The 56812-nt window shown below is 70.9% G+C and carries 56 protein-coding genes (2 of these 56 running past the window's edge); 13 read left to right on the top strand and 43 right to left on the bottom strand.

Annotated elements, in window-relative coordinates:
* From IO24_RS0122715 to proS, 15 genes are all read right to left on the bottom strand, one after another.
* Positions 1-251, bottom strand: partial view of a YifB family Mg chelatase-like AAA ATPase gene (locus tag IO24_RS0122715; RefSeq protein ID WP_031138195.1) — the 5' end (the start) only. It extends 1375 nt beyond the left edge of the window; the window shows 251 of its 1626 coding nt (coding positions 1-251); the start codon lies at positions 249-251; the stop codon falls past the left edge of the window.
* Positions 252-653, bottom strand: a complete 402-nt coding sequence (locus IO24_RS0122710) for a YraN family protein (RefSeq protein ID WP_078899361.1) — start codon at positions 651-653, stop codon at positions 252-254.
* Positions 654-738: 85 nt separating this feature from the next.
* Positions 739-1047 (bottom strand): DUF2469 domain-containing protein, encoded by a 309-nt coding sequence (locus IO24_RS0122705; protein ID WP_003993268.1) that lies wholly within the window; start codon positions 1045-1047, stop codon positions 739-741.
* A gap of 56 nt (positions 1048-1103) precedes the next feature.
* Positions 1104-1628: an NUDIX hydrolase gene (locus tag IO24_RS0122700; RefSeq protein ID WP_031138191.1), complete on the bottom strand. Its 525-nt coding sequence runs from the start codon at positions 1626-1628 to the stop codon at positions 1104-1106.
* A complete protein-coding gene (gene lepB, locus IO24_RS0122695) occupies positions 1618-2397 on the bottom strand; it encodes a signal peptidase I (protein ID WP_031138189.1) in 780 nt (259 codons plus the stop codon). The genes IO24_RS0122700 and lepB (IO24_RS0122695) overlap by 11 nt, the downstream gene beginning before the upstream one ends.
* 51 nt (positions 2398-2448) lie before the next feature.
* Positions 2449-3402, bottom strand: a complete 954-nt coding sequence (gene lepB, locus IO24_RS0122690; protein WP_078899360.1) for a signal peptidase I — start codon at positions 3400-3402, stop codon at positions 2449-2451.
* Entirely contained in the window at positions 3290-4381 is a 1092-nt protein-coding gene (lepB, locus tag IO24_RS0122685; RefSeq protein ID WP_031138185.1) for a signal peptidase I, read from the bottom strand. The genes lepB (IO24_RS0122690) and lepB (IO24_RS0122685) overlap by 113 nt, the downstream gene beginning before the upstream one ends.
* Positions 4374-5099, bottom strand: coding sequence for a signal peptidase I (gene lepB / locus IO24_RS0122680; RefSeq protein WP_031138183.1), 726 nt, complete (start codon positions 5097-5099; stop codon positions 4374-4376). The genes lepB (IO24_RS0122685) and lepB (IO24_RS0122680) overlap by 8 nt, the downstream gene beginning before the upstream one ends.
* Positions 5100-5144: 45 nt before the next feature.
* Positions 5145-5495 carry a 50S ribosomal protein L19 gene (gene rplS, locus IO24_RS0122675; protein ID WP_031138181.1) on the bottom strand — a complete coding sequence of 117 codons (351 nt, stop codon included), beginning with the start codon at positions 5493-5495 and terminating at the stop codon, positions 5145-5147.
* Between the two features lie 136 nt (positions 5496-5631).
* Positions 5632-6465, bottom strand: coding sequence for a tRNA (guanosine(37)-N1)-methyltransferase TrmD (gene trmD / locus IO24_RS0122670; protein ID WP_031138179.1), 834 nt, complete (start codon positions 6463-6465; stop codon positions 5632-5634).
* Positions 6465-7025 (bottom strand): ribosome maturation factor RimM, encoded by a 561-nt coding sequence (gene rimM / locus IO24_RS0122665; RefSeq protein WP_031138177.1) that lies wholly within the window; start codon positions 7023-7025, stop codon positions 6465-6467. The genes trmD and rimM overlap by 1 nt, the downstream gene beginning before the upstream one ends.
* Positions 7026-7107: 82 nt before the next feature.
* Complete coding sequence (locus tag IO24_RS0122660; RefSeq protein ID WP_005479813.1) at positions 7108-7347, bottom strand: RNA-binding protein; 240 nt, start codon at positions 7345-7347, stop codon at positions 7108-7110.
* A gap of 2 nt (positions 7348-7349) precedes the next feature.
* A complete protein-coding gene (gene rpsP, locus IO24_RS0122655; RefSeq protein ID WP_031138175.1) occupies positions 7350-7769 on the bottom strand; it encodes a 30S ribosomal protein S16 in 420 nt (139 codons plus the stop codon).
* Between the two features lie 292 nt (positions 7770-8061).
* On the bottom strand, positions 8062-8664 hold the full coding sequence (locus IO24_RS0122650; protein ID WP_031138173.1) for a hypothetical protein: 603 nt from the start codon (positions 8662-8664) through the stop codon (positions 8062-8064).
* 324 nt (positions 8665-8988) lie between these two features.
* Complete coding sequence (proS, locus tag IO24_RS0122645; protein ID WP_031138171.1) at positions 8989-10404, bottom strand: proline--tRNA ligase; 1416 nt, start codon at positions 10402-10404, stop codon at positions 8989-8991.
* 199 nt (positions 10405-10603) lie between these two features.
* Between proS and IO24_RS0122640 the strand changes: the two genes are divergently transcribed.
* Both IO24_RS0122640 and IO24_RS0122635 read left to right on the top strand, forming a co-directional pair.
* Positions 10604-11458: a methyltransferase domain-containing protein gene (locus IO24_RS0122640; protein WP_045296448.1), complete on the top strand. Its 855-nt coding sequence runs from the start codon at positions 10604-10606 to the stop codon at positions 11456-11458.
* Between the two features lie 136 nt (positions 11459-11594).
* Complete coding sequence (locus IO24_RS0122635) at positions 11595-12197, top strand: hypothetical protein (RefSeq protein ID WP_031138167.1); 603 nt, start codon at positions 11595-11597, stop codon at positions 12195-12197.
* An 80-nt stretch (positions 12198-12277) separates the two neighbouring features.
* Here the strand turns inward: IO24_RS0122635 and ffh are convergent, their stop codons facing one another.
* The 5 genes from ffh to nsdA form a co-directional block, all read right to left on the bottom strand.
* Entirely contained in the window at positions 12278-13828 is a 1551-nt protein-coding gene (ffh, locus tag IO24_RS0122630; protein ID WP_031138165.1) for a signal recognition particle protein, read from the bottom strand.
* Between the two features lie 81 nt (positions 13829-13909).
* Positions 13910-16360 (bottom strand): [protein-PII] uridylyltransferase, encoded by a 2451-nt coding sequence (locus tag IO24_RS0122625; RefSeq protein WP_031138163.1) that lies wholly within the window; start codon positions 16358-16360, stop codon positions 13910-13912.
* A gap of 29 nt (positions 16361-16389) precedes the next feature.
* Positions 16390-16728, bottom strand: coding sequence for a P-II family nitrogen regulator (locus IO24_RS0122620; RefSeq protein WP_031138161.1), 339 nt, complete (start codon positions 16726-16728; stop codon positions 16390-16392).
* A complete protein-coding gene (locus tag IO24_RS0122615; protein WP_031138159.1) occupies positions 16725-18062 on the bottom strand; it encodes an ammonium transporter in 1338 nt (445 codons plus the stop codon). The genes IO24_RS0122620 and IO24_RS0122615 overlap by 4 nt, the downstream gene beginning before the upstream one ends.
* Positions 18063-18398: 336 nt before the next feature.
* Entirely contained in the window at positions 18399-19895 is a 1497-nt protein-coding gene (gene nsdA / locus IO24_RS0122610; protein WP_031138158.1) for a transcriptional repressor NsdA, read from the bottom strand.
* Positions 19896-20340: 445 nt separating this feature from the next.
* Between nsdA and IO24_RS0122605 the strand changes: the two genes are divergently transcribed.
* Positions 20341-21006: a bifunctional DNA primase/polymerase gene (locus IO24_RS0122605; protein WP_031138156.1), complete on the top strand. Its 666-nt coding sequence runs from the start codon at positions 20341-20343 to the stop codon at positions 21004-21006.
* A 97-nt stretch (positions 21007-21103) separates the two neighbouring features.
* Here the strand turns inward: IO24_RS0122605 and ftsY are convergent, their stop codons facing one another.
* A complete protein-coding gene (gene ftsY, locus IO24_RS0122600) occupies positions 21104-22303 on the bottom strand; it encodes a signal recognition particle-docking protein FtsY (RefSeq protein WP_031138154.1) in 1200 nt (399 codons plus the stop codon).
* 151 nt (positions 22304-22454) lie between these two features.
* On the opposite strand from ftsY, the gene IO24_RS0122595 reads away from it, so the two are divergent.
* Positions 22455-23426, top strand: a complete 972-nt coding sequence (locus tag IO24_RS0122595; RefSeq protein ID WP_031138152.1) for an LLM class flavin-dependent oxidoreductase — start codon at positions 22455-22457, stop codon at positions 23424-23426.
* 253 nt (positions 23427-23679) lie between these two features.
* On the opposite strand, the gene IO24_RS0122590 is transcribed toward IO24_RS0122595, so the two are convergent.
* The 4 genes from IO24_RS0122590 to IO24_RS0122575 form a co-directional block, all read right to left on the bottom strand.
* Positions 23680-25098: a sugar porter family MFS transporter gene (locus IO24_RS0122590; protein ID WP_031138150.1), complete on the bottom strand. Its 1419-nt coding sequence runs from the start codon at positions 25096-25098 to the stop codon at positions 23680-23682.
* Positions 25099-25321: 223 nt separating this feature from the next.
* On the bottom strand, positions 25322-28900 hold the full coding sequence (smc, locus tag IO24_RS0122585; protein ID WP_031138148.1) for a chromosome segregation protein SMC: 3579 nt from the start codon (positions 28898-28900) through the stop codon (positions 25322-25324).
* A gap of 212 nt (positions 28901-29112) precedes the next feature.
* Positions 29113-29316: a hypothetical protein gene (locus tag IO24_RS0122580; RefSeq protein ID WP_030852030.1), complete on the bottom strand. Its 204-nt coding sequence runs from the start codon at positions 29314-29316 to the stop codon at positions 29113-29115.
* A gap of 378 nt (positions 29317-29694) precedes the next feature.
* Positions 29695-29976 (bottom strand): acylphosphatase, encoded by a 282-nt coding sequence (locus IO24_RS0122575; RefSeq protein ID WP_031138144.1) that lies wholly within the window; start codon positions 29974-29976, stop codon positions 29695-29697.
* A gap of 161 nt (positions 29977-30137) precedes the next feature.
* Here IO24_RS0122575 and IO24_RS0122570 point away from each other — a divergent pair, with 161 nt between their 5' ends.
* Both IO24_RS0122570 and IO24_RS0122565 read left to right on the top strand, forming a co-directional pair.
* The gene (locus IO24_RS0122570) at positions 30138-31277 is read left to right on the top strand and encodes a CAP domain-containing protein (RefSeq protein ID WP_031138142.1); all 1140 of its coding nucleotides are present in this window, start codon (positions 30138-30140) and stop codon (positions 31275-31277) included.
* Positions 31278-31353: 76 nt separating this feature from the next.
* Positions 31354-31752, top strand: a complete 399-nt coding sequence (locus IO24_RS0122565; protein ID WP_031138140.1) for a winged helix-turn-helix transcriptional regulator — start codon at positions 31354-31356, stop codon at positions 31750-31752.
* Here the strand turns inward: IO24_RS0122565 and mutM are convergent.
* The 8 genes from mutM to IO24_RS0122525 all read right to left on the bottom strand — a co-directional run bounded on the left by mutM (position 31742) and on the right by IO24_RS0122525 (position 40143).
* Positions 31742-32602, bottom strand: coding sequence for a bifunctional DNA-formamidopyrimidine glycosylase/DNA-(apurinic or apyrimidinic site) lyase (gene mutM / locus IO24_RS0122560; RefSeq protein WP_031138138.1), 861 nt, complete (start codon positions 32600-32602; stop codon positions 31742-31744). The genes IO24_RS0122565 and mutM overlap by 11 nt on opposite strands.
* A gap of 109 nt (positions 32603-32711) precedes the next feature.
* Positions 32712-33563: a ribonuclease III gene (gene rnc / locus IO24_RS0122555; RefSeq protein ID WP_420823220.1), complete on the bottom strand. Its 852-nt coding sequence runs from the start codon at positions 33561-33563 to the stop codon at positions 32712-32714.
* A 7-nt stretch (positions 33564-33570) separates the two neighbouring features.
* Complete coding sequence (gene rpmF, locus IO24_RS0122550; RefSeq protein WP_003951102.1) at positions 33571-33744, bottom strand: 50S ribosomal protein L32; 174 nt, start codon at positions 33742-33744, stop codon at positions 33571-33573.
* A 2-nt stretch (positions 33745-33746) separates the two neighbouring features.
* Positions 33747-34391, bottom strand: coding sequence for a YceD family protein (locus tag IO24_RS0122545; RefSeq protein ID WP_031138131.1), 645 nt, complete (start codon positions 34389-34391; stop codon positions 33747-33749).
* A 128-nt stretch (positions 34392-34519) separates the two neighbouring features.
* A complete protein-coding gene (locus IO24_RS0122540) occupies positions 34520-35605 on the bottom strand; it encodes an ATP synthase F0 subunit B (RefSeq protein WP_031138129.1) in 1086 nt (361 codons plus the stop codon).
* A 121-nt stretch (positions 35606-35726) separates the two neighbouring features.
* Complete coding sequence (coaD, locus tag IO24_RS0122535; RefSeq protein WP_031138128.1) at positions 35727-36206, bottom strand: pantetheine-phosphate adenylyltransferase; 480 nt, start codon at positions 36204-36206, stop codon at positions 35727-35729.
* A gap of 26 nt (positions 36207-36232) precedes the next feature.
* Positions 36233-36820, bottom strand: coding sequence for a 16S rRNA (guanine(966)-N(2))-methyltransferase RsmD (gene rsmD / locus IO24_RS0122530; protein WP_031138126.1), 588 nt, complete (start codon positions 36818-36820; stop codon positions 36233-36235).
* Positions 36821-36900: 80 nt separating this feature from the next.
* On the bottom strand, positions 36901-40143 hold the full coding sequence (locus IO24_RS0122525) for a helicase-related protein (protein WP_031138124.1): 3243 nt from the start codon (positions 40141-40143) through the stop codon (positions 36901-36903).
* Positions 40144-40329: 186 nt separating this feature from the next.
* Here IO24_RS0122525 and IO24_RS0122520 point away from each other — a divergent pair, with 186 nt between their 5' ends.
* Positions 40330-42168 carry an HSP90 family protein gene (locus IO24_RS0122520; protein ID WP_031138122.1) on the top strand — a complete coding sequence of 613 codons (1839 nt, stop codon included), beginning with the start codon at positions 40330-40332 and terminating at the stop codon, positions 42166-42168.
* Positions 42165-45113 carry a hypothetical protein gene (locus IO24_RS0122515; protein WP_031138120.1) on the top strand — a complete coding sequence of 983 codons (2949 nt, stop codon included), beginning with the start codon at positions 42165-42167 and terminating at the stop codon, positions 45111-45113. The genes IO24_RS0122520 and IO24_RS0122515 overlap by 4 nt, the downstream gene beginning before the upstream one ends.
* A 9-nt stretch (positions 45114-45122) precedes the next feature.
* On the opposite strand, the gene IO24_RS0122510 is transcribed toward IO24_RS0122515, so the two are convergent.
* Positions 45123-46844 carry a DAK2 domain-containing protein gene (locus IO24_RS0122510; RefSeq protein ID WP_031138118.1) on the bottom strand — a complete coding sequence of 574 codons (1722 nt, stop codon included), beginning with the start codon at positions 46842-46844 and terminating at the stop codon, positions 45123-45125.
* Positions 46845-47113: 269 nt separating this feature from the next.
* On the opposite strand from IO24_RS0122510, the gene rpmB reads away from it, so the two are divergent.
* Positions 47114-47299, top strand: coding sequence for a 50S ribosomal protein L28 (rpmB, locus tag IO24_RS0122505; protein ID WP_004924906.1), 186 nt, complete (start codon positions 47114-47116; stop codon positions 47297-47299).
* Between the two features lie 83 nt (positions 47300-47382).
* Here the strand turns inward: rpmB and thiD are convergent, their stop codons facing one another.
* Positions 47383-48180, bottom strand: a complete 798-nt coding sequence (gene thiD, locus IO24_RS0122500; RefSeq protein WP_031138113.1) for a bifunctional hydroxymethylpyrimidine kinase/phosphomethylpyrimidine kinase — start codon at positions 48178-48180, stop codon at positions 47383-47385.
* Complete coding sequence (locus tag IO24_RS0122495; RefSeq protein ID WP_031138111.1) at positions 48177-49142, bottom strand: thiamine-phosphate kinase; 966 nt, start codon at positions 49140-49142, stop codon at positions 48177-48179. The genes thiD and IO24_RS0122495 overlap by 4 nt, the downstream gene beginning before the upstream one ends.
* A gap of 206 nt (positions 49143-49348) precedes the next feature.
* Here IO24_RS0122495 and IO24_RS0122490 point away from each other — a divergent pair, with 206 nt between their 5' ends.
* Both IO24_RS0122490 and IO24_RS0122485 read left to right on the top strand, forming a co-directional pair.
* Positions 49349-49582 (top strand): Lrp/AsnC family transcriptional regulator, encoded by a 234-nt coding sequence (locus tag IO24_RS0122490; RefSeq protein WP_031138109.1) that lies wholly within the window; start codon positions 49349-49351, stop codon positions 49580-49582.
* Between the two features lie 20 nt (positions 49583-49602).
* The gene (locus IO24_RS0122485) at positions 49603-50121 is read left to right on the top strand and encodes a DUF3515 domain-containing protein (protein ID WP_031138107.1); all 519 of its coding nucleotides are present in this window, start codon (positions 49603-49605) and stop codon (positions 50119-50121) included.
* Between the two features lie 66 nt (positions 50122-50187).
* On the opposite strand, the gene IO24_RS0122480 is transcribed toward IO24_RS0122485, so the two are convergent.
* Genes IO24_RS0122480 through IO24_RS0122470 form a run of 3 tightly spaced genes read right to left on the bottom strand, consistent with a single transcriptional unit; the run spans position 50188 to position 53203 of the window.
* On the bottom strand, positions 50188-51345 hold the full coding sequence (locus tag IO24_RS0122480; RefSeq protein ID WP_031138105.1) for a D-alanine--D-alanine ligase family protein: 1158 nt from the start codon (positions 51343-51345) through the stop codon (positions 50188-50190).
* Positions 51346-51404: 59 nt separating this feature from the next.
* Complete coding sequence (locus IO24_RS0122475; RefSeq protein ID WP_031138103.1) at positions 51405-52415, bottom strand: NAD(P)H-dependent glycerol-3-phosphate dehydrogenase; 1011 nt, start codon at positions 52413-52415, stop codon at positions 51405-51407.
* Positions 52412-53203: a lysophospholipid acyltransferase family protein gene (locus IO24_RS0122470; RefSeq protein ID WP_031138101.1), complete on the bottom strand. Its 792-nt coding sequence runs from the start codon at positions 53201-53203 to the stop codon at positions 52412-52414. The genes IO24_RS0122475 and IO24_RS0122470 overlap by 4 nt, the downstream gene beginning before the upstream one ends.
* A gap of 157 nt (positions 53204-53360) precedes the next feature.
* Here IO24_RS0122470 and cofC point away from each other — a divergent pair, with 157 nt between their 5' ends.
* Positions 53361-53999, top strand: coding sequence for a 2-phospho-L-lactate guanylyltransferase (gene cofC / locus IO24_RS0122465; protein WP_031138099.1), 639 nt, complete (start codon positions 53361-53363; stop codon positions 53997-53999).
* 9 nt (positions 54000-54008) lie between these two features.
* Entirely contained in the window at positions 54009-54212 is a 204-nt protein-coding gene (locus IO24_RS0122460) for a hypothetical protein (RefSeq protein WP_031138097.1), read from the top strand.
* Positions 54213-54283: 71 nt separating this feature from the next.
* Here the strand turns inward: IO24_RS0122460 and IO24_RS0122455 are convergent, their stop codons facing one another.
* From IO24_RS0122455 to leuC, 4 genes are all read right to left on the bottom strand, one after another.
* Positions 54284-54925: an HU family DNA-binding protein gene (locus tag IO24_RS0122455; RefSeq protein ID WP_031138095.1), complete on the bottom strand. Its 642-nt coding sequence runs from the start codon at positions 54923-54925 to the stop codon at positions 54284-54286.
* Between the two features lie 136 nt (positions 54926-55061).
* Positions 55062-55292 (bottom strand): SCO5555 family protein, encoded by a 231-nt coding sequence (locus IO24_RS0122450; protein ID WP_031138093.1) that lies wholly within the window; start codon positions 55290-55292, stop codon positions 55062-55064.
* Positions 55293-55569: 277 nt separating this feature from the next.
* Positions 55570-56163, bottom strand: a complete 594-nt coding sequence (leuD, locus tag IO24_RS0122445) for a 3-isopropylmalate dehydratase small subunit (protein ID WP_031138091.1) — start codon at positions 56161-56163, stop codon at positions 55570-55572.
* A gap of 6 nt (positions 56164-56169) precedes the next feature.
* Positions 56170-56812, bottom strand: the end of a protein-coding gene (gene leuC / locus IO24_RS0122440; protein ID WP_031138088.1) for a 3-isopropylmalate dehydratase large subunit. It continues 785 nt past the right edge of the window; 643 of the gene's 1428 nt are visible here — the last part of the coding sequence; its start codon lies off the right edge, out of view; its stop codon occupies positions 56170-56172.

Here is a 56812-nt window from a genome sequence, read left to right as displayed (position 1 = left end):
GCCAGGTCGAAGCCGCTGCCGGACTTCGGCACCGAGGCCGGGCTCAGGCCGACGGTGAGCTTCTTCTGGGGCCAGGCCGCGCCCGAGTTGACGACCGCGGCGCGCACCCGGTCGCGGCTCTCCGTGAGGCTCTTGTCGGGCAGTCCCACCAGGGTGAACGCCGCGACGCCGGGTTCGAGGTCGGCCTGGACCTCGACGACCACGCCCTCGACGCCCACCAGCGTCACCGAACACGTACGGGCGAATGCCATTCAGGCCACCCCCCGCACATGCTCGACCACGGCGGCGCCGCGGGCCGGCAGCAGCACCCCGACCACGTCGATGCGGACCCCTCCGGGCGGTGCGCCCCCGTGTGCCTGGATCCACCGCTCGGCGAGGTCCCGCAGCCGCTCCGCCTTCTGCGGGGTCACGGCCGCCATCGGATGCTCGAAGGGACCCTCCCTGCGGGTCTTCACCTCGCAGACGACCAGGACGTCCCCGTCCCTGGCCACGATGTCGATCTCGCCGGTCCGGCCGGAGCGCCAGTTGCGCTCCAGGATCGTCAGGCCGGCCTCGGTCAGCCGCCGTGCGGCCAGGCTCTCCCCGTACTTGCCCATGGCACTGCGTGCCAGTTGTGCGGTCATGTCGGCACCACCTCCGGCGCCAACGATCACGCACCCACCACCGCGAAGTGGATCTTGGTGGACAGCTCACCGGCTGTGGACAACCCCGTCACCCTTCCGGGTGGCCGAGCGGGTGTCACCCGCTCGGCAGCTCCAGGTCGCTCTTGTTCAGCTCCTCGATGTTCACGTCCTTGAACGTGAGGACCCGGACCTGCTTCACGAACCGTGCCGGCCGATACATGTCCCACACCCAGGCATCCGCCATGGACACCTCGAAGAACACCTCACCCTGGACCGAGTGCACCTGCATCTCGTAGTCATTGGTCAGGTAGAAGCGCCGCTCGGTCTCGATCACGTATTTGAACAGACCGACGACATCGCGGTACTCCCGGTAGAGCTTCAGCTCCATCTCGGTCTCGTACTTCTCGAGGTCCTCGGCGCTCATGGCATGTTCCCCTTCAGCCGTGCGATCCCCCCATTGTGCGCCAGTCCCGTGAGCCCCTAGACGATTTCCGGGTCAAGGATCACAGGCCTGGCCGGGGGACCTTCGTCGAGCAGCGTCCGCAGCAGCCCGGCGAGTCTGGTCGGATACACCGTCTCATGTGCCCGGTCCAGTTCCGGACACGTCCACCAGCGCGCTCCGGCGACACTGCGCCGTTCCAGCTCGGTCAGCCCGGTGGCGGCCACCGCCGTGCGCTCGGTACGAGCCAGGTAGTACCACTCGTCCTGATCCCAGCGGCGGCCCGCGAACGGGAAGGAGCACCTCCGCCGCCACAGCACCGGGCCGAGCTCGACCTCGGTGATGCCCGTCTCCTCGGCGAGTTCCCGCAGGGCGGCCTGTTCACGGGTCTCGTCACCCTCCACTCCCCCGCCGGGGGTGAACCACCAGGCGTCGGCCGGATCGTCCGGCTCGTGCCCGTGCAGCAGCAGGATGCGGTCCTGCGGATCGAGCAGCACGACCCGGGCGACTCTGCGCAGCCCGCCCTCGTAGGTGTCCTGGCCCGCCCCCACGGCCTCAGCGGACACCGGCGGGCTCCGCGCTCGCCCGTCGGGCCCGGGCCGCGCCCGCACGCTTGGCGATGGGCCCGTAGGCGCCTCCGCCCAGGACGAGCACGGCGCCGGCGATCACGAGGACGGTGATCGTCCGCAGCGGGCCGGGCGAGGAGAGGGTGCCGAGCGCCTCGAAGCCGGTGGGGCGCTCCAGCACGCCCTTCATGGGCCAGACGACGGCGTCGACGCGGGCGTCCACGGCGGAGCGGGCCACCGTGCCGCTGGCGGCGTCGGTCAGGTGGGCCGTGGAGTCCACGGAGTTGCCGCGCTCGTCGCCGAGCAGGAAGAGACGGCCCTTGGGCACGGTCACGGTCGGGAAGTTGCTCATCTCGGCCGGTGTGTCCTTGGGCAGGTACGTTTCGTCGATCTCCTTGCCGTTGACCTTCAGCTTGCCGTCCTGGCAGCAGGAGACCGTGTCGCCGCCGACGGCGACCACGCGCTTGACCATCGGCGCGTTGGCCCAGGTCGCGTCCTTGAAGACGACCACGTCACCGCGGCGCACCTCGACGCCGTCGACGCGCTGCGCCAGGATCCGGTCGCCCGCGTCGATCGTCGGAGTCATCGAACTGGTGGGGACGGTGTACGGCCGGTAGACCACCGCTCCCCAGGCGAAACCGCCCAGGAACAGCACCAGACCCAGTGCGACGGCCAGCCCGGACAACCGCTGTCCGGTCCGGCTGCCCACCGGGCCCGTGCTCGAGCCACCGCTGCGCGGGGCCGTGTGCGTCATGCTCTCGCCACCCATGGGTCCGCACCCTACCCGGGGGTACCGGCCGGGGTCAGCCCATGGCCGGGTTCACGGCTTCCTGCGGCGCCAGAGCACCACCGGCACCACACCGAGGAGCGCGATCCCCTGCGGGGCGACCGGCAGACCGGCCGCGTTCGGCTGAGCGTTCAGACCGGACTGGTCGAAGGTGTCCGGCACCGGCAGGGTGTCCCAGCGGTTGATCGGCCAGGCGACGACGACGGCACGGCCGACGACGTCCTTCACCGGGACCATGCCGTGGTTCTTGTCGGCCTGGTTGTAGCGGGAGTCCCGCGAGTTCTGCCGGTGGTCGCCCATGACCCAGATGTAGCCCTGGGGAATCTTCACCTTGAACTGGCCGCCCTGGTCGTCGACGCTGCACGGCGTGTTGCCGGCGTAGACGTAATCCTGCTCGTTCAGCGCCTTGCCGTTGACCGTGAGCGGGCCGGTGTTCTTGCACTCGATCGTGTCGCCGCCGACGCCGACGACGCGCTTGATGAGGTCCTTCTCCTCAGCGGACGGCATGAGGCCGATCCAGCTGAGGAAGGTCTGCAGGGCGTTCGGATCCGTGGTCGGCTCGCCGGCCAGCCAGTTGTCCGGGTCGTGGAAGACGACGACCTCGCCGCGCTCGGGCTCGGAGCCGAACCAGGGGGTGAGTTTGTCGACCAGGACGCGGTCACCCTGCTGGAGGGTGTTCTGCATCGAGTCGGAGGGGATGGAGAACGCCTGCACCAGGAAGGTCTTGATCAGCAGCGCCAGTACCAGCGCGATACCGATCAGGATGGGCAGCTCCTTCCAGAAGGAGCGCGGCTTCCGGGCCGTACCGCCCGGGCCCTGGCCTCCGTCTGTCGTGTGCTCGCCCGTCACTTTGTCGTCCTCGGCTGCCCCGGAGTCACTCCCGGAGGTCACGGCGCTGTCCGCGGCCGGGACGGCGGATTCCGCGGGGCGTCCGCGATGCTCCTCGCCGTCGTGTCCGGACCGTGCGCCAACCGCCACATCCCCCACGCCAACTCCTCACTCTGTGCCGCCGCCTGCCCCACACACGACGCAGGCCCACCACTCCCATAACGAGCGGGAGTTCCGCAGGGGTCGGGAGCTGGATCGTTCCGTTCGAATCGTAGGAGGCAACCCTATGCGACAGTTCGGGAGCAGCGGTCGACCCGGTGGCCGAGTCGGACACGGAGGCGTACGTATTCGGTTCCTCCAGCATGTTCCAGTGCCCGAAGGGCCAGGCGATGACCATGGCACGGCCCACGACCTCGTCCTCGGAGACCGTGCCCCCGTAGTCGGTGTCCTGGTGGGCGCGGGAGTCCGCGGAGTTGTTCCGGTGGTCGCCCATCACCCACAGCCGCCCCTGCGGGACCGTGATGTCGAACGGCGTGTCGGACGGGGCGATTCCGGGATACAGGTAGTCCTCGTTCAGCGGGACGTCGTTGACGGTCACGCGCCCCTGCGTGTCGCAGCACTTGACGCGGTCGCCGCCGACGCCGACGACCCGCTTGATGAGGTCCTTCTCGTCCTCGGACGGCAGCAGGCCGATGAAGGTGAGCCCTTCCTTGACCTGCTTGATGACGACGGGGTCGTCCTTCCGCGTGGCGGGCTGCTCGTCCTGGAGCCAGCCGCCGGGGTCCTTGAAGACGACGACGTCCCCGCGCTGCGGCTCGGAGCCGAACCACGGGGTGAGCTTGTCGACCAGGACGCGGTCGCCGATCTGGATCGTCTGCTCCATGGAGCCCGACGGGATGACGAAGGCCTGGACGAGGAACGTCTTCAGCACCAGCGCTATCAGGACGGCGACGCCGACGAGGAGCGGTATCTCCTTGACGGCACCGCGCCTGCGGCGCCGCTTGACCTTGCGCTGGAGTTTGCGCCGCTCGGCGCGTGTCCGGCCACTGGAGGCGCCGGCGGCGCGTCGGGCGCCGGTGGGCAGCAGGTTCTCCGCGGGGCTCGCGGGGACGCCGCGCGGTTTGCCGCGGTTACCCATGGGCGCCCGCCCTTCCGGCGGCCGGCACGCGTGCGTAGGCGTCCGGCCGGTGCAGCCGGGTGGCGTGGCCGAAGGGCCAGATGATCCAGTCGGCGCGGCCGATCACGTCGCCGACGGGGATCATGCCGCCGCCCGGCGAGCCGAGGTGGTCGCGGGAGTCGCTGGAGTCGCTGCGGTGGTCGCCGAGGACGAACAGGGTGCCGCCGGGCACGACGACGTCGAAGGGCACCGCGGACGGGCTGTCGCCCGGGTACACGAAGCCCGACTCGTCGACCGGCCGGCCGTTCACCCGGATCCTCCCCTCCCTGTCGCAGCAGACCACGTGGTCTCCCCCTACGCCGACAACGCGTTTGATGTAGTCCGCGTGCCCGAAGTACCCGGTCCCGTCGAACACGACGATGTCTCCCCGCCGCGGCGCGGCACCGAAACGGTATGCCAACTTATTTACGAGAACCCGGTCCCCGACCCTCAATCCCTGCTCCATGGATCCGCTGGGGATCTGGAACGGCCGCAGCACGAACGTGCTGAGCAGCAGCAGGAACAACAGGCAGACCAGCAGGGTGAGAGTGATCCTGCCGCCCGGGACCCAGTCGCTGGCACGCGACACCAACGCGAAACGCGACCGGCCCTCCGGCCCTGCGGAGTCCGAGGTCGTTCCCTCGGACTCGGAAGGGCGGGAGGAGCGGTCGCGCTCCGTGTGCTGTGCTTCGGTGTCCATCGGAGCCAGATGCTATCCGGCCCCGACGCGAACCCCGGAGAGCGCTCAGTTGTCGCGCTTCTCCTTGATCTTGGCGGCCTTGCCGCGCAGCTCGCGCAGGTAGTACAGCTTGGCGCGGCGGACGTCACCCTTGGTGACGAGCTCGATCTTCTCCACGATCGGGGTGTGCACCGGGAAGGTGCGCTCGACGCCGACGGAGAAGGAGACCTTTCGGACCGTGAAGGTCTCGCGCACGCCGGAGCCCTGGCGGCGGATCACGACGCCCTTGAACTGCTGCACACGGGAGCGGTTGCCCTCGATGACGCGGACGTGCACGTTGACCGTGTCGCCCGGGCGGAAGGCGGGGACGTCGCTGCGCAGCGACGCGGAGTCGACGGTGTCGAGCAGGTGAGACATTTCGTCTGCTTTCCTCGCTGATGCCACAGGTCATCAACGGAAACTAGGTGTTTCGGGATCAGGTGTGTGCGGGTCGGGGCGGACGTCGTCTCCCCCTGTGGCAGGGGCGCACGCCGGACGGACGCACAACAGCTGGCTATTCTTCCACGCCGTCGGTCCTGCGCCAAAATCGGCCGTACGGCTCCCCCTGGGGGTCGGGTGCCCAGCCCAGGATGGAGAGCATCTCGCGGTCCTTCTTGTCGAAGGCCTTGGGATCGCACCGCTCGATGAGGTCGGGCCGGTGGGCGGTGGTGCGCTTCAGGGCCTGGTCGCGGCGCCAGCGGGCGATCTTCCCGTGGTGGCCGCTGAGCAGCACGTCGGGGATGTCCCGGCCGCGCCACTCGGGCGGCTTGGTGTAGACGGGTCCCTCCAGCAGGTTCGCCATGGCGCCGGGCGCGAAGGAGTCGTCCCGGTGGGACTCGGCGTTGCCCAGGACTCCGGGCAGCAGGCGTGCCACGGCCTCGGTGACGACGAGGACGGCCGCCTCGCCGCCGGCCAGGACGTAGTCGCCGATGGACACCTCGTAGACCGGCATCCGTGTCGCGTACTCGTCGACGACGCGGCGGTCGATGCCCTCGTAGCGGGCCGGCGTGAAGATCAGCCAGGGGCGCTCGGAGAGGTGGCCGGCGAGTTCCTGGGTGAAGGGGAGGCCGCTGGGGGTGGGCACGACGAGGGCGGGCGCCCGGGAGCCCGTCTCGTAGCCGTCGGCCAGGACGGAGTCCAGTGCGTCCCCCCAGGGCTCGGTCTTCATGACCATGCCGGGGCCGCCGCCGTAGGGGGTGTCGTCGACGGTGTTGTGACGGTCGTGGGTCCAGGAACGAAGATCGTGGACGTGCACGTCGAGCTGCCCACGCGCGCGTGCCTTGCCGACGAGCGAGACGTTCAGCGGTTCCAGGTACTCGGGGAAGATCGTGACGACGTCGAGGCGCATCACGACTCTTCCCGGCCGGTGGCGTCTTCCCGGCTGGAGGCGATCTCGGCGCGGTCGTCGATCAGGCCCGGCGGCGGGGTGATGACGGCCTTCTGCTCCTCGAGGTCGATCTCGGCGACGATCTCCTCGACGAAGGGGATCAGCACTTCGCTGCCGTCGGGGCGCTCGACGATGAACAGGTCCTGCGAGGGCAGGTGCGAGATCTCCGTAATGCGGCCGACCTCGGCGCCGTCCGCGGTGACCACGTCGAGGTCGATGAGCTGGTGGTCGTAGTACTCGCCCTCGCCCTCGGGCAGTTCCTCCGGGTCGATCTCGGCGATCAGGAGGGTGTTGCGCAGGGCCTCGGCGCCGCTGCGGTCGCTGACGCCCTCGAAGCGCAGCAGGAGGCGGCCGCTGTGGACGCGGCCCGTCTCGATGGTGAGCGGTCCCGCGGCGGCGGGATCGGTGGTGAGTACGGCACCAGGGCCGAGCCTCAGCTCCGGCTCATCGGTCCGTACCTCGACGGTGACCTCACCCTTGATGCCATGGGCACGGCCGATCCGTGCGACTACCAGCTGCACGTGTCCATTCTCCTGTCATACGACTGCGGGCCGGGGACGGCCCTGTGGCCCTCCCCGGCCCGAGCCGGTTGCGCGATAAGCGTCAGCGGACGTGGTCCACGTCGACGAGATCGACGCGGACACCGCGACCGCCGATGGCGCCCACGACGGTGCGCAGGGCGCGTGCGGTGCGGCCGTTGCGGCCGATCACCTTGCCGAGGTCGTCCGGGTGGACCCGGACCTCGAGCACGCGACCGCGGCGCAGGTCGCGCGAGGCGACCTGCACATCGTCAGGGTTGTCGACGATGCCCTTCACGAGGTGCTCGAGAGCCTCCTCGAGCATGCTCAGGCCTCGGTCGAAGCGGACTCAGCGGCGGCCTCGTCCTTCTTCTCAGCCTTCTTCTTCTGGGTGATCGCCTCACCCTTGCCCTCGTCGTCACCGCTGATGGCCTCGAACGACGGACGCGCGGCCTTCTCGGGCTGCGTCAGCAGCGGAGCCGGGGCGGGCTCGCCCTTGTACTTCTGCCAGTCGCCGGTCTTCTTGAGGATGGCCATCACGGGCTCGGTCGGCTGCGCGCCGACACCGAGCCAGTACGCCACACGCTCGGCGTCGACCTCGATCACCGACGGGTTGTACGTCGGGTGGTACTTGCCGATCTCCTCGATGGCCCGGCCGTCACGGCGGGTACGGGAGTCGGCGACGACGATGCGGTAGTGAGGCGAACGGATCTTGCCCAGACGCTTCAGCTTGATCTTGACTGCCACGGGAGTGGGTTCTCCTGGTTTTGACGTGGTTGGGCACGGCGAGAGAGCCGCGTGGGGTTGCGGTACCCGAGTGCCCGATGGACGCGTCAGCCGGAGGCGAGAGGGTTCCTGTGCGGCTGTCGAGTACAGCTAGCCATTGTGCCACACCCTGTGGGCCGCTCCGGGCCGGGGGCCCGGGCCTGAGCGCGAGCATGCCGACGGCGCACCCGGCGTGGAGGTGGGACACATCGGGTGCGCACCGGCCCGAGCCCTGCGCCTGCGACCGGCAGCCACGAGATGCCGGTGGAGGGCGTCAGCCGGCTACCGCTCCCACCACGTCCGGGATCCGGAACGGCTTGCCGCAGCCGCCGCAGACGATCGGGGCCTGGGCGAGGACCGACGGGACGACCCGGACGTTGCGGCCGCAGTCGCAGACCGCCTTGACGCGGACGCCGCCGCCGGAGGAGCCGTGCCGGGCGGCCGGGCCCCGGAAGGTACGGGAGGTGTCGGAGGAGGTCGCTGCGGTGTGGGCCTTCAGGGCTCGCTGGAGACGCTCCATCGTCGGGCGGTAGCGGCGCTTCGCCTCGGGGGTGAGCGTGACCAGGGAGAATCCGCTGCTGGGGTGCGGTTCCTCGGGGTGGTCCAGGCCCAGCTCCTCGGCGATCGCGAGGAATCTGCGGTTGTGGTAGCGGCCGGCACGGGAGGTGTCGCGGACGCCGCGCGCGGCGGCGATGCCATGGACTGCCTCATGGAGCAGTCGCTCGAAGGAGAGCTCGTGACCGCACGCGGACGACGACTCCCCGATCAGGGACTCTGGCGCGGCAAGGTCGGGCAGCTCGGGGTGGTACCGCTGAACGTCGGCCCACGCCTGTGCCAGCTCTGCGGCGAGAACAGGTGGTGTCTGTGTCGTGCTCACGTAATGACAACGAGCCGGGGTGCCCCAGTGTTCCGATTCCGGGCCATCCCAAATAATTTGCACGTACCCGTCAGTTGCCTCTGATGCGTCCCGACGAGGGCGGGTGCGCTGATCTGTGGAGAAGCCTCGCAGCTCACCACAAGGTGGTGCGTAGTCCCGCGTACGCCCACCCGTCTCCCGCCACCGCCCTCAAACGAGGCCCTTCGGGCCGCCCTCCCGATCGGCGCGTAGGGGACATCCGCACGCCGGGGTACCAGGGACGCGCGGGTACGCAAGAGGTGTTTCGGCCGCCTTGCGCCCCACTCGGCCGGCGCGTGCGAGGACTCAGTAAGCGCGTGCGACGACCGCGACGTTACCGGGTGCGTCACCGTCGTCCGGCACCGACCCGTCCTCGGCGACCAGACACCGTACGGTCACCGCGTGCTCGGCCAGCTCCGCCTCGCCCTGCTCGCCGAGGACGGCCCACGGGATGCGCGCCCAGCCGCCGGCGGTGGCCGCCTCGACGGCCTCCTCGAACGTCGAGACCTCGGTCGTACGGGACTCGCGGCGCTCGCGGGACTGCTTCAGCAGCAGCGCCTGGTCCTCTTCGAGAGCCTTGGGAATCAGCTCCGCCAGGGCGTCCAGGGACACCGGCTCCTTGCCTCCCGGGATGCGGCGCGCCAGCATCGCTGTGCCGTTCTCCAGATCGCGCGGGCCGATCTCGATCCGGACCGGCACGCCCTTCAGCTCCCAGTCGACGGCGCGGCGGCCGAAAGGGATGTCGGTACGGTCGTCGACGTGGACGCGGACACCGGCCGCCTTGAGCCGGTCGCCGAGCTCGCGGACTTTGGCCAGAACCGGCTCCTCGCCCTTGATGGCGAGCACCACGGCCTGGATCTGCGCGAGCCGGGGCGGGACGCGCAGGCCGTTGTCGTCGCCGTGCATCATCACCAGGGCGCCGATCATGCGGGTGGTGGAACCCCATGAGGTCTGCCAGACCAGCTCCTGCCGGCCGTCCCTGGACAGGTACCGGGTGTTGAAGGCCTTCGCGAAGTTCTGGCCCAGTTCGTGGCTCGTGGCCATCTGGAGGGCCTTGCCGTCACCCATCATGCCTTCGAGCGTGAGGGTGTTGACGGCGCCCGCGAACCGCTCCTTGACGGTCTTGCGGCCTGGGACGACGTCCATCGCGAGGACGTTCAGCATGAAGTCCTCGTAGACCCGCCGGTGAATGCGCGCGGCGAAATCGCGCGCCTCCTCGTACGTGGCGTGCGCGGTGTGGCCTTCCTGCCAGAGGAACTCGGACGTCCGCAGGAACAGGCGGGGCCGCAGCTCCCAGCGCACGACGTTCGCCCACTGGTTGATGAGCAGCGGCAGGTCGCGGTAGCTCTGCACCCACTTGGCGAAGTACTCGTTGATGATCATCTCGGAGGTGGGTCGGACCACGGCGGGCTCTTCGAGTTCCTTGCCGCCGCCGTGGGTGACCACGGCCAGTTCGGGCGCGAAGCCCTCCACGTGGTCGGCCTCCCGGGCGAGGTACGACTCGGGGATCAGCAGCGGGAAGTACGCGTTCTGGGTGCCCGTCTCCTTGATGCGGGCGTCCATCTCCGCCTGCATCCGCTCCCACAGCCCGTACCCGTACGGTCGGATGACCATGGTGCCGCGCACCGGACCGTTGTCGGCGAGCTCCGCCTTGGTGATCAAGTCCTGGTACCAGCGCGGGAAGTCGTCCGCCTGGGGGGTGAGAACGGGTGCCTTGGCCATGGCGGGATGGTACGGGCCCGGGTTACCGGAATGTGAAATCTCGCCATAGGCACATGACAACTCACAAGCCCTTCCGCATTCCACTGGACGACAGGTCGAGGGGGGAGTTTCCTGGCATACGGGGGGAGTGCGAGCGCACTGTCACGGGGGCCATGGAATCGGGCAAGAGGCAACTCTCGGCGGATTGGGGCGCTTACTTATGACACCTACGCTCGTGCGGCAGCACCTGCCTCACGCGGGGGCCGCACCCCGTGTGGACCTGCGTGCACGCGCGCGTGACTGGTCCGAGATCCAGGAGCGGATGCTCGTACCGCTCTACGAGGCCGTCTACGAGCGACTGGACGTGGGTCCCGCCACGCGGCTGCTCGGTCTCGGCTGCGGTTCCGGACTCGCCCTGCTGATGGCCGCCGCCCGGGGAGCGGCGGTCACCGGTGTCGACGCTTCCCCCGAAAGAATGACCCTGGCGCGGGAGCGGCTGCTGACCGGGACACAGGGCACGGGTACACGTGCGGACACCCGGCTGGTCGACGGCTCACCCCGGGACACCGCGGTGCCGGGCGCTCCCGGGCACACCCTGGTGACCGCCTTCGAGCCGATCGGGTGCCTGGCGGGCGACTCGGAGGGACTGGGCGGGCTGCTCGCGGAGGCGACGCCGCTCGCCCAGCGCGGTGCGGCCGTGGTGCTGGCCGGCTGGGGTCCGCCGGAGCGGTGTGCCACGGCGTCCGTGATGCGGGTGGCCACGAAGCTGGCGGAGCCGCTGCGCCACTCGGGCAGCTGGCGTCCGGCCTGCCGCGACGACCTCGAGGACGTCGCCCAGCGTGCCGGGCTCAAGCCGGACGGCTCGGGGCGGGTGGCGTGCCCCTTCGGCTACGCCGACGTGGACAGCGCGGTGCGCGGCCTGAAGTCGACGGGCCTGTTCGACGCGGCGATGACGGCGACGGACCAGGTGCAGGTGGACAAGGAGCTGACCGAGGCCCTGCATCCGCACCAGCGCCAGGACGGGACGGTGTGGATGCCGAACGTGTTCCGGTACCTGATCGCCCGGAAGCCCTGACGAACAGGCTTCCGATGCACGTGTGAATGGTGTGAAGAAAACACCATGGGGTCCTTCGGGCTTCACCGAGTGGATCATGAACGCTTAATGTGATCCACCGCTCGAAGGACCTACACATCTGCATACAGGAGCTGTTGTGCCGCACCACCAGACCGCGCTGCGCCTCGTCGCGCCCGTCGCCGTCCTCGCCCTGACGCTCACCGCCTGCGGTGGCGGCGACGACACTGCCGACGCGAAGAGCACGGGCACCGCTCAGGCCAAGGCCTCACCGTCGCCGGAGCCGACCTCCGGCGGCGAGAGGGGAGCCGGCGAGAGCGCCACGGGCAAGGTCGCGGAGGACCCGGGGGAGGTCACCTACGAGGTTCTGGCGCAGAAGGTCGACGTGGGCACCGAGGCGGAGGCGGCGAAGGTCGTCTCCGAGCCGGACAAGGTCAAGGGCAAGGTGCTGGCCGTCGCACATGTGAAGTACACGCACAAGAGCGGTCCCGCCCTCACCGAGGGTTCCGATGTGCACGACGGCGCCACGGTCTTCGCCGACGGACAGCGCGGCTCCGTCCTCATCGGTGCGTCCGAGGACGCGGCGGGCTGCGAGGACCCGTACGACGTCGAGGCCTGGAAGCAGGGCGAGAGCCATGTCTTCTGCGAGACGTACGTGATCCCGGCGAACGCCAAGAGCGTCGAGGTGCACTGGTCCGAGGAGGACGGCGAGCCGTTCATCTGGAAGTTCCCGAACGGCTGATGCGCCGGGCCGCCGAAAACCGGTGAGGGGCGCCCCCTTGAGAAAGGGGGCGCCCCTCACTGCGGTTCCGGCCGGGGCCGTCAGCCCATGAACTTCTTGAACTCGTCGGGGAGTTCGAAGTCCTTGCCGCCCTGCTGCGGCAGCCCGAAGGCGCCGCCGCCCTCGGCCGCGGCGGCCCGGCGGGCGGCCTCCTCCTGCTCCTGCTGCTTGCGCTTCATCGGGTTGCCGGAGCGCTGCTTGCCCTTGGCCTGCTTCTGCTTCTTCTTCGTCCGGCCGGGGCCGCCACCCATACCGGGCATCCCCGGCATCCCGGGCATGCCGCCGCCCTGGGCCATGCGGGACATCATCTTGCGGGCCTCGAAGAACCGCTCGACCAGGTTCTTGACCGCGCTGACGTCGACACCGGAGCCTTTGGCGATGCGGGCACGGCGCGAGCCGTTGATGATCGTCGGCTCCTGGCGCTCGGCCGGGGTCATCGACTTGATGATGGCGGCCGTACGGTCGACGTCCCGCTCGTCCAGGTTGTTGATCTGGTCCTTCATCTGGCCCATGCCCGGCAGCATGCCGAGCAGCTTGGAGATGGAGCCCATCTTGCGGACCTGCTCCATCTGGGCCAGGAAGTCGTCCAGGGTGAAGTCCTGGCCCTTCTTGGACGCCAGCTTGGAGGCCATCTTCTCGGCCTCTTCCTGGCTGAACGTCTTCTCCGCCTGCTCGATCAGGGTGAGCAGGTCACCCATGTCGAGGATGCGGGAAGCCATCCGGTCAGGGTGGAACGCGTCGAAGTCGTCGAGCTTCTCGCCGTTCGACGCGAACATGATCGGCTTGCCGGTGATCTGCCGGATCGACAGGGCGGCACCACCGCGGGCGTCGCCGTCGAGCTTGGAGAGCACCACGCCGTCGAAGCCCACGCCGTCACGGAAGGCCTCGGCGGTGTTGACGGCGTCCTGGCCGATCATCGCGTCGACGACGAACAGGATCTCGTCCGGGGAGACGGCGTCGCGGATGTCCGCGGCCTGCTGCATCATCTCCTGGTCGATGCCGAGGCGGCCGGCGGTGTCCACGATCACGATGTCGTGGACCTTGGACTTGGCGTGCTCGATGGAGTCCTTGGCGACCTTGACCGGGTCACCGACGCCGTTGCCCGGCTCGGGGGCGTAGACCGCGACACCGGCGCGCTCGGCGACCACGCTGAGCTGGTTCACGGCGTTGGGGCGCTGGAGGTCACAGGCGACCAGCAGCGGCGAGTGGCCCTGCTCCTTGAGCCAGCGGCCGAGCTTGCCCGCGAGGGTGGTCTTACCGGCACCCTGCAGACCCGCCAGCATGATCACGGTGGGGGGCTGCTTGGCGAAGCGCAGACGCCGGGTCTCGCCGCCGAGGATGGTGACCAGTTCCTCGTTGACGATCTTGAGGACCTGCTGGGCGGGGTTCAGCGCCTTGCTGACCTCGGCACCGAGAGCACGCTCCTTGACGTTCTTGATGAACGTCCGGACGACGGGAAGCGCCACGTCCGCCTCGAGGAGCGCGATCCTGATCTCGCGCGCCGTGGCGTCGATGTCCGCCTCGGAGAGCCGTCCCTTGCCGCGCAGGTTCTTGAAGGTCGCTGAGAGGCGATCGGAAAGAGTATCGAACACGGCGCTCGCGGTCCTCAGGGTTGGTGGCTACAGGGAATCGCCCTCCAGGGTATCCCGGCGTGACAAGTCGCCGGGTCGGCCTCACCCCCGCAGTGTCTCCTCCAGCTTCCGGGCCACCGCCGCCGCCTCGTCCCCGGGCAGGGGCGCGCCTTCCTGGCCGGTCACGTAGAAGGCGTCGACGGCGTTGGCGCCGAGCGTCGAGACATGCGCGCTGCGCACCCGCACGCTCGCGTCCTCCAGGGCGCGGCCGATGCGGAACAGCAGGCCGGGCGCGTCCTGGGAGCGGACCTCGATGACCGTGGCCAGCCGGGAGGCGGCCGGGTGGACCGACACCCGGGCCGCGGGGGCGACCACGCCCCGGCGGCGCGGATAGGCCGCGTCCCGTTCGGCGAGGCGGCCGGCGATGTCCAGGGAGCCGTCCAGGGCACGGACGAGGTCCGAGCGCAGGCGGGCGGCCTGCGGCAGCGAGCCGTACTCGGCGGCGACCCGCCAGTCCAGCAGCAGGACGGAGCCGTCGACACCGTCCGGGAGGTGCAGGGAACGCAGCTCGGCGGTGCGCACGGTCAGCCGGTGCATGGCGAGGACACCGGCCACCGCGGGCAGCACCCCGGGCTGGTCGGGGACGGCGATGAGCAGCTCCACGCCGAGCGGCTCGGGGTCGCCGGACGGCTCCTGCCCGGCGGGCGGCTCGGTCTGGGCCCGCAGGGCGAGCACCGGGCTGCCCGTCGCTGCCGCCTCCAGGGCGAGCCGCTCCTGCTCGGCGGTCGGCGCGGCCTCCTCGGGGTCGTCCGGGTCGTCCCCGGCGAGCACCGCCGCGACCCGCTTGACCAGGTCGGCGACGAGCGAACCGCGCCAGGACGACCAGGCGGCCGGGCCGGTCGCGAGGGCGTCGGCCTCGGTGAGCGCGTGCAGCAGCTCCAGGGTGCCCTGGGAGCCGACGGCCTCGGCGACGGAGCGCACGGTGGCCGGGTCCTCCAGGTCACGCCGGGTGGCCGTGTCGATGAGCAGCAGGTGGTGCCGTACGAGGGTGGCGATGACGGTCACGTCGTGGCGGTCGAAGCCGATGCGGGCGGCCACGTCCTTGGCGATGATCTCGCCGGCGACCGAGTGGTCCCCTGGCCAGCCCTTGCCGATGTCGTGCAGCAGCGCGGCCACCAGCAGCAGGTCGGGGCGGCTGACCCGGCGCGTGAACTCGGAAGCCTGTACGGCGGTCTCGATGAGGTGCCGGTCGACGGTCCACAGGTGCACGGCGTTGCGCTGCGGGCGGCAGCGGACCCGCTCCCAGTCGGGCAGCAGCCGGGTGATCAGCCCCTCGGCCTCCAGCGCCTCCCAGACCTCGATGGTGGGGCGGCCGGAGCCGAGCAGGGTGACGAGCTGTTCGCGTGCCTCGGCGGGCCAGGGGGTGGGCACAGGGCGCACGGTGGCGGCCAGGCGCCGTACGGCGTGCAGGGAGAGCGGGAGTCCGGCCTGCGCGGCGGCGGCCGCTGCGCGCAGCGGCAGCACGGGGTCACGCTCGGGGCGCGCGGCGCGGGCGAGCACCACCTCGCCGTCCTGCTCCACCACGCCCTCGGCCAGCGGAGACCGCTCGGTGGCGGGCTTCCCGCCGCCGCCCAGCATGGCGCGCAGCCGGGGCCGCACGGCGCGCGACCGCAGCACGCGCCCCACCTCGCGCCAGGTGACGTCACTGGCGTACGAGACGACCCGGGCCGCCTCGTACACCTGCCGCAGCAGCGTGTCCGCGTCGAGCAGGCCGAGCTCGGCGGCCACCTGGTCCTGCTCCTGGAGGGCGAGCCGGTCGGTGGCGCGCCCGGTGGCCAGGTGCAGGGCGTCCCGGACGTCGAGGAGCCGGCGCCGGGCGTCGGCGAGGCCCTCGCGCGGGGCGTCGGCGAGCCAGGAGGCGGCGACGGCGCGCAGAGCGGTGGCGTCCCGCAGCCCGCCGCGGGCCTCCTTCAGGTCGGGCTCCAGCAGGTACTGCAACTCGCCTTGGCGCTCGGCGCGCTCGGCGCACAGCTCCTGGAGCTCGGGAAGGCGTTTGGGTGCCTGGTTGCGCCAGTCGGCCAGGACGGACGTGCGCAGTGCGGCGGTCAGGCCGAGGTCCCCGGCAAGGTGCCGGGCGTCCAGCAGGCCGAGCTGCACCTTGAGGTCCTCGCCGGCGGTCTTGCGGGCCTCGGCGGGAGTGCGGACGGAGTGGTCGAGGTCCAGGCCGAGGTCCCAGACGGGGTACCAGAGCCGGTCGGCGAGGGCGGCGACCGCCTTGGTGTCGCCGCCGTCGTGCAGCAGGAGCAGGTCGAGGTCGCTGCGGGGGGACAGCTCACCCCGTCCGTAGCCGCCGACGGCGACCAGTGAGACCCCGCGCAGCCCCTCCGCGCCCGCGGCGAACAGGCCGGTCAGCCAGTCGTCCGTGAGGTCGGCCAGGGCCGCACGGCGCGGCGGCCCGGACCGCGCCTCCTCGGTGAGGAGGCGCAGCCGGGCCGCCGCGTAGCCGCTGGGTCCCGAGTCCTCTGCTTCTTTCTGCACGTCCGTACCCGTCACCCAGTGGCTCCTGATTCCGTCGTCCTGCGTCAGAGCGCGTCGGGTCCGCGCTCGCCGGTCCTGACCCGTACGGCCGTCTCGACCGGGATGGACCAGACCTTGCCGTCGCCGATCTTGCCGGTGCGGGCCGCCTTGACCACCACGTCGATCAGCTGATCGGCGTCGTCGTCCTCGACCAGGACCTCGATGCGGATCTTGGGCACCAGGTCGACGGTGTACTCGGCACCGCGGTAGACCTCGGTGTGGCCCCTCTGACGACCGTAGCCGCTGGCCTCGGTGACCGTCAGTCCGTGTACTCCGAAGGCCTGCAGGGCCTCCTTGATCTCGTCGAGCCGGTGCGGCTTCACGACGGCGGTGATGAGCTTCATGCGTCCACCTTCTTGCTCGCGGCTGCGGCGACCGGGGCCACGGCCGTCTTGGCGGCACCGCCACCGGCGCCGCTGAAGTCGTATGCGGTCTCGGCGTGCTCGGCCTGGTCGATGCCGGCGACCTCGTCGTCCTCGGGGACCCGCATGCCCATGGTCTTGTCGAGGATGAAGGCGAGGATCGCGGAGACGATCAGGGAGTAGGCGAGCACCGCGAAGACACCGGCGCACTGCTTCCAGAACTGGGTCAGGCCGCCGCCGTAGAAGAGGCCCTCGACCGTGGACTGGCCCTTGCCGCTGGCGAAGAAGCCGATCAGCAGGGAACCGACGACACCGCCGACCAGGTGGACGCCGACGACGTCCAGGGAGTCGTCGTAGCCGAACTTGTACTTCAGGCCGACGGCCATGGCGCACAGCACACCGGCGATGGCGCCGACGGCGATCGCGCCGAGCGGGGTGACCGCGCCGCCGGCGGGGGTGATGGCGACGAGGCCCGCGACCGCGCCGGAGGCGGCGCCCAGCGTGGTGAACGCGCCGTGGCGGATCTTCTCGTAGATGAGCCAGGCCAGCATGGCGGCGGCGGTGGCGACCTGGGTGTTGACGAACATCAGCGCGCCGACGCCGTCGTCGTTGCCGAGCCAGGAGCCGGCGTTGAAGCCGAACCAGCCGAACCACAGCAGACCGGCGCCGAGCATGACCAGCGGCAGGCTGTGCGGGCGCATCGGGTCCTTCTTGAAGCCGACGCGCTTGCCGATGACGAGGATCACGCCGAGCGCCGCGGCACCGGCGTTGATGTGCACCGCCGTACCACCGGCGAAGTCGATGACGCCCAGCTCGAAGGCCCAGCCGCCGGTGCCCCAGACCCAGTGCGCGACCGGGAAGTAGACGACCGTGGCCCACAGGGCGATGAACAGCGCCCAGGCGCTGAACTTCACGCGGTCCGCGAGGGCGCCGCTGATCAGGGCGGGTGTGATGATCGCGAACATCAGCTGGAAGACCAGGAACACGAACACCGGGATGGTGTAGCCGGGCCACAGCTCCGTCAGGCCGATGTTGCCGAGGCCGACCCAGTCGGAGTTCCAGCCGATGAGGCTGCCGGAGTCGGTGCCGAACGCCATGGAGAAGCCGTACAGCACCCACAGGATGGTGACGATCCCGAGGCTGATGAAGCTCATCATCAGCATGTTCAGGGTGCTCTTGACGCGGACCATGCCTCCGTAGAAGAAGGCCAGACCCGGTGTCATGAGCATCACCAGGGCGGAACAGATGAGCATGAACCCTGTGTTCGCGGCAGACAGCTTGGGAGCTTCTGCGGCAAGGGTGATGGCTGGTGCCATCGGCGTCTCCTCGTCATTGGTACGGCCCCGTGCGGGCGAAGCCTCGAGCGGAATGAGGGGTGGGCCGGTTATGCGCCACGAGATTGGCGCAGCGCGGTTTCGGTGGAAGCCCCTCGTTGTTTCGCGGCCGTGACGAAGGCGCCTGCTGTGTTACGCCTCGATGAACTGCCGGATTGCGGTCGCGTCGATCGTTATCGTGGCGCAACCTTCGGTTTCAGGCAGCCGGGGGAACACAGACCGGCCGCGGTCGGCCTTCCGATGACCTGGCATGGGGGAGCCGAGTCGGGCAGTTCAGGAGGGCCGGCCGCGGCCGGGGTTCCGGGGTGGTGCGGCTTCTCAGACCGCCTCGGCGGTCTCGGGCAGTTCGGCGGCGAGCCGCTCGGTGAGGTCGACGACCTCGCCCAGGTCGCCGAAGTCGCGGGCTGCGGTGTCCACGGTCTTTCGGATACGGGTGTTGACGCGCTCGGAACGGACCTTCTTGGCGACCTGCATGGCCTCGGTGGCGAAGACCGTGCTCTGCTCGGGCTCGCGCTGGAGGAGGTGCACCGTGGCCATGCCGATCAGGTTCAGCGCGTACGACCGCTGGTGCTCGCCGTCCTCGGCGAAGAGCTCCACCGCCCGGTTCATCAGGGGCTCGGCCAGCGAGGCGTACGCGGGGCTGCGGCCGGCGACGTAGGCCAGGTCGCGGTAGGAGTGCGAGTTCTCCCCGTACAGCTCGGCCTCCGAGAAGAAGCGGATCCAGTCGGGGTCCGGCTCGTCCCACTCGTCGGCCTCGGAGAAGGTGTCCTCGGCCATCCGGACCGCGCGCTTGCACTTGCCGGGCTGCCCCATGTTCGCGTAGGCGCGGGCCTCCATCGCATACAGCATCGACTGGGTGCGCGGGCTCGCGCAGTCCCGGCTGCCGTACTGCGCGAGGTGGATCAGCTCCAGCGCGTCGTCGGGCCGTCCGAGGTGGATCATCTGGCGGCTCATGCTGGACAGCACGTACGAACCGAGGGGCCGGTCACCGGCCTCCTTGGCGGCGTGCAGCGCGAGGACGAAGTACTTCTGCGCGGTCGGCTGGAGTCCGATGTCGTACGACATCCAGCCGGCCAGCTCGGCGAGTTCGGCGGCGACCTTGAACAGCCGCCGGGTGGTGCTTTCCGGCTGGGGCTCCTGGAGCAGGTCGGTCACCTCGTGCAGCTGGCCGACGACCGCCTTGCGGCGCAGACCGCCGCCGCACTGGGCGTCCCACTGCCGGAACATCACCGTCGTGGACTCCAGGAGGTCCAGCTCGGGCCTGGAGAGCCGGCCGCGGGCGCGCCCGGATCCGCCGGCGGGCTCGGGCTCGGAGCGCGGGGCCGGGGGTGAGGGGACGAGCCAGCGCTGCATGGGCTCGATGAGGGCCGGGCCCGCAGACAGGACCAGCGAGCTCCCGAGGAAGCCGCGCCGCGCCAGCATCAGGTCGCTGCGCGAGAACTCGCTGAGCAGGGCCACGGTCTGCGGGCCCGTCCAGGGAAGGTCGACGCCGGTCGCGGAGGGTGACTGGCGCGCGGTGCGCAGCCCCAGGTCCTCGACGGAGACGACGACGCCGAAGCGCTCCGAGAACAGCTCGGACAGGATCCTGGGGATCGGCTCGCGCGGGTTCTCGCCGTCGAGCCAGCGGCGGACGCGGGAGGTGTCCGTGGAGATGTGGTTGGCACCCAACTGCCGTGCCCTGCGGTTGACCTGGCGGGCCAGCTCGCCCTTGGACCAGCCGCTGCGCACGAACCAGGAGGTGAGCAGCTCGTTCGGGCGCTTGTCAGCGTGCGTCGCGCTCGCAGCGTTCGTTCCGCTTCCGCCGTTGCCGCTCACTGGAACGCCCCCATCCCTGAGACCACTTGTCGCCGAGTGCGCCAAGCCCTATCAGCATGCCGGTCCGTACGGCCGTCCGTCCGGCCCTTGTCACCCTTCGAACGGAATGACGACTTGCCTCCGGCATACCCACGAGTGCATGTGCCCCCAGGACTCGTGCACACAAAGTAATCCTACGATCACCCGTCCAGCCACGGCTCACACGGAAACGCCACCATTCGCCACCCCTTCGAATGAACTCACGTACGGCTACGCGCGATTCACTTGACACGACACAACCAGAAGCGGGTGCAGCGATGCACTCGGGGGCGCGCATCGTCGGGCACACCACCCTGGGCACTTCCGGACGCTGAGTGAACGCACCGCCATCGGGAAGGCGGAAACAGAGAGTCACGCACCGCGTCCGCAGCGTAACCACCGGTGTGTCGAACCCGTTGGAGGGGGCATGGGCTTCACGATCGGCATCAGCCGGGGCATGCGCGACATCCGGTCCGGTTCACGCCGCCGCGGCCGCACGTCGGACGGCACGGCCGTGGCCGAGTACACCGGGCTGTGGGGCTGGGACGTGGTCCCGGGCGCCCGGGCCTCGGCGGGCGCCTGCTCCTGCGGCCGCGGCGACTGCCCGGCGCCGGGAGCACACCCGCTGGACTTCGCGCCGGTACTCCCCGGCGGCGCGACGCTGGACGACGTGACGGAGGCGTGGGGCGAGTTCCCCGGCGCCTCGGTGATGCTGCCGGTCGGCCGGGCGTTCGACGTCATCGAGGTGGCCGAGCCCGCCGGCTGCCGCGCACTGGCCCGGCTGGAGCGCATGGGCCTGCCCGTCGGCCCGGTCGCGGCGACCCCGGACGGCCGCGCCCACTTCTTCGTCGCCCCCGGCGCCGCCGCCGACCTGCCCGGCCTGCTCTACCGCATGGGCTGGGACGACCCGGACTCCCTCGACCTGCGCGGCCTCGGCCCGGGCGCGCACATCACGGCGCCGCCCTCCGACCGCGGCGGCCTCGGCCCGGTCCGCTGGCTGCGCTCCCCCGCCCTGGACTCGGCGTCCCGGCCGCCGGAGGCCCGCCTGGTGCTGGGCACACTGGCCTATGTGGCCCACCGCTCGCGGGCCTGACCGCGCCACGGACGTACACAGCGAAGCGCCCGTCCCCGACTGCATCGGGGCGGGCGCTTCTGCGACGCACGGATCGCGCGGTACGGCTGCGGGGAGGTCACTCCCCGATAAGGGCGTCAACGAACGCCTCCGGCTCGAACGGCGCCAGGTCGTCCGCGCCCTCGCCGAGCCCGATGAGCTTGACCGGGACGCCCAGCTCGCGCTGGACCGCGACGACGATGCCGCCCTTGGCCGTGCCGTCGAGCTTGGTCAGCACGATGCCGGTGATGTTGACGACCTCGGAGAAGACCCGTGCCTGGACCAGGCCGTTCTGGCCGGTCGTGGCGTCCAGGACGAGCAGCACCTCGTCGACCGGGGCCTGCTTCTCCACGACCCGCTTGACCTTGCCGAGCTCGTCCATGAGGCCGGTCTTGGTGTGCAGGCGGCCGGCGGTGTCGATGAGCACGACGTTCGCGCCCATCTCCTTGCCCTCCTTGACCGCGTCGAAGGCCACGGAGGCCGGGTCGCCGCCCTCGGGTCCGCGCACGGTGTGGGCGCCGACGCGCTCGCCCCACGTCTGGAGCTGGTCGGCGGCGGCGGCCCGGAAGGTGTCGGCTGCGCCGAGGACCACGCTCTGGCCGTCGGCCACCAGGACGCGGGCGAGCTTGCCGGTGGTGGTGGTCTTGCCGGTGCCGTTGACGCCGACGACCATCACGATGCCGGGCTTGCGGTCCTCCGGCTCGGTCTTGACCGCGCGGTCCATGTCGCGGCCGACCAGCGTGACCAGCTCGTCGCGGAGCAGGGTGCGCAGCTCTTCGGGGGTGCGGGTGCCGAGCACCCTCACGCGCTCGCGCAGGCGCTCGACGAGCTCCTGGGTGGGCAGCACACCGACGTCGGCGGTGAGCAGCGTGTCCTCGATCTCCTCCCAGGTGTCCTCGTCGAGGTGCTCGCGGGACAGCAGGGTGAGCAGTCCCTTGCCGAGGGCGTTCTGCGAGCGGGAGAGCCGGCTCCGCAGCCGGACCAGACGGCCGGCGGTGGGTTCCGGGACCTCGATCTCGGGGGCTTCGGCGGGCGGCTCCTCGACTACGACCGGAGCCGAGCCGTCCGGGAGATCCACCTCCTCTATCGTGCGCCGCGGTTCCTCCCGCGGCGTCTCGGCCTCGTCGCCGACGTGCGGCTCGGCCGGTGGGGCGGTGATGTCGGGCGCTGCGGGCGGGGGCGGGGGCAGCTGCTTCTTGCGCCGGCTGCCGACGATGAGCCCGCCGAGCGCGCCGAGCACGACTACGGCGATGACTACAGCAAGGATGACGATGTCCATAACGCGTCCAGTATCAGTCATGGGGCCCCGGGTCACCCTGCTCGCACCGCCCCGGAAGGCCGCGGGCCGCCGGATCCCCACACCCCTGGATGTCTGACGCATCGTCAGCTAACGTCCCCCGGACACCCGCCCGGTGGAGGGAGACGCCCCCATGCCCGTCACGGTCGCACGCTTCAACCTCGTCGCTCCCGGGGCCGGCCCCGCCGAGCTCGGTGCCCGGTACCGGACGGCCCTGGAGATGGCCGCGTACGCCGACGACCGGGGCGTTAGCACCGTGCAGACGGAGGAGCACCACGGGGCCGGAAACAACTGGCTGCCGTCCCCGTTCGCCTTCGCGGGGGCCGTCTTCGGGGCCACCCGGCGTGTCGCGGTCACCGTCTCGGCGATCATCGGCCCCCTGCACGACCCGCTGCGGCTGGCCGAGGAGATCGCCGTGCTGGACCTGCTGAGCAACGGCCGGCTCGTGACGGTCGCCGGGATCGGCTACCGGCCGGAGGAGTACGACCTGTTCGGCGTGGACTTCGCCCGGCGCGGCACGCTCCAGGACGAGCTGCTGGAGACCCTGCTCAAGGCGTGGAGCGGCGAGCCCTTCTCCTACCGGGGCCGCACGGTCCGTATCACCCCGCGTCCCTTCACCGAACCGCACCCGCTGCTCCTGGTCGGCGGCTCCTCCAGGGCAGCCGCCCGCCGCGCCGCCCGGCTCGGCCTGCCCTTCTTCCCCAGCGCGCATCTGCCGGAGCTGGAGGCGTACTACAAGGAGCTGCTGGTCGAGTACGGCACCGAGGGCTGGGTCATGATGCCCGCCGCCGAGACACCCCTGCTGCACGTGGCCGAGGACCCGGACCGGGCCTGGGCGCGGTACGGCCGGCACTTCCTGCACGAGGCGCGGACGTACGCCTCCTGGCAGTCGGGCGGAGTGCGCTCGGCGGTGAAGTCGGCCGCGACGACGGTCGAGGAGCTGCGCGCGGAAGGCGTGTACCGGATCCTCACCCCGGACGCGTGCGTGGCGCTGGGGCTGGACTCCTATGTCCTGCATCCGCTGGCGGGCGGGATGCCGCTGGAGGAGGGGTGGCGGAGTCTGCAGCTGTTCTGCGAGCGGGTGCTGCCGCGGCTGGCGGCCTGACGCTCCCGCTGTCCGCAGGCACTTTTCGCCGAGGCGGATGAGGTGCCCGGTTTCCCGCGGGAGGTGGCACCGCTGCGGGCGAACCTCGATACCGATCTCCGCCACCGGGCCGGGGGACAGGGCCGGCGTCCTGATGCGGTGAACGACAGACCACCGCCCCGGCTCGGGCAGTGGCCGAACCGGGGCGGTGGCGGATTACGGGGAGAGGGGCAGCGGGGACTTTGGCCCTTCTCCCCGAGTGCGTGGGATGGGCCTAGCCCATCTCCTCCAGGGCCTTGCCCTTCGTCTCCTTGACGAACTTCAGGACGAACGGGATCGAGAGCGCGGCGAACGCCGTGTAGATCACGTAGGTCAGGGAGAGGTTCCACTCGGCCAGCGACGGGAAGCTCGCGGTGATGGCCCAGTTGGCGATCCACTGCGCGGCGGCGGCCACGCCCAGCGCGGCGGCACGGATCCGGTTCGGGAACATCTCGCCGAGCATGACCCAGACGACCACACCCCAGGACAGGGCGAAGAAGAGGACGAAGATGTGCGCGGCGATCAGGGCGATCCAGCCCTGCGCGGCCGGCAGCTTGCCGTCGACCAGGTGGTACGAGAAGGCCCAGGCCTCCAGCGCCAGGCCGACGACCATGCCGACCGAACCGATGATCGCGAGGGGCCTGCGTCCGATGCGGTCGACGAAGATCATCGCGATGACGGTGCCGAGGATGTTGATGATCGACGTGGTGAAGGAGTAGAAGAACGAGTCCGTCGGGTCGACGCCGACCGACTGCCACAGCGTCGAGGAGTAGTAGAACGCGACGTTGATGCCGACGAACTGCTGGAAGACCGACAGGCCGATGCCGATCCAGACGATCGGCTTGAAGAAGAAGCTGCCGCCGAGCAGGTCCTTGAAGCTCGACCGGTGCTCGCTCTTCATGGCGCCCTCGATCTCGGCGACACGGGCGTCGAGGTCCACGTCCTTGCCCTCGACCTCGATGAGGATCTCGCGGGCGCGCTCGTGCTTGCCGACGGAGATGAGGAAGCGCGGGGACTCGGGGATGGCGAAGGAGAGCAGCCCGTAGAGGATCGCCGGGACGACCATGACGCCGAGCATGACCTGCCAGGCTTCCAGGCCCATCAGCTTGCCGCGCTGGTCACCGTCGGCGGCGTTCAGCAGACCCCAGTTGACCAGCTGCGAGACGGCGATGCCGATGACGATCGCGGCCTGCTGGAAGGAGCCGAGCCGGCCGCGGTAGGCGGGCGGGGCGACCTCGGCGATGTAGGCCGGGCCGATCACGGAGGCCATGCCGATGGCGAAGCCGCCGACGACGCGCCAGAAGGCGAGGTCCCACAGCGCGAAGGGCAGCGCGGAGCCGACGGCGCTGATCGTGAAGAGGACGGCGGCGATCTGCATGCACCGGATGCGGCCGATCCGGTCGGCTATCCGGCCGGCGGTGGCGGCGCCGACGGCGCAGCCGATGAGAGCGATGGCGATGACCTGGGCCAGGGCTGCGGAGCCGACGTCGTAGCGGCCGCGGATGGCTTCGACGGCGCCGTTGATCACGGAGCTGTCGTAGCCGAAGAGGAAACCGCCCATCGCGGCCGCCGCCGCGATGAAGATGACGTGCCCGAGATGATCGGGGTGAGCCGTCCTGGCTCCTGACTTGGGTGCCTGCGCTGTGCTGGTCACGTGTACTCCTCGGGCCACCGGCAACGCTGCCGGAGGGGATCAGCCCTTCGAGGTGCCACCTGAAGGTACCTGAAGGTAAAAGGAACGTTGCCGAGACTATTCCTTCAAGTTTCGAAGTCAATAGGTCGGCTGCTGGCAATCTGAGCCGGAGTGTGTCAGCTATGTGTTCAAGAATTGAAGTCATAGAGGAGTCGCAGGTGGGAACGGTGTACGTCCCACGCATCTAGCGGAGGCGCTGGCTGATGACCTTCGACACACCGTCGCCCTGCATGGAGACGCCGTAGAGCGCGTCGGCGACCTCCATCGTGCGCTTCTGGTGGGTGATCACGATCAGCTGGGAGGCTTCCTGGAGCTCCTGCATGATCCGGATGAGCCGCTGGAGGTTGGTGTCGTCGAGGGCGGCCTCGACCTCGTCCATGACGTAGAACGGGCTGGGCCGCGCCTTGAAGATCGACACGAGCATCGCCACCGCGGTCAGCGACCGCTCCCCGCCCGAGAGCAGCGACAGCCGCTTGACCTTCTTGCCCGGCGGACGCGCCTCGACGTCCACGCCCGTGGTGAGCATGTTGTCGGGGTCGGTCAGCACCAGCCGCCCCTCACCACCGGGGAACAGCCGGCTGAAGACACCCTCGAACTCCCGGGCCGTATCGCGGTAGGCCTCGGTGAAGACCTGCTCGACGCGCTCGTCGACCTCCTTCACCACCTGCAGGAGGTCCGCCCGCGTCTTCTTCAGGTCCTCGAGCTGCTCGCTGAGGAACTGATGGCGCTCCTCCAGCGCCGCGAACTCCTCCAGGGCCAGCGGGTTCACCTTGCCGAGCTGCTGGTAGGCACGCTCGGCCGACTTCAGGCGCTTCTCCTGCTCGGCCCGGACGAACGGCCGCGGCCGGTTGCGCGGATGCTCCGGATCCTCCGGCAGCTCCTCGCCCTCGGCGGGGGGCGAGGGCGGCACGAGCTGATGCGGACCGTACTCCGCCACCAGCCCCGCCGGTTCGACACCCAGCTCCTCCAGCGCCTTGGTCTCCAACTGCTCGATGCGCAGCCGCTTCTCGGCGCCGAGTACCTCGCCACGGTGAACCGAATCCGTCAACTTGTCGAGCTCGGCCTTGAGATCGCGCCCCTCGGTGCGGGCGCGGACGAGTTCCTGCTCCCGGCGGGCCTTGGCGGCCTCGGCGGCGGTGCGCTCCTCGTCGGCCCGGGCCAGGGAGACCTCGACATGAGCGAGCAGCTGCCGGGCGCCCGAGCCGACGGCCTCGGCGACGGCCGCCTCGTGCCGCAGCCGGGCCCGCCGCTGCTCGGCACGCGCGCGTGCCTCGCGCTCCGCACGAGCGGCCCGGTCCAGCGAGTCGGCCCGTCCGGCCAGGCCCTTGACCCGCTCCTCGTGCGTACGGACCTGGAGGCGGGCCTCCATCTCGGTCTGGCGCGCATTGGCGCCGTCGGCCGCGAGCCGGTCCCGGGCAGAGGTGTCGGGCTCCTCCTCGATCGGCATCTCCTCGGCGACGACGAGCCGCTCGGCGAGTTCCTCGACCTCTTCGAGCGCCTTGTCGAGGGCCTCCTGCGCCCGGGCCGCGGCGGCGGTGGACCGCTCCGCCTCCCCCGCCGCGCCGCGCGCCTGTCCGGCGAGCCGGCCGAGCTGCTGGGCGACGGCGGACTTCTCCCGGTCGGCGGCCCGGCGCCGCTCCCCCAGCTCCTCGACCAGGGCGGCGCCCTCCTTTCGGCGCTCGACAGCCGCGTGCTGGGTCTCCGTGAGCTCCTCGCAGCGGACGGCGAGCTCTTCCAGCTCGGCTGCCGCCTCGTCGACGGAGGCCTGTACTTCGAGGAGGCTGGGGGCGCCGGCGGAGCCGCCGTGGGCGAAGTGGGCGCCCAGCAGATCGCCCTCAGCGGTGACCGCGGTGAGGCCGGGATGGGAGTAGACGAGGTCCTCGGCGTCTTCCAGGGTGCTGACGACGACGATTCCCTGCAGGAGACGGCGTACGGCGGGCATGAGGTCGGAGGGGCCGCGGATCAGGTCGGCGGCGAAGGTGTGTCGAGCGTCTGCGGGCTCGTCGGGGCTGGTCGCGCGGTTCTCCTCGCCCCCGGGGCGAGGATCCCCTGCCAGGAGCAGAGTCGCCCGGCCTCCGTCCTGTTTGCGGAGGAGTCTGATCGCGTCGGCCGCTGAGGCCGGACTCGTCACGGCGATGGCGTCCGCCGCCGCCCCGAAGGCCGCTGCCAGCGCGACTTCGTAGCCCGGAGTCACCGTGAGGAGTTCGGCCGCCGGACCCAGGAGCCCGGAGAGGCGGTCCTTCGCCGCGAGCAGTATCCCGGTGCCGTCCTTGCGGCGCAGTCCGAGGGCGAGTGCCTCGTGGCGGGCCTGGGTGGCGGCGCGCTTGCGTTCCGCCGCCGTGGCCTCCTCACGCGCCGCGGTGAGGGCGGCCTCGGCCTCGGCCAGCTGCTGCTTCGCCGCCTCGTGCTGCTCGGCGAGTTCCGCGTCGCCGGCGTCGAGGCCGTCGACCTCGGCCTTGAGGGCCTCGTACTCCTCCTGGGCGGCGACGGCACGTTCCTGCGCCTCGTCGCGGGCCACCGCCAGGCGCTCGATCTCGGCCTGGGCGGAGGCCGCGCGGGAGCGGGCCGCGTTGACCTGGCCGCTGAGCCGGGCCAGGCCCTCGCGCCGGTCGGCGATGGCCCGGGCGGCGTCCTTCAGGCGCCGTTCCTCCTGGGTGAGCGCGCGTTCCAGTTCGGCGCGGTGGGCGACCGTGTCCTCCAGGGCGCGCTCCGCCGCCTCCAGGGCCGCCTCCAGTTCGGCCTCCTGCTCACGGATGCGGGCGGCCTCGCGCTCCATGTCCTCGGGGTCGCGGCCGCGCCGCTCCTCGGGGGGCGCGGAGGTGGCGCTCTTCACGCGGGCGTCGGCCAGCGAGATGGTGCCCCGCACGCGCTCGGCGAGCTGGGAGAGCTCGTACCAGGTCTGCTGGGCGCGCTGGAGGCGCGGCGTGAGCTGCCGTACCTCGTCCTCCAGGAGGGCCTCGCGCTGGAGCGCCCTGCGCAGTTCCTCTTCGGCGGACTCCTTGCGCTCCTTCAGCGCGGCCTCGTCGGCGACCTCGGCCTTGAGGGCCTCCCGGAGCCGTACGAGGTCGTCGGCAAGCAGGCGCAGGCGGGCGTCGCGCAGGTCGGCCTGGATGACGGCGGCCCTGCGGGCGACGGCGGCCTGGCGGCCGAGGGGCTTGAGCTGCCGTCTGAGCTCGTCGGTGAGGTCCTGCACGCGCGCGAGGTTGGCCTGCATGGCGTCCAGCTTGCGCAGCGCCTTCTCTTTGCGCCTGCGGTGCTTGAGGACCCCGGCGGCCTCCTCGATGAAGGCCCGGCGGCCCATGGGGTCGGCGTGCAGTACGGAGTCGAGCTGGCCCTGCCCGACGATCACGTGCATCTCGCGGCCGATGCCGGAGTCGGAGAGGAGTTCTTGAATGTCGAGGAGGCGGCAGGTGTCGCCGTTGATCTGGTATTCGCTGCCGCCGTTGCGGAACATGATCCGCGTGATGGTGACCTCGGCGTACTCGATGGGCAGGGCCCCGTCGGAGTTGTCGATGGTCAGGGACACCTCGGCACGGCCCAGGGGCGGGCGGCCGGTGGTGCCGGCGAAGATGACGTCCTCCATCTTGCCGCCGCGCAGCGACTTGGCGCCCTGCTCGCCCATGACCCAGCTGAGCGCGTCGACGACGTTGGACTTGCCCGAGCCGTTCGGTCCGACGACGCACGTGATGCCCGGCTCGAACCGGAGGGTGGTCGCAGAGGCGAACGACTTGAACCCGCGGAGGGTCAGGGCCTTGAGGTGCACGCCGCCGGACTCTACCGCCCGGGTCGGTCTCACTCCATGAACCCACGGTTTCGCCGCTGAACGCGCAGGGCACATCAGACGTTAAAGACGGTGAAAGGATGCGGGGGCAAGAAAGAAGGGACGCCGACGGGGCGTCCCTTGCACTTCTGACAACTTGGCGGTTGTGACGGGCGGCCCAACCACTGCTGTGCTGTTGTGGAGCGGTGCAGTGATCAGGTGAGCGCAGGCTCCGCCTGGTGTGCGTCAACGCTCTCCATGATCCTGTCGTGAGAAGCGGCAGCCGTCAGCGCTTCGTTCTCCGCCTGGATTCGTCCGAGCTCGGATTCCAGGTCCTGGACGCGCTGCTGGAGCCGTCGCATCTCGGCGAGGAGTCGAGGGTCGGAGCCGCCGACGTAACCGAGAAGCGCCTTTGCCATGATGGATGGTCCTCCACAATGCGTGACCGACCGCTGCGGTGTGGGTCGTGAGGGATTCGCACCCGCGGTATTGGCAGGGCCTGGAGTTGTACTGCCGTTCAGCCATGCCAAACAGCTAAGGTGCGCGGGGCTTTCAGCGTCTCACCAAAAAGTTTGACGGTCAACACGATCACGCCCCGTATCGGGGAGCGACCCGGGCGCGCGCGGCCTGGAACGGCCGTACTGCGGCTTCTGCGGGGCCCTCGGGGCGTGGCGATCATCCTTGCGTGTGAAGCGTGCCAAGGCAAGCGGTTCCGGCAATCACCAGCGAGTTTCCGTCCTGGGCGGTCGGCTGCGAGCCGTCCGCGGGCGGCCTCGGGAGCCGCCCGGCGGGTGTGGTCAGCGGATGGCGAAGCCGTCGTAGCCGCCGCGAGGTGTGTCCCAGATCTCGGTGACGCCGTCCACGCGGCCGGGCGTGTCGTCACTCTGGAGCCACTCCAGCAACCCCTCGCAACCCTCACGCCCGCCCTCGGCGACCACTTGGACCCGACCGTCGCCCAAATTGAGAGCAAAGCCACTCAGGCCGCCGATCTCCAGCGCCTTGGCCCGCGTGAACCAGCGGAAACCCACACCTTGGACGCGTCCACGCACCCAGGCGACCAGTCGCACATCCTCGCTCATGACTGCAACCTAACCGCCCGATCTCCCTCCGGGCACTTCCTCCACTTGCGCCATGCGGTACCGTCCCCCCTCAACGAATCTCATATGAAACTCACACGATCGAGTGAGTTTGGTGTTGATCTCGAGGACGAGTCGACCGCCAGGACGAGGAAGGCCAGGACATGGGACGCCACCGACGCTCCGACGCCGGCCGCGCCGCCACGGGCCGCGCCACGGGAATCACGCACGCCGACGGCTTCGCGGAGGGCCAGGATCCGCTGTACTCCGCCGCGGACGACGCCCCGACGATGGGCATCGCGCCCTATCTGAACCCGGAGGCGTACGCCGGGAGCTACGGGAAGAGCGAGGCCTACCTGTTCGGGGCGGAGGGGTCCGCCGCCGCGGGTGACCGCTACGGCGACACGGCCGTCTTCGCGAGCGACGGCTTCACGCCCGACGGCGGCGCCCGGCGCGCGGGTTCGCACCGCCGCCGCAAGAAGGCCGCGCGGCCGATGCGCACCGGGCTGCTCGGCGTCTCCGCCGCCGTCGCCCTCGGCACGGTCGCGGTCGCCACCGGCGCCGTGCCCGGCCTCGAGAACTACCAGCTCGGCGGCAACGGCGGGGCCGACAAGGTCCAGGCCGGGGACACGCCGACGAACACCCCGGTCGAGCAGGGCGGCACCTCCGGCAGCGCCGACAGCCGGGACGAGACGTCCACCAGCCGGGACGCCGAGCGTTCCGGCTCTCCGTCGCCGTCCGCCTCGAAGTCGTCGTCCGCCCCGACGAAGACGCCGGAAAAGTCGGAGAAGCCGGAGAAGACGCAGGAGAAGACTCCGGAGAAGAAGAAGCCGGCGGCCACCCCAAGCCAGAAGCCGGAGAGCACACCCTCCCGTACCGCCACGAAGGCGCCGAAGGCGCCCGGCGCCTCCGCCGCCCTGTCCGGGGAGTCCGCCGCCGCGGCGCAGGTGCTCAGCCTCGTGAACGAGGAGCGGGCCAAGGTGGGCTGCAGCCCGGTCGCCGCCAACAGCGCCCTGACCGACCTGGCCCAGAGCTACAGCGAGGACATGGCCGCGCGGGGCTTCTTCGACCACACCGACCCGGACGGCCGCACTCCCTGGGACCGGGCCGAGAAGGCCGGGATATCCAACCTCGGCGGCGAGAACATCGCCCGCGGCCAGGCCGACGCCGCCGCCGTGATGGACGCCTGGATGAACAGCCCCGGCCACCGCGCCAACATACTGAACTGCGACTTCAAGACGCTGGGCGTCGGCGTCGAGTTCGGCTCCGGCGGCCCCTGGTGGACCCAGAACTTCGGCTACTGAAGATGACCGACAGGTTGCACTAACTTCCAGTTAGTGCAACCTGTCGGTTAGCGCTGCGCTGGCGTAGGCTGGGCGTATGACCACCACCCAGGAGCTCGCGGAGGGGCTCGACGACCTCCCGTACAACGTGTTCGCCAAGGCCTGTCCGTCGCGCGGCACGCTGGAGCACGTCACGGGCCGCTGGGGCGGCCTCGCGCTCGGCGCCCTGTACGAGGGCTCGCTGCGCTTCAACGAGCTGCGCCGCCGTGTCGACGGGGTGAGCGAGAAGATGCTGTCCCAGACGCTGCACGCCCTGGAGCGCGACGGCCTGGTCCACCGCGAGGCCCAGCCGACCAACCCGCCGAGGGTGGACTACGAACTGACGCCGCTGGGACGCGACGTGGCCGAGCGGCTGCTCGCCCTGATCCACTTCGTGGAGGGCAGCATGGACGAGGTCCTGGCCGCCCGCGAGCGGTACGACTCCGCTAGGGCGTGATCCGCGGCGGCCGCTGGCACTTGGGGCAGTAGTAGCTCGACCGGTTCATCCAGGGCCGCCGCCGCATGGGCGTACCGCAGCGCCGGCAGGGCAGGCCCTCACGGCCGTACGCGTCGAGCGACCGGTCGAAGTAGCCCGACTCACCGTTGACGTTGACGTACAGGCTGTCGAAGCTGGTGCCGCCGACCGCGAGGGCCGCGTTCATCACGTCCCGCACATGCCCCAGCAGCATCAGGGTGCGCGGGCGCGTGAAGGTCGCGGTGGGCCGCTCGTAGTGGATGCGGGCGCGCCACAGGGCCTCGTCCGCGTAGATGTTGCCGACGCCGCTGATCAGCGACTGGTCGAGCAGGGCCCGCTTGATCGTGGACCGCTTGCGGCGCAGCGCCTGGTGGAAGGCCTCGTCGTCGAAGAGCTCGTCGAGCGGGTCGCGGGCGATGTGCGCGATGACGTCGGGCAGGCCGTCGGGGGTGTTCTCGTGCAGCGACAGGCCGCCGAAGGTGCGCTGGTCGACGAAGCGGAGTTCGGTGTCCAGGGCGTCGGTGAAGCGGACGCGGACGCGCAGGTGCTTCTCGTCCGGGGCCGTGTGCGGCTGGACCAGGAGCTGGCCGCTCATGCCGAGATGGGCCAGGATCGACTGGTCCGTGTCCTCCAGGGGCAGCCACAGGTACTTGCCGCGACGGCTGGGGACGCCGATGCGGTGGCCCTTCAGACGGTGCGCGAAGTCGTCGGCGCCCGCGAGGTGGCGGCGCACGGCACGCGGGTGCAGCACCTCGGCCTCGGCGACGGTCCGGTGGGCGACCCACCGCTCCAGTCCGCGCCGTACGACCTCGACCTCGGGCAACTCGGGCATGGGGGTCCCCCGTCACAAACGTGCGGATGACCTGAGCGCCCGCCCCCGGCAGGGGCGGGCGCTCAGGTGCGCTGTGCTGTGCCGGCCGCCGGGTGAGGGCGGGCGGCTGTCAGCCGTCGACGCTGCCGTCGACGGCCGTGTGGGCGGCTTGAGCCGCTGCCGTCTGCGTCGCCTCGGCGTCTTTCGCCGCCTTGGCGCGCTCGTCCGCCGCGGCCCGGATGGACCGCCATGCGGACTCGGCGGCCTGCTGCTCCGCCTCCTTCTTGCTGCGGCCGGTGCCGGTGCCGTACGAGACGCCTCCGACGCGGGCGGCAGCAGTGAAGGTCTTCTCGTGGTCGGGGCCGGTCTCCGTGACCAGGTACTCGGGAACGCCGAGCCCCTCGGTCGCGGTGAGCTCCTGGAGACTGGTCTTCCAGTCCAGGCCGGCTCCGAGGTTCGAGGACTTCTCGATCAGCGGGTCGAACAGGCGGTGCACCAGCTCCGCCGCCGAGTCCAGGCCCTGGTCGAGATAGACCGCGCCGATCACCGCTTCCAGGGTGTCGGCAAGGATGGACGCCTTGTCCCGCCCGCCCGTGCCCTCTTCACCGCGGCCCAGCCGGATGAAGGAGCCCAGGTCGAGCCCGCGGCCCACCTCGGCGAGCGCACGCGAGTTCACCACCGCGGCCCGCAGCTTGGCCAGCTGGCCTTCTGGAAGGTCGGGGTGGGTGCGGTACAGCGTGTCCGTGACCACGAGGCCGAGGACGGAGTCCCCGAGGAACTCCAGGCGCTCGTTGGTCGGCAGACCGCCGTTCTCGTATGCGTACGACCGGTGGGTCAGTGCGCGTACCAGAAGGGCGGACTCGAGCTTGTAGCCGAGCCGCCCTTCCAGAAGCGTGTGGGACGAGGCCTGGTTGTTGTCCGCCGGAGCACTCCCGCTCACACGGGAAGACTTGTTCTTAGGCGTGGACACAGTGCCTCTCACCAGCCGCTCAGACCTCGAGGACCTGGCGCTTGTTGTAGGTGCCGCACGACGGGCACGCGATGTGCTGCTGCTTGGGCTCGTGGCAGCGCTCGCACGCAACCAGGGTGGGGACCGCAGCCTTCCACTGCGACCGGCGGTGGCGCGTGTTGCTGCGCGACATCTTCCGCTTCGGAACAGCCACGGCTACTTCTCCTGCTTCTCGTCGACGCCCGCTTCGGCGCCGCTCATCTCGTCCTTCTCGCCGTCCTTCATGGTGCCGGCGAGTCCCTGCAATGCCGCCCAACGGATGTCGACGGCGTCGTGGTGGTGGTCCGGGTCGTCCGCCAGCCGCGCGCCACACTCGGCGCACAGACCGGGGCAGTCTTCCCGGCACACCGGCTGCATCGGCAGTGCGAGCACCACCGCATCACGCAGCACGGGCTCGAGGTCGAACAAGCCGTCCTCGAGGAAGAGCCTGTCCTCGTCGTCCTCGGCGTCGTCGCCCGGTTCCGCGATCACGCGGCCCCGGTCGTCGGCGTCAGGGTACGAGAACATCTCCTGGAACTCCGCTTCGAGCTGCTGCTCGAGCGGCTCCAGACACCTTACGCACTCCCCCTCGGCCGTGGCACGGGCGGTGCCCGTGACGAGCACCCCTTCCATGACCGACTCCAGGCGGAGTTCGAGCTCCACCGGGGCACCTTCCGGCACTCCGATGACTCCCTTGAGACCCAGGTCCTTGGGAGCGTCGACCGTGCGGGTCAGGCGCTGCAGCGCACCAGGCCGCCGACCCAGCTCGTGCGTGTCGAACACGAGGGGGTTGCGGTGGTCGAGGCGGGCGTTCAGAACCATTCCTGCTTTCGATCTGCTGAGCTCGGGGGACGCCGCCCTTCGGTGTTCCCGGGCAGCGTTGATCACGGACGTACGCGCGACCGAAGAGCCAGGATACTGGACCTTTCGCTGTCGGCCCAATCCGGTCCTCAGCCCTGGCCGCGACCCTGCTCGTAGGCCCGCAACTGCTCGGCGCTGATCATGCCGGTGTCGAAGAGACTGGTCTCGTCGAGGGCGTACCCCTGGTGGCCCTGTTGCGCCTGTTGCGCCTGTTGCGCCTGTGAATCCTGCTGCGGCTGCTGCTGGGCCTGGTTCGGGTCGTAGGCGACCTGCTGGGGGTCGTAGCCCTGGTAGGCGTAGGGATCGGCCTGCTGGTAGCCGTACGGGTCCTGCTGGGGGTCGTAGGCCTGCTGCGGGTAGCCGGCGTAGGGGTCGGGCTGGTGCTGGTACGCGTAGGCCGGCTGTGGCTGTGCGTAGTCCGACTGTTCGGCGGGCTGTTGGGCCGGGGGCTTCTGCTCGGCCGGGGCGGCCAGGTCGGCGAGGTAGTCGGCGTCGCTGGAGTGCTGGACGGTGCTCGCGTCGTCGGCGAGGGCGCCGAGGTCGTCGGTGGCGATCCGGCCGTGCAGTTTCTGCCGGCCGCGGCCGACGGCGTCCAGGGTCTTGGCGAGGACCGCCTCGAAGGCGCCGAGCTTGACGTCGACGTACTCGTCGGCGCTGCGGCGCTGGGTCTGAGGGTCGTGGCTGCGCTCGGGGGCGTCCTCGTCCTCGTAGCCCTGCTCGTCGGTGCCGGGGCCGGTGCCCAGGAGCTTCTCGCGGCCGCGGCCGACGGAGCCCAGGGTCTTGGTGAGGACGACCTCGAAGTTGGCGAGCTTGGAGTCGACGTACTCGTCGGCCTCGGCGCGGATCTCCTCGGCCTCCTGGCGGGCCTCGGCGAGGATCCGGTCGGCCTCGGCCTGGGAGCGGCGGGCGACCTCGGTGCCGGAGATCAGCGAACCACGCTCGGCGTGCGCGCTCTCGATGATCCGCTGGGCCTCCTGGCGGGCCTGCTCGACCATCTGCTCACGGCCGCCGATCAGCTCCTGGGCCTGGGCGAGGGAGTCGGGCAGCGCCGCGCGCACCTCTTCCAGCATCGCGAGCAGGTCGGCGCGGTTGACCACGCACGAGGCCGACATGGGCATGGACCGGGCGCCGGAGACCGCGGAGACGATCTCGTCGAGCTTCTTCTGCACGTCCACCGTGTGCTCGCCACTCTCTACAGATGCGTTGGAGACGGACGGGACGACTGTACGGCCATGGGGTGGCGCCGGAACACCGAGTGACGGGCAGTCAGGCCCCGGGGGGACGCCCGGGGTCGGTTCAGTCCTTCCTCAGGCGCTCGGTGAGGACCCCCAGGACCTCCGCGGGCACCAGGTGGGAGACGTCGCCGCCCCAGGTCGCGACCTCCTTGACCAGGGAGGACGACAGGAAGCTGTAGGTGGGGTTGGTGGGGATGAAAAGGGTCTCCACGCCCGAGAGGCCGTTGTTCATCTGGGCCATCTGCAACTCGTAGTCGAAGTCGCTGACCGCCCGGAGGCCCTTGACGATGGCGGGGATCTCGCGCTGCTTGCAGAAGTCCACGAGCAGGCCGTGGAAGGCCTCCACGCGCACGTTGCCGTACTCGGCGGTGACCCGGCGGATCAGATCGATCCGCTCATCGATCTCGAACAGGCCCTTCTTGGCCTGGTTGATCATCACCGCGACGTAGACCTCGTCGTACAGCCTGGAGGCGCGGGAGATGATGTCGAGGTGTCCGTTGGTGATCGGGTCGAACGACCCGGGACAGACGGCGCGGCGCACTTGTGATCCCTCGCTCTCCGGTCCGGTCATCGTGCGTCATCGCACGTAGAGGCGGCGCGACCGTACCAAAACGTTCCCTCGCCGTAGCGACGGGCCCGGAGGGGTTCGAAACCCTCGGGCCACCGGAATTCACCGCCTCTGGTGCTGCGCTCCACGGTGACGAGGGCTTCCTCCGCGAGCCAGCCCTCTGTGCGGAGTGTGAGGAGGATCTCCCGAAGATCGTCGTCCGTGACGGCGTACGGGGGGTCGAGGAAGACGAGGTCGTACGGCTCGCCGGGGGGTGGTGTGCGGATGATCTGTTCCGCTTTGCCGGACCTGACCTCGGCGCCGGGCAGGCCGAGGCTCTTCACGTTCTCGCGGACCGTGCGGACGGCTTTGGCGTCGGCCTCTACCAGGAGGGTGTGGCCGGCGCCGCGGGAGAGTGCCTCCAGGCCTACGGCTCCTGATCCCGCATAGAGGTCGAGGACGCGTTCGCCGTCCAGGGGACCGCCGAGGAGGGATTGCCAGGTGGAGAAAAGACCTTCGCGTGCGCGGTCGGAAGTGGGGCGGGTGCCGGTGCCTGGGGGTACGGCCAGGCGACGTCCGCCGGCCGTGCCGGCGATCACGCGGGTCATCTTCGGTCCTTGGTCGTGGGCGGGCTCAGGTTCATTGTGGCTGGTCGCGCAGTTCCCCGCGCCCCTGAGGGCAGCAACCGTCATCCCTTCTCCAAGTACTGCTCCCTTTCCTCGTCCAAGAGGGCGTCCAATGCAGTCCGAAGAGCAGGGAGGCTGGTCAGCTCCGGGTCGCCGGCCACGACCGCCGTCGCCTCCTGTCTGGCCTCCGCGATGATCTCCTCGTCCTCGATGACCGCGAGCATCCGCAACGAGGTCCGGGCACCCGACTGGGCCTGGCCCAGGACGTCGCCCTCGCGGCGTTGTTCCAGGTCGATGCGGGAGAGTTCGAACCCGTCGAGCGTGGAGGCGACCGCGCCCAGGCGCTGGCGGGCCGGGCTCGCCTCGGGCATCTCGGTGACCAGGAGACAGAGGCCGGGGGCCGAACCACGCCCCACCCGGCCGCGCAGCTGGTGGAGCTGGGAGACGCCGAAGCGGTCCGCGTCCATGATCACCATGGCGGTCGCGTTCGGGACGTTGACGCCGACCTCGATGACCGTCGTGGCGACCAGGACATGCGTCTCGCCGGCGGCGAAGCGGCGCATCACGGCGTCCTTGTCGTCGGGGTGCATCCTGCCGTGCAGGACTTCGATCCGGAGGCCCTGGAGGGGGCCCTTGGACAGGTGCTCGGCGACGTCGAGCACGGCGAGGGGCGGGCGTTTCTCCGCGGCGTCCTCCGGGGACTGCGGCGGCTTCTTCTTCCCGCCCTTCTTGGGGTCGTCCTCCTCGTCGCCGATACGGGGGCAGACCACGTACGCCTGGTGGCCGTTCTCCACCTCCTCGCGGACCCTTTCCCACGCGCGGGACAGGAAGTGGGGCTTGTCCGCGGCCGGGACCACATGACTGGCGATCGGCGAACGGCCCGCCGGGAGCTGGTCCAGGACGGACGTCTCCAGGTCGCCGAAGACCGTCATAGCGACCGTGCGCGGGATGGGTGTGGCCGTCATGACCAGCAGGTGCGGGGGCTGTTTGCCCTTGCCGCGCAGGGCGTCGCGCTGCTCGACTCCGAAGCGGTGCTGTTCGTCGACCACGACCAGGCCCAGGTCGTGGAACTGCACCTTGTCCTCGATCAGCGCGTGTGTGCCGATGACGATGCCGGCCTCGCCGGTGGTGAGGTCGAGCAGGGCGTGCCGCCGGGCCGCCGCCCCCATGGAACCGGTGAGCAGGACCACCTTGGTGCCCTGTTCGGCCCCGCCCAGCATGCCGCCCTCGGCCAGCTCGCCCATCATCTCGACGATGGAGCGGTGGTGCTGCTGCGCGAGCACTTCGGTGGGCGCGAGCATGGCGGCCTGCCCGCCCGCGTCGACCACGGCGAGCATGGCGCGCAGGGCGACCATGGTGTTGTGGGTGACAGTGAAGTTGTCGGTGACGTAGGCATGGCTGGGGTGGGCGACGCTGATGCACTGGACGGGCTTCCGCCCCACGTACTCGACCGCCCGGATGCCGCGCCGGAACGTGTGGTACTTCGGCCTCGGGCGCACACGTTCTGCTTTGCGGGTGAGCCGGAACGGGGCGTACGCGTCCGGCAGGGACACCTGCACGTTGTACGCGGCCTTCTTCGGCAGCACGCGTGCCCGGCCGCCCAAAGAGCGCACGAGCCATGCGACGTCCTCCGCGAGCCGGCGTGAAGCCGAGCAGAGGGAGATGCTCAGGCCGTCGGCCTGGACGGTGCCGTCCGTGTCCAGAAGCCCCTGCAGGACGGCGAGACGGTCCTTGATCGAAGCATTCTTGAAAGCCGGAGGGACGAACTTGTCGTGGGACGTCCTTCCCCAGAGGCCCAACTCACGCAGGACCTGGATGACCGGGTTCCGCACGCCTCCGGCACGTTGCTCGAGCTGGATCGTGTAGTCACAGTGGGACCCCTTCACCGGTACCAGCGAGCAATCAGGCGCCACCGCCGCCGCCACCGCCTCACGGATCTCGCCGTCGATGGCAGAAAGACGGAGGTTGTGCTGGAATGAACCATCTCCCAGCAGCAGCCCGATCAGGTAAGGGTCGAGGGGCAGCCCGGCGTCGCCGCCGAGGTCGACCGGCTGCGCAGGCGGGATGTACCACTTCGAGGACCCGTTGGCCTTGAACGTGTCGAGACGGATCTCCCGGGTCGTCATGACCTTGGGAGCCTGGCCACGGTGCCGACCACAGCTCGTGCCGACGATCCAGAGATGCTCGTCGTCGCACTCGACGGAACTCCCGTCGGACAAAACCAAGCGCCACACATCGCGCTCACCCTGCGGGAAGACACCATCGATCAGCCCGATGCCTCCGTCCGGCACCACCACCTCGTCACCCACCCGCAGATCTCCCATGCGACGGAAGCCCATGGGTGTGAGCACCTGCGCGTCGAGGGGCTGGGCCTTGCCCGAACCCACCTCCCCCTGCAACAGCCGGTGCATCGGATGGTCCGTGGCCAGGTCGTCGAAGATCTCCCGGGAGACGCGCTGCTGGCCGTCGGTGAGCGTGAAGGGGAGGCGGGCGTCGAAGGCGGTGAGAAGCCCGTCGGAAGCGGGTTTGCGGGGGACGGCGGGGAGTTGGGCGTCGGCGTGGCGACGGCGGGCCAGGGCTACCTGGAGGACGAAGGCCTCGTCCCACTTGAGGCGGGAGCGGGCGTCCTCGATGTCCGCCTTGGTGTGCGGGCGGTGGATCTTGAGGAGGGCTTCGGGAAGCGGGACCAGGCCGCGGCCCAGGCGCAGGCCGTCCGGGAGCGGGTCGACGGCCTCCTGGGCCGTGGGCAGGACCGTCTGGATCGCCTTGCCGATCTTCCAGGACTCCAGCTTGGCGGTGGCGGGATAGATCGGAATCAGGGCGCCCGCCCAGGTCTCGACGGACTCCTCCGGGTCGCCGCGCAGCAACTCGTAAGCCGGATGCGCGAGTTGAAGGCGGCGGTTGAAGACGGAGACCTTGCCCGCGAACATCGCACGCGTGCCCGGCAGAAGTTCCTTGTGGGGCTTGTGGACGCCTGCGCCGAAGAAGACCAGTTGGAGCCGGCCGCTGCCGTCCGTGATCGTGACCTCCAGGCGCTGGCTCTTGCCGCGCGGCGCCTTGGCGGAGGCGAACGTGTGCAGGCGGGCGTCCGCGACCTGGGCGACCACCGTGACGTGCTCGTCCATGGGGAGGTCGGCGAGGTGGGTGAGCTGGCCGCGCTCCTCGTATCTGCGCGGGTAGTGGTGGAGGAGGTCACCGACGGTGAGCAGGCCGAGATGCTCGGCCATCACCTTCGCGGTGGCGGGGCCGAGCACCGACTTCAGCGGTTGTCGCAGGGGTTCTTCCAGTGCGGGCACGAGATCCATTGCACACCACGCCACTGACAATGGCTCCCAGGCCGCGTCCGGGCCGCCGTAAAGATCCCGGAAACCCCTGGTCAGGCGGCTGGTTCGGGGCCTAGGATGACGCGCTCCCGGCCCTCCTTCGCGGTCACCGCCCCACCGGGACCGCCCGACCCCGCGCCGTCGCGAGTCCCCACCGGCGCCGTGAAGATGGACTCCCAGACCTCACAGCCATCCCAGCCCTCCCCTTCGCCCCAGTCACCTCATACGTTCCAGGTCGACCTGCGTGGTCTGGTGGACCTGCTCTCCCACCACCTCTACTCCAGTCCCAAGGTGTATCTGCGCGAGCTGCTGCAGAACGCCGTGGACGCCATCACGGCCAGACGTGCGGACGAGCCCGGCGCCCCTGCCCGGATACGGATCCATGCGGAGGGCGGTGTCCTGCGGGTCGAGGACACCGGCGTGGGGCTCACCGAGGCGGACGTGCACAGCCTGCTGGCCACCATCGGGCGCAGTTCGAAGCGCGCCGAGGGGCTCGAAGAGGCCCGGTCCGACTTCCTCGGGCAGTTCGGCATCGGGCTGCTGGCCTGCTTCGTCGTCGCCGAGCGGATCCGGGTGGTCAGCCGCAGTGCACGTACGCCCGGGGCGCCGCCGGTGGAGTGGACGGCGTCCGACGACGGTTCGTACACCGTGCGAAAGCTGCCGGACGCCGAGCGGCCCGAACCGGGCACCACCGTGCACCTGGTGGCCCGGGCGGGGGCCGCGGAGTGGCTCTCGCCCGAGCGGGTCGAGGCGCTGGCCCAGGACTTCGGGTCGCTGCTGCCCTACGACGTCCGGGTCGGCGACGAGGCGGTCACCGACCTTCCGGCGCCCTGGGACCGTCCCTATCCGGGCCCGGCGGCCCGCCGTGTCGCCCTCGCCCGGCACTGCCACGACCTGTTCGGCTTCACCCCGCTGGACACCATCGACCTGTCCGTGCCGCTGGCCGGCATCCGCGGGGTCGCGTACGTGCTGCCGTCGGCGGTGAGCCCGGCCCAGCGCGCGGGTCACCGGGTGCACCTGAAGGGCATGCTGCTGACCGAGCGGGCCGAACAACTGCTGCCCGACTGGGCGTTCTTCGTGCGCTGCGTGCTCGACACGGACAGCCTGCGCCCCACGGCGTCGCGCGAGTCGCTGTACGAGGACGAGACGCTGGCCGGCGTGCGGGAGGCGCTGGGCGAGCGGATCCGGACCTGGCTGACGGGCCTGGCGGCCGGTGATCCGGAGCGGTTGGCGGCGTTCCTGGCGGTGCACCACCTGGGCGTGAAGTCGCTGGCCCGGCACGACCGGGAGATGCTGCGCACGATGCTGCCGTGGCTGCCGTTCGAGACGACCGACGGGCGGCTGTCCCTGGAGGAGTTCGCGCAGCGGCACCCCATGGTGCACTTCACGCGGACCGTCGAGGAGTACCGGCAGGTCGCGCCGATCGCGTCCGCGCAGGGCATCGGCGTGATCAACGGCGGCTACACATACGACAGCGAGCTGGTTCAGGCGCTGCCGTCGGTGCGCCCGGGGACCGTGGTCGCCGAGCTGGACGCGGAGACGGTGACCGCGCATCTGGACGCGGTCGACCCCGCCGAGGAGCTGGCCCTGTCCGGCTTCCTGGCGGCCGCCCGGGCCCGGCTCGACCCGCTCGGCTGCGACGTCGTGCTGCGGGCCTTCCACCCGCTCTCCGTGCCCGCCCTGCACCTCGACGACCGGGACGCCCGGCACGAGCAGGCCCGGGCGGACGCGGAGGCTCAGGCCGACGACCTGTGGGCGGGAATCCTCGGCTCCCTGCGGGGCGGTGCCCCCCGCGCGCGTCTGGTGCTCAACCACCTCAATCCGCTGGTCCGGCGGATCGGCTCGCTGCCCGACCCGGAACTGATCGGCACCGCGACGGAGTCGCTGTACGGGCAGGCGCTGCTGATGGCGCAGCGCCCGCTCAGACCGGCCGACTCGGCGCTGCTCAACCGCGCGTTCATCGGCCTCCTGGAGTGGGCCACGCACAGCGAGGACGGTCAGGCATGAGGGAGATCACGGACTTCGACGCCCTGCGTGAGGCGATGGCGGAGAACTCCGGGCAGCCGGAGGGGCCGGCCCGCAACGCGCGCGCGGAGGAGCTGCTGACGGCGGCCGAGAAGCTGAACATTCCGCTCGCCGTGATCGAGGCGCTCGGCCACCAGCTGAAGGTCTACAACTACAGCTCGGAGAAGGGGAAGATGTTCGTTCCCTTCGCCCGCCTGCTGCGTCTGTGGGACGAACGGCCCGAGGACTTCGACGCGTACGAGACCCACTCGCTGCACTGGGTCTTCAAATGGGTCTCGGCCGGCATGCTCGACCAGCCGCACATCCCGCTCGCGTCGATCGAGAAGTGGCTCGGCGAGATGGAGCACCGCTACCGGCTCGCCGGGCACTCCGAGCGGGCCGTGCGCAGCGCCGAGCACAGTGTGGCCGCGCATGTCGGGGACGTGGCGCGGGCCGAGCGGGCGTACGCCGCGTGGCTGGCCGCCGACCGGGACGCCATGGCCGACTGTCCCGCCTGCGAGCTGCACGGGCAGGGCTGGTGGCAGGCGGAGCAGGGGCGGGACGCGGAGGCGCTGGAGCTGTGGCGGCCGGTGCTGGCGGGTGAGTACGTCTGCGCGCACGAGCCGCACACGGCCCTCGCGTCCTCCTTGGTGCCACTGCTGCGGCTGGGGCGAGAGGAAGAGGCCCGGTCCAACCATCTGCGGGGCGTGCGGCTCGTCCGGGCGATGGAGAGCATGCGTGGCGCGTACGCGGAGCACGTGGAGTTCTGCGCGCTCACCGGCAACGAGGCGCGGGGCCTGGAGCTGCTCGCGGAGCGGCCGGCGTACTTCACGGACGACGGGCATCCGCAGAGCAAGCTGGACTTTATGAGCGTGGTGGCCCTGCTCATGGACCGCCTGACCGGGCTCGGGCTGGGTGACCGGCAGGTGCCGGGTCCGGCCGGCCGGGAGTGGACCGCCCGCGAACTCGCCGCGCACGCGCGCGAGCAGGCCCTCGCCCTGGCGGCGCGCTTCGACGAACGCAACGGCACGGCGCATGTGGGCGAACGGGCACGCGCGCGTATGGCGCGGCAACCGCTCGCGGAGCGGCTTCCGCTGGGCGTGCGGTCGATGCGGCCGGTCCCGCCGTCCGCTCCCCCGGCGGGCGTGGCCTCGCCGGTTTCCAGCTCCGGGCAGCCGGACCTGCCCGCCCTGCTGGACGAGGCGCGGCGGCTGTCGGACGCCCTGCTGCCGGGCGCCGTGGAGGCGTGGGCGGTGGCCGCCGAGGCCGCGGAGGGAGCCGAGCTGGATCCGCGCGACCGCGCCGAGATGGCCGACCACGAGGCGATGTCCCTCGGCCCCGAGGGCATCGAGCTCTTCGAACGGGCCGCCGGTCTCTACACGGAGGCGGGCGACCCGGGCGAGGCCCTGGCGGCACGCGCGCGTGGGGCGTACGTCCGCGCCCTCGCCGGCGACGTTGACGGCGCCGTCGCGGCGGTGACCGGCCCGTACGACGAGATCCTCGCGCTGTACGCCGCGGACGGCACCGGGATACGGCAGACGGCGTCCGTCGTGATGAGCCGGGCGCGGACCCTGACGCGCCGGGCGCACGGCGCCGAGGGCGACGCGGCTGCTCTCGCCGAGGCCGGGGCGGCCGTCCGGGAGCTGCTCGCCCTCGTCGAGGGCCGGACCGGGGAGGACGTACGGCTGGCCGCGCGGGTCGCCGAGGCTCAGGCGATGCTCGGGGAGCTGGCGGGGCTGGCCGGGGATCTGGAGACGGCCGCGGAGCTGTTCGCACGGGGCGCGGCGGCGTTCGTCGCGGCAGGGCTGCCCTGGTTCGCGGTGGAGTACGAGGCCCGGCTGGCCTCCCTGGCCCACCACCTCGGTGACATGGCGGAGGCGGAACGGGCGCTGCGGGCGGCCCTGGAGCACGGTGGACCGCAGCTGGAGGCGCCGGGACGGGCCCAGCTGTACCTTCAGCTCGCCGAGGTCGTCGGCGGCCGGGGCGAGGCCGCCGAGGCCGCCCGGCACGCCCTGGAGGCCGCCCACTGGGCGGACGAGGCGGGCGAGTCGGCGACGCTGGGCGCCTGGGCGCGACAGCAGCTCGGCGGGTTCCTGCTGCGGCAGGAGCGGTGGGCCGAGGCCGCGGAGGTGCTGGAGTCGGCGCTGCCCGACCTGACCGCCGAGACCCACGGCGACGGAGCGGTCGTGCAGACGCAGTGGTGGCTCGGCGACTGCCTGAGCGAGCTCGGCGAGCACCGTGCGGCCGCCGAGCGGCGCCTGCAGGCCGCCGAGATCGCCCGGCACTGGCCCGAGCAGCACGACCACGCGACCCTCGCCCACCTGGCCGGAGAGTCCCTCGGCCAGGCCGGACTGGCCGCCGAGGCGGACCGGGCCTACGCACGCGCGGGTGACCTGTGGCGCGAACTCGGCAACGTCCACGGTCTGATCCGCTCCTTGCGCGCCCGCGCCTGGCTGGCGCTCCGCGCGGAGGACGGGCTGGGAGAGGCACGCGGCCTGATGGCGGACGCGGTCCGGGAGTGCGAGGCGGCCCTGGGGGCAGCGTCCGACGAGGAGTCGCGGCAACAGCTCGTCTCCGAACTCGGCCACACTCACCAGCAGTTCGGCGACCTGCTGGCTCGCTACGCCGCGGAAGAGCCCGAAGGCGCCGCGGTCCGCGAGGTGTTCGAGGAGGCACTGGCCCAAGCAGTGCGGTCCGCAGCGGTGTTCGCCTCCCTCGGGGACGGCGCCCTGCACAGCCGCACCGGTGCCGAACTCGCCGCGGCCCGGCTGGCGGCCGACCTGGGCCGCCCCGCCGACGCGGTCGCACGCGCGCGTGCGGTGCTGGCGGCGTACGACGGACACGGCGGCCCGGAGACGGGTCACGCAGACGGTGAGGGCGAGGCGGTACGGGCCCGCCGGGCGGAGGCGGAGCAGCTGCTGCGCCTCCTGACCGAGGGGCGGGACTGAGGCCGGGCTCTACTCCACGCCGATGAGGAGCAGGGCCCCCTGCCGTCCGCCCCGGTACACGACCGTGTCGACGGCGAGGTACCCCTCGCGGACCCGGCCCTCCAGATGCTCGGCAACGGTGTCGGGGACGTCGTCGCCGAGGACCAGGGTGACCATCTCGCCCCCGGCCGAGAGCATGCGGTCCAGAACGGTCTCGGCGGTCACCGCGATGTCCGAGCCGATCACGGCCACGTCCCCGTCGATCAGCCCCAGGACGTCGCCGGCCTGGCAGATGCCGGCCATCGTCCACGACTGGCGTTCGGCGACGGTGACCTCGGCGTAGCGGGTGGCCCCGGCGGCAGAGGTCATGGCGACGACGTCCTCGTCGAAACGGCGGTCCGGCTCGTGCACGGCCAGCGCCGCGATGCCCTGGACCGCCGAGCGGGTCGGGATCAGGGCCACGCGGACGCCCTCCGTGCGGACCTGCTCGGCGGCCGCCGCGGCGGTGTGGCGCAGGTCGGCGTCGTTGGGCAGCAGCACGACCTCGCGCGCGTGGGCCCGCCGTACGGCCTGGACGAGCTCGCCGCTCGCGGGCGGCTCCCCGGGGCGTGCGAGCACGGTCGTCGCGCCGGCCTCGGTGTACAGGCCGGCCAGGCCCTCGCCGGGCACGACGGCCACAACGGCCCGCTGGGCGCGTTCCCGGGGCGGCCGCTCGGCACCGGTGGCGTGGACGTCGTCGGCGCCGAAGTGCGTGATGCGGATCCGGTGGGGCCGCCCGGCCTCGATGCCGGCCTCGACGGCGGCGCCCGCGTCGTCGACATGGACGTGGACGTTCCACAGCCCGTCACCGCCGACCACCACGAGGGAGTCCCCGAGGGCGTCGAGCCGCTCCCGCAGCCGCTCGACGGCCCGGTCCTCGGCCTCCAGGAGGTAGATCACCTCGAAGGCCGGCCCGTCCTGGTCCGGCACGGCGGCGCCGTCGGCACACTCGCCCGGGACGCCCTGGGCCTGCTCGGGGGCGGCTGCGGGGCCCACGCGCGCGTGGAGGCCCCCCGAGGGGCCGGTGCACGCGCTCCCCGCCACCCTCTCCCGCGTCCTCTCCCCCGTGAACGTCTCCACCAGCGCCCCGAGCACCGCGACCAGCCCCTGTCCGCCGGCGTCGACCACCCCGGCGCGTTCCAGGACGGGCAGCTGGCCCGGGGTCGCGGCGAGGGCCGTGCGGGCTCCGTCGTAGGCCGCCCGGGCCACGGTCCCGCAGTCGCCCTCCGCTCCGTCCGCGGCGTCGGCGGCGGCCGAGGCGACCGTGAGGACGGTGCCCTCGACGGGGTGGGCGACGGCCCGGCGGGCGGAGTCGGCCGCGTGCCGCAGGGCGAGTCGCAGGCCCCGGCCGTCGGCCTGGGCGGTGTCGGCGTCGGCCAGCACCTGGGCCATGCCGCGCAGCAGCTGGGCGAGGATCGTCCCGGAGTTCCCGCGGGCGCCGATGAGCGCCCCGTGCGCCATCGCCCGCGCGGCGTCGGCGAGCGTCGGCCCGTGCGGGCCGGACCCGGCCGCGTGCCCGGCGAAGACCGCCTCGACGGCCGCGACGGCCGACTCCACGGTCAGATAGAGATTCGTGCCGGTGTCCCCGTCCGCGACCGGATAGACGTTGATCGCGTCGATTTCCTCACGCGCCCGCCCCAGTGTCCCGAGCGCGAGACCGCACCAGGTGCGCACCGCGAGAGCATCGAAGAATGTCTGCGGCACCTGCGCCACTACGCCTCCCTGAGCTGCCGGACGTGGCACGCAGCGTAGACCCCGGGGCGGTGTTCACCGGAAGAGGGAGGGGACCGGGCCCCTGAGCTGCCATGGTAGTTTCGTTCTACGGGTGCAGCCGTTGTATGCTGCTCCGGTTGCCCGATCTGATCGGGCCTTCCCCCTGGCAACGCCACTCCAGATTTCGACCGGCTCCTCAAAGCCCGAGAATCTTGATTCCGGCCTGCCGGGATCAACCGTAAGTGCATCTGAAGTCTTTGGAGTGACCCGTGGCTGCCAACTGCGACGTCTGCGGCAAGGGGCCGGGCTTCGGCAACAACATCTCGCACTCGCACCGCCGTACGCCCCGCCGCTGGAACCCGAACATCCAGCGAGTGCGTACCGTGGTGGGCGGGACGCCGAAGCGCGTGAACGCTTGCACCTCGTGCATCAAGGCCGGCAAGGTCTCGCGCTGACGCTCAGCTAGCGCGCGGCCACTGCTGGTTCGCTGCAGAGCCGGTCCACCTCTGGTGGGCCGGCTCTTTGCCGTGCCCGAACATCAGCGCCCAGGCCCTGCCCGGAAGCGCCAGCCGTGATCCACGGGCCCGATTCCCCCACCGAGCGCGAACCCGGCCGCGACGGCACCCGTCACGTACCGCTTCGCCGCCGCCACCGCCTCCGGCACGGGCCTGCCCTTCGCGAGCTGGGCGGCGATCGCGGAGGCGAGCGTGCAGCCGGTGCCGTGGGTATGGCGGTTGTCATGCCGCGGCGCCCGCAACCAGTGCTCCTCGGAGCCGTCGGTGAGCAGATCGACGGCGTCTCCGGGCAGGTGTCCGCCCTTGATCAGCACCCAGCGCGGCCCGTACGCGAGGACGGCCGCCGCGGCCTCCCGCATCTCCGACTCCGACTCGACCCGTACGCCCGTGATCTGGGCCACCTCGTCGAGGTTGGGCGTGGCGACCGTCGCCACCGGCAGCAGCTTCGTACGGACGGAGTCCAGCGCGGAGGCGGCGAGCAGGGCGTCGCCGTGCTTGGAGACGCCCACCGGATCGACGACCGCCGGGGCGTCCGTGCCCTTGATCAACTCAGCGACCGCCTCCACCAGTTCCGCGGAGGCCAGCATCCCGGTCTTGACCGCCTGGACGCCGATGTCGTCGACGACGCTGCGGTACTGGGCCCGCACGGCCTCCACAGGCAGTTCCCAAGCTCCCTGCACACCGAGGGAGTTCTGCGCGGTCACCGCCGTGACGACGCTCATGCCGTGCACGCCGAGCGCGAGCATCGTCTTGAGGTCGGCCTGGATGCCCGCGCCGCCGCCGGAGTCGGAGCCCGCCACCGTGAGGACGTTGGGAATCATGACTCCATGTCCCCGAAGTGGTCCCAGCCGCCCTTGCTGGTCCACGGCGCCCCGTCGACCGTCACCTGGGGCAGCGCCGAGGGATTGAGGACCTCGCCGATGACCTTCCAGCGGGCGGGCAGCTTCACGTCCGGCGGGAAGGTCGCGACGATCGCGTGGTCCTCTCCCCCGGTCAGCACCCACTGCATGGGGTCGACCCCGACGGCCTGCCCGATGTCGTTCATCTGGGACGGGATGTCGATCGCCCCGGAGCGGACGTCGATCCGCACCTTGCTGGCCTCGGCGATGTGCCCGAGGTCCGCGATCAGCCCGTCGCTCACGTCGCACATCGCGGTCGCCCCGAGCCCGGCGGCGGCGGGACCCGCGTGGTACGGCGGCTCGGGCCGCCGGTGCGCCTCCACGAACGCCCGCGGCGAGCGGAACCCCCGGGACAGCACCGCGTACCCGGCCGCCGACCAGCCCAGCCAGCCGGTCACCGCGACGAGGTCGCCCGGCTGGGCGCCCCCGCGCGTCACCGGCTCCTGGTTGCGCAGGTCGCCGAGCGCGGTGATCGACACCATGATCGAGTCGCCGCGTACGACATCACCGCCGACCACGGCGGCGCCCGCCACCTGGCATTCGTCGCGCAGGCCGTCCATCAGCTCGCTCGGCCAGGTCACCGGCAGTTCGGCCGGGACGACCAGGCCGAGCAGCAGCGCGGTCGGTACGGCGCCCATGGCGGCGATGTCGGCGAGGTTCTGCGCGGCCGCCTTACGGCCCACGTCGTAGGCCGTCGACCAGTCCCGCCGGAAGTGCCGGCCCTCCACGAGGATGTCCGTGCTCGCCACGACCCTGCGGTCGGGCGCGGCCACCACGGCGGCGTCGTCGCCGGGGCCCACCCGGACCGCCGGGGTGGTGGTCAGACGGGAGGTGAGCTCCCTGATGAGCCCGAACTCACCGAGCTCACCAACAGTGCCCTTCATTGCCCTTTCTCCCCTTCTGTCCCTGTCCGTGCCCGGTCGCGAGGCATCTCGCTCCTCGCTACGGTCGAGGTGACCGTCAAGTTCTGCCGGACCTGCACCCCGGCGCGCAAGACCCGGTCCCCGCAGGTCTCCCCGCGGCGAGCGGCGACGCGATACCGTGGCGTTCCTTTTCCCCACATGATCCTCGTGGCCGCCCTGGAGGTTCCGTGGTACAGGCGTACATCCTGATCCAGACGGAGGTCGGCAAGGCGTCGACCGTCGCCGAGACGATCACCAAGATCCCTGGGGTCATCCAGGCCGAGGACGTGACGGGACCATACGACGTCATCGTGCGGGCCCAGGCCGACACCGTCGACGATCTCGGTCGCATGGTGGTCGCCAAGGTCCAGCAGGTGGACGGCATCACCCGCACCCTGACCTGCCCGGTCGTCCATCTGTAGCCCCCGTCTACCCTGTGCCGGTGAACTCTTTCCGTCACCGGCACCGTTGTGTCTTCCGCGTGTTCCGCCTGCCCGCTGTCGCGCTGTTGATCACTGTCGCGGGCTGCTCCTCAGCAGACGACAGCGCGTCGGCGGCGGTTCCCAGTCCGGACGCGAAGGTCGCGGAACTGTGCCGGAACCTGGACAAGGTACTGCCTGCGAAGGTGGACGGTGAGAACCGCGAGGACCCCGGACCCGCGTCGGCGCTGACGGCGGGCTGGGGCAGCCCGGCGATCATACTTCGCTGCGGTGTGCCGCAGCCGCCCAAGATGATCGACCCGAAGGTGGCGGACGGGCGGGACCCGGACGCGGTCGCCGGGGGTGTGAACGGCGTCGACTGGCTGATGGAGGAGCAGGACGGCGGCGGATACCGGTTCACCACCGCCAACCGGGAGGCGTACGTCGAGGTCCGGGCGCCCAAGGGCGTGGACAGCTCGGGTGTGCTGATCGATCTGGCCTCGGCCGTGAAGAAGGCGATCCCCGAGGGGATCGCCTCCTGAGCGCCGTGCTGTCGAGTCTGCGGTCGCACGTGGCTGGTCGCGCAGTTCCCCGCGCCCCCGGGTGGGTCAGCGCAGGCCCGTCGAGCGGCGCAGTGCCGCCTGCACCAGCCGGTCGATCAGCTCGGGGTAGCTCACCCCGCTCGCCTGCCACATCTGCGGGTACATCGAGATGGGCGTGAAGCCGGGCATGGTGTTGATCTCGTTGATCACGAACTCGCCGTCGTCGGTGCGGAAGAAGTCCGCGCGGACCAGGCCCTCGCAGGACGCCGCCTCGAAGGCGTCGACCGCCAGGCGCTGCACCTCGGCCGTCTCCTCGGGCGTCAGCGGCGCCGGCACGATGCCGGGCGTGGAGTCGATGTACTTGGCCTCGAAGTCGTAGTACGCCTGCGCCTCGGGCGGGGGGATCTCCGCGGGCAGGGAGGCGCGAGGGCCGTCCTCGAACTCCAGGACGCCGCACTCGATCTCGCGGCCGCGCAGGGCGGCCTCCACGAGGATCTTCGGGTCGTGCCGCCGGGCCTCGGCGATCGCCTCGTCGAGGCCCGAGAGGTCGTCGACCTTGGTGATGCCGATGGAGGAACCGGCGCGCGAGGGCTTCACGAACAGCGGCCAGCCGTGCTCGCCGGCGAAGTCGACGATCTTCTTGCGGGCGGCGGCCTCATCGTGTTCCCACTCGCGCGGGCGGATCACCACGTACGGGCCCACCTTCAGCCCGAAGGAGGTGAACACCCGCTTCATGTACTCCTTGTCCTGGCCCACGGCCGAGGCGAGCACACCCGAACCCACGTACGGGACTCCGGAAAGCTCCAGGAGGCCCTGGAGAGTGCCGTCCTCGCCGTACGGGCCGTGCAGCACCGGGAAGACCACGTCGACCTCGCCGAGCGCCTTGGGAACCGATCCCGGCTCGCTGTAGACGACTTCGCGGCTGGCGGGGTCGACGGGGAGGATCACCGCGCCCTCGGCGGACTCGGCGAGCAGGTCGACGCTCGGCGGGCGCCGGTCGACGATCGCCATCCGCTCCGGTTCGTCCGCCGTGAGCGCCCAACGCCCGTCCTGGGTGATGCCGATCGGCAGGACGTCGTACTTCGTCCGGTCGATGGCCTTGAGGACGGCGCCGGCGGTGACCACGGAGATCCCGTGTTCGGAGCTGCGCCCGCCGAACACGACGGCCACACGCGGCTTGCGAGGCGGCTGCTCGGGGCTCTGGGGGAGGTTCTCGGTGCTCATATCGCGTTGAGAGTACCCGTTGGTAGGGCCGGTAGTAAGCGCCGTCGGCGTCGCGTCGCTCAGCGTCGTTCGGGCTTCGCGCTGCGCGACATCAGCTCCTTGAGAGCCACCACCGGGGGCTTGCCCTCGTGCACGATGCCGACGACCGTCTCCGTGATCGGCATGTCGACACCGTACCGGCGGGCCAGATCCAGCACCGACTCGCAGGACTTGACGCCCTCGGCGGTCTGCTTGGTGACCGCGATGGTCTCCTGGAGGGTCATGCCCTTGCCGAGGTTGGTGCCGAAGGTGTGGTTGCGCGACAGCGGCGAGGAGCAGGTGGCCACCAGGTCGCCCAGGCCCGCGAGTCCGGAGAAGGTCAGCGGGTCGGCGCCGAGCGCCATGCCGAGCCGGGTCGTCTCGGCGAGGCCGCGGGTGATGAGCGAGCCCTTGGCGTTGTCGCCGAGGCCCATGCCGTCCGCGATGCCCACGGCGAGGCCGATGACGTTCTTCACGGCTCCGCCCAGTTCGCAACCCACCACGTCCGTATTGGTGTACGGGCGGAAGTACGGCGTGTGGCAGGCGGTCTGGAGTCGCTGGGCGACGGCCTCGTCGGTGCAGGCGACCACGGCCGCCGCCGGCATCCGCGCGGCGATCTCCCGGGCCAGGTTGGGCCCCGTCACCACGGCGATCCGGTCCGGGCCGACCTTGGCGACGTCGTCGATGACCTCGCTCATCCGCATGGCGGAGCCGAGTTCGACGCCCTTCATCAGCGACACCAGGACCGTGCCGGGGGCGAGGAGCGGGCTCCACTCGGCGAGGTTGGCGCGCAGGGTCTGCGAGGGCACCGACAGGACCGTGAAGTCGGCGTCCGCCGCGGCTTCGGCGGGATCCGTGGTGGCCCGCACGTTCTCCGGGAGCTCGACGCCCGGGAAGTAGTCGGGATTGGTCCGCGTGGAGTTGATCGCCTCCACGACCTCCGGGCGGCGCCCCCACAGAGTGACCTCGCACCCCGCGTCGGCGAGCACCATACCGAAGGCCGTGCCCCACGAACCGGCGCTCAGGACCGCCGTCTTGACCGGCTTGCTCACTTACCCAGCCCCTCTTCCTGCACGGTCTGCCCGGACTGCTGATGCGTCTTCGTCTGCGCCTGTGTGCGGCGCCGCTGCTCGGTCCGCTCCCGGCGCGGGTCGTACGGCGTCTCGGGCGCCTTCTCCCCGCGGATCAGCTCCAGCTGGGCGGTCACAGCGGCCATGATGACCTCCGTGGCCTCCTTCAGCAGGTCCGCGGTCATCTCCCGGTCGTAGAACCGCGCAAGGTCCACGGGCGGCCCGGCGAGCACGCGGTGCGTCTTGCGCGGCAGCGGATGCGGCCTCTTCGCGTACGGCGGCAGCAACTCGTTGCAGCCCCACTGGGCGACGGGGATCACCGGGCACTTCGTCTGCAGGGCGACCCGCGCGGCCCCGGTCTTGCCGGTCATGGGCCAGCCGTCCGGGTCGCGGGTGAGGGTGCCCTCGGGATAGAAGGCGACGCATTCCCCGCGGTCCACGGCCTCGATCGCGGCCCGGAAGGCGCTCAGCGCGTCCGTGCTCTCGCGGTAGACGGGGATCTGCCCGGTGCCCCGCATCGCGGCGCCGACGAATCCCTTCTTGAAAAGCCCGCTCTTCGCGAGGAATCGCGGGACCCGCCCGGTGTTGTACTGAAAGTGCGCGTAAGCGAAGGGGTCGATGTGCGAATTGTGGTTCACCGCGGTGATAAATCCACCCTCGGCCGGAATGTGCTCCATTCCGCGCCAGTCCCGCCTGAGCAGAACCACCAGCGGCGGTTTGCAGATCACCGCGGCGAAGCGGTACCAGAAGCCGATTCTGCGGCGGGGCACGCGGACACCTTCCTCTTGGGCCTGAAGCGGGGGCCACGGGGGCCGCACAAGTGTCGCCCCGGCCCGCCGGTCTGTCGAGAACACCGTACGCCCCGGCACACCGCCCGCCCGATGCCCCGGGTGACAATGACCGCGACAAGAGGAGGACGGAACACCCGTGCAGTGGACCCTGGTCGTGCCCCTGAAACCCCTGGCCCAGGCCAAGAGCAGGCTTGCGGACACCGCGGACGACGGGCTGCGGCCGGACCTGGCGCTGGCCTTCGCGCAGGACACGGTGACGGCCGCGCTGGCCTGCCATGCGGTAGGGGATGTGGCAGTCGTCACGGACGACGCCCGCGCGGGCCGCGAGCTGGCCGCACTGGGCGCCGCGATCATCCCCGACGAGCCGGGCGGCGGCCTCAACGCCGCCCTCGCACACGCGACGCGGGTCGTACGGTCCGCCCGTCCGGCCCGCGCGGTAGCCGCACTCAACGCAGATCTGCCGGCCCTGCGCCCCATGGAATTGTCCCGGGTACTCGACGCAGCCGCTGAATTCCCGCGTGCATTTCTTCCGGACGCGGCCGGAATCGGCACGACTCTGCTGGCCGCAGCCCCGGGCCGCGCATTGCGCCCGGCCTTCGGTACGGATTCCCGGGCCCGGCACCGCGCCTCCGGGGCCGTGGAACTGCCGCTCGCCACGGTGGATTCCGTACGCCAGGACGTGGACACCGGCGACGACCTGCGCAGCGCGCTGGCCCTGGGCGTCGGCCCTCATACGGCCGCGGCCGCCGCGCGGTTGCTGATACCCGGGCAGTAGGCTGCGGCCATGCAGGCGACCGCGTACACGTACGACCCCGAAAGCCGCAGCGGGCAGGTGCTTCTGGACGACGGCACCCCGGTGCCCTTCGACGCGGCCGCGTTCGACGCGGGGGGCCTCAGGCTGCTGCGCCCGGGTCAGCGGGTCCGTATCGAGGTGGAGGGTGCGAAAGACGCCCTCCGGATCACTCTGGTGACCCTGCAGACCCTCTGACCACTTGCTGAACACGCCGCGGGCCGGACTCCATGCGGAGTCCGGCCCGGCGTGTGAGTACCCAAGCGCCCTTACTTCTTGCGGGCGGTGGTCTTCTTGGCGGTGGTCTTGCGCGCCGTCGACTTCTTGGCGGGCGCCTTCTTGGCCGTGGCCTTCTTCGCCGGGGCCTTCTTCGCGGTCGTCTTCTTCGCGGCGGTGGTCTTGGACGTCGCCGTCGTCTTCTTGGCGGGCGCCTTCTTCGCCGTGGTCTTCTTCGCGGCCGCGGTCTTCGTGGTGGCCTTCTTCGCCGTCGCCTTCTTGGCGGTGGTCTTCTTCGCGGCGGCCGACTTCGTGGTCGCCTTCTTGGCGGCGGCCTTCTTGACCGTCGCGCCGGCACCACCGGTCAGGCTGCCCTTCGGCGCCTTCTTGACGGATACCTCGCCGCCGCGCGGCAGCTTCTTCGAACCGCTGACCAGGTCCTTGAAGCCCTGACCAGCACGGAAGCGCGGAACGGAGGTCTTCTTGACCCGAACCCGCTCGCCCGTCTGGGGGTTACGGGCGTACCGGGCCGGACGGTCGACCTTCTCGAACGAACCGAAGCCGGTGACCGAGACCCGCTCACCCGAGACGACCGCGCGGACGATGGCGTCCAGTACATGGTCGACAGCATCGGCGGCCTGCTGGCGGCCGCCCATCTTGTCGGCAATCGCTTCTACGAGCTGCGCCTTGTTCACGTCTTCCCCTTCGGAGACATCGCCAGAACGAAAGTGTTCAAGCTTTTTCGCACGTTAGGCAGATATATACCGCAAATCAAACACGAAACGGGCTTATCACCCTTGTGCCGCAGCGAACTCGACGGTGTCGAGAGGTTCAGCGTTCCTCGTCGGGGATTCGTCCCTCGTCGAGGTCCGCGGTGAACCGCTCCAGCCGCCTTGCCGCGTCGGCGAGATCGTGCTTGGCCGCGGCCGTAATGACCAGCAGCTTCCGGGTCAGCGCCATCCGTACGCCCTCCGGGACTTGCAGTGCGCGCACCCTTGTGTGCGCTTCCTTGAGTTGGTCCGCGACTGCCGCATAGAGCTCGAGTTGGCCGTCGTGTTCCATGCACAGATTGTGCCATCTGGGGCGAGTTGTCGCCTGCGCAGGGGACAACTGACGCCTCAAACGGCCTTCCGGGCACACGTGGAAGTCACGGCCGTACCCCTCGCGTACCCCGGCAACCACCGGCATAACGTGGGAAGTTGGCAGCTGAACAGCGGGTGGGCAGGGCCGTTCGGGTGCAGACACAGCTGTACCCCCGATCGGGCTGATCGGGGGTACAGAGGGGGTGTTGCGGTGGCCGAAAGTCGCCTTGTTCAGAGGCGGTGGACCGTGCCCGGGGTCAGACCGGGAGCGTCCGCGGCTTGAACGCCGGGCGCTTCGCCTCGTACGCGGAGATGTCCGCCTCGTTCCGCAGGGTGATCGAGATGTCGTCGAGGCCGTTCAGCAGCCGCCAGCGGGAGTTCTCGTCCAGCTCGAAGGAGGCGGTGATGCCCTCGGCGCGCACCTCGCGGCTCTCCAGGTCGACGGTGATCTCGGCCTGCGGGTCCTTCTCGGTGAGCTCCCACAGCGCGTCCACGGTCTTCTGCTCCAGAACAACCGTGAGCAGGCCGTTCTTGAGCGAGTTGCCGCGGAAGATGTCAGCGAAGCGGGAGGAGATCACGGCCTTGAAGCCGTAGTTCTGCAGCGCCCAGACAGCGTGCTCACGGGAGGAGCCGGTACCGAAGTCGGGGCCGGCGACCAGGACGGTCGCGCCCTGCCGCTCGGGCTGGTTGAGGATGAAGGACTCATCCTTGCGCCAGGCCTCGAACAGCCCGTCCTCGAACCCGTCGCGCGTGACCTTCTTGAGCCAGTGGGCGGGGATGATCTGGTCGGTGTCGACGTTGCTGCGGCGCAGCGGGACGGCCCGGCCGGTGTGGGTGGTGAAGGCTTCCATGACTGATCAGACTCCAGCGGGCGTGGGGGCGTCGGCGGACAGGTCGGCCGGGGAGGCCAGGTGGCCCAGGACGGCGGTGGCGGCGGCGACCTGCGGAGACACCAGGTGGGTGCGGCCGCCCTTGCCCTGCCGGCCCTCGAAGTTGCGGTTGGAGGTGGACGCGGAGCGCTCACCGGGGGCCAGCTGGTCGGGGTTCATGCCCAGGCACATCGAGCAGCCCGCGTGCCGCCACTCGGCGCCGGCCTCCTTGAAGACGACGTCCAGGCCCTCGGACACGGCCTGCAGACCGACGCGCGCGGAGCCCGGGACGACCAGCATCCGTACGCCGTCGGCGACTTTGCGGTCCTTCATCAGCTCGGCGGCGGCGCGCAGGTCCTCGATGCGGCCGTTGGTGCACGAGCCTACGAAGACGGTGTCCACCTTGATGGAGCGCAGCGGCTGCCCCGCCTCCAACCCCATGTACTCCAGGGCCTTTTCCGCGGCGTAGCGCTCCGATGCGTCTTCGTACGAAGCAGGATCGGGGACGGACGCCGAAAGCGGTGCGCCCTGGCCCGGGTTGGTGCCCCAGGTGACGAACGGCGACAGCTCGGCGGCGTCGATGACGACCTCGGCGTCGAACTCGGCGTCCTCGTCCGTCCTGAGCGTCTTC

This window comes from Streptomyces flavovariabilis, assembly GCF_000725785.1.
Taxonomy (GTDB): Bacteria; Actinomycetota; Actinomycetes; order Streptomycetales; family Streptomycetaceae; genus Streptomyces; species Streptomyces hawaiiensis.
The sequence above is the reverse complement of the archived record's forward strand: the minus strand, read 5'-3'. Positions and strand labels throughout refer to the sequence as shown.

Bases quoted from the DNA above. Each gene is read 5' to 3' on its own strand.
- IO24_RS0122525 (WP_031138124.1), bottom strand. From the start codon at position 40,143: ATGGATCTCGTGCCCGCACTGGAAGAACCCCTGCGACAACCGCTGAAG.
- lepB (WP_031138189.1), bottom strand. From the start codon at position 2,397: ATGGGTGGCGAGAGCATGACGCACACGGCCCCGCGCAGCGGTGGCTCG.
- trmD (WP_031138179.1), bottom strand. From the start codon at position 6,465: ATGCGCCTCGACGTCGTCACGATCTTCCCCGAGTACCTGGAACCGCTG.
- IO24_RS0122705 (WP_003993268.1), bottom strand. From the start codon at position 1,047: ATGAGCGCCGAGGACCTCGAGAAGTACGAGACCGAGATGGAGCTGAAG.
- IO24_RS0122575 (WP_031138144.1), bottom strand. From the start codon at position 29,976: ATGAGCGAGGATGTGCGACTGGTCGCCTGGGTGCGTGGACGCGTCCAA.
- IO24_RS0122450 (WP_031138093.1), bottom strand. From the start codon at position 55,292: ATGGAACACGACGGCCAACTCGAGCTCTATGCGGCAGTCGCGGACCAA.
- IO24_RS0122480 (WP_031138105.1), bottom strand. From the start codon at position 51,345: ATGAGCACCGAGAACCTCCCCCAGAGCCCCGAGCAGCCGCCTCGCAAG.
- IO24_RS0122640 (WP_045296448.1), top strand. From the start codon at position 10,604: ATGACACCTACGCTCGTGCGGCAGCACCTGCCTCACGCGGGGGCCGCA.
- ftsY (WP_031138154.1), bottom strand. From the start codon at position 22,303: ATGGACATCGTCATCCTTGCTGTAGTCATCGCCGTAGTCGTGCTCGGC.
- rplS (WP_031138181.1), bottom strand. From the start codon at position 5,495: ATGTCTCACCTGCTCGACACCGTCGACTCCGCGTCGCTGCGCAGCGAC.
- IO24_RS0122595 (WP_031138152.1), top strand. From the start codon at position 22,455: ATGCCCGTCACGGTCGCACGCTTCAACCTCGTCGCTCCCGGGGCCGGC.
- mutM (WP_031138138.1), bottom strand. From the start codon at position 32,602: ATGCCCGAGTTGCCCGAGGTCGAGGTCGTACGGCGCGGACTGGAGCGG.
- lepB (WP_031138185.1), bottom strand. From the start codon at position 4,381: ATGGGTAACCGCGGCAAACCGCGCGGCGTCCCCGCGAGCCCCGCGGAG.
- IO24_RS0122565 (WP_031138140.1), top strand. From the start codon at position 31,354: ATGACCACCACCCAGGAGCTCGCGGAGGGGCTCGACGACCTCCCGTAC.
- IO24_RS0122615 (WP_031138159.1), bottom strand. From the start codon at position 18,062: ATGGCACCAGCCATCACCCTTGCCGCAGAAGCTCCCAAGCTGTCTGCC.
- IO24_RS0122570 (WP_031138142.1), top strand. From the start codon at position 30,138: ATGGGACGCCACCGACGCTCCGACGCCGGCCGCGCCGCCACGGGCCGC.
- IO24_RS0122460 (WP_031138097.1), top strand. From the start codon at position 54,009: ATGCAGGCGACCGCGTACACGTACGACCCCGAAAGCCGCAGCGGGCAG.
- leuD (WP_031138091.1), bottom strand. From the start codon at position 56,163: ATGGAAGCCTTCACCACCCACACCGGCCGGGCCGTCCCGCTGCGCCGC.
- IO24_RS0122620 (WP_031138161.1), bottom strand. From the start codon at position 16,728: ATGAAGCTCATCACCGCCGTCGTGAAGCCGCACCGGCTCGACGAGATC.
- IO24_RS0122520 (WP_031138122.1), top strand. From the start codon at position 40,330: ATGGACTCCCAGACCTCACAGCCATCCCAGCCCTCCCCTTCGCCCCAG.
- proS (WP_031138171.1), bottom strand. From the start codon at position 10,404: ATGGCCAAGGCACCCGTTCTCACCCCCCAGGCGGACGACTTCCCGCGC.
- IO24_RS0122495 (WP_031138111.1), bottom strand. From the start codon at position 49,142: ATGAAGGGCACTGTTGGTGAGCTCGGTGAGTTCGGGCTCATCAGGGAG.
- rsmD (WP_031138126.1), bottom strand. From the start codon at position 36,820: ATGACCCGCGTGATCGCCGGCACGGCCGGCGGACGTCGCCTGGCCGTA.
- thiD (WP_031138113.1), bottom strand. From the start codon at position 48,180: ATGATTCCCAACGTCCTCACGGTGGCGGGCTCCGACTCCGGCGGCGGC.
- IO24_RS0122605 (WP_031138156.1), top strand. From the start codon at position 20,341: ATGGGCTTCACGATCGGCATCAGCCGGGGCATGCGCGACATCCGGTCC.
- lepB (WP_031138183.1), bottom strand. From the start codon at position 5,099: ATGGACACCGAAGCACAGCACACGGAGCGCGACCGCTCCTCCCGCCCT.
- IO24_RS0122515 (WP_031138120.1), top strand. From the start codon at position 42,165: ATGAGGGAGATCACGGACTTCGACGCCCTGCGTGAGGCGATGGCGGAG.
- IO24_RS0122580 (WP_030852030.1), bottom strand. From the start codon at position 29,316: ATGGCAAAGGCGCTTCTCGGTTACGTCGGCGGCTCCGACCCTCGACTC.
- IO24_RS0122545 (WP_031138131.1), bottom strand. From the start codon at position 34,391: ATGGTTCTGAACGCCCGCCTCGACCACCGCAACCCCCTCGTGTTCGAC.
- IO24_RS0122660 (WP_005479813.1), bottom strand. From the start codon at position 7,347: ATGCTCGAGGAGGCTCTCGAGCACCTCGTGAAGGGCATCGTCGACAAC.